Source organism: Escherichia sp. HH091_1A, from assembly GCF_030295175.1.
Taxonomy (GTDB): domain Bacteria; phylum Pseudomonadota; class Gammaproteobacteria; order Enterobacterales; family Enterobacteriaceae; genus Escherichia; species Escherichia coli_F.
Genome location: NZ_AP025747.1, coordinates 5398004 through 5454476, shown reverse-complemented (window position 1 = coordinate 5454476; position 56473 = coordinate 5398004). Strand labels below are relative to the sequence as shown.

At 53.6% G+C, this 56473-nt stretch carries 57 protein-coding genes and 3 pseudogenes (1 of these 60 only partly in view); 15 read left to right on the top strand and 45 right to left on the bottom strand.

The window, feature by feature from the left end; all coding sequences use genetic code 11:
- Nucleotides 1-24 precede the first annotated feature (24 nt).
- Both QUF14_RS27135 and yjjY read right to left on the bottom strand, forming a co-directional pair.
- On the bottom strand, nt 25-711 hold the full coding sequence (locus QUF14_RS27135; RefSeq protein ID WP_001223153.1) for a tRNA/rRNA methyltransferase: 687 nt from the start codon (nt 709-711) through the stop codon (nt 25-27).
- A gap of 399 nt (nt 712-1110) precedes the next feature.
- Nucleotides 1111-1251, bottom strand: coding sequence for a YjjY family protein (yjjY, locus tag QUF14_RS27130; RefSeq protein ID WP_001303782.1), 141 nt, complete (start codon nt 1249-1251; stop codon nt 1111-1113).
- 95 nt (nt 1252-1346) lie between these two features.
- On the opposite strand from yjjY, the gene arcA reads away from it, so the two are divergent.
- The gene (arcA, locus tag QUF14_RS27125; RefSeq protein WP_001194358.1) at nt 1347-2063 is read left to right on the top strand and encodes a two-component system response regulator ArcA; all 717 of its coding nucleotides are present in this window, start codon (nt 1347-1349) and stop codon (nt 2061-2063) included.
- Nucleotides 2064-2122: 59 nt separating this feature from the next.
- Here the strand turns inward: arcA and creD are convergent, their stop codons facing one another.
- Nucleotides 2123-3475 carry a cell envelope integrity protein CreD gene (gene creD, locus QUF14_RS27120; RefSeq protein WP_000920348.1) on the bottom strand — a complete coding sequence of 451 codons (1353 nt, stop codon included), beginning with the start codon at nt 3473-3475 and terminating at the stop codon, nt 2123-2125.
- Between the two features lie 211 nt (nt 3476-3686).
- On the opposite strand from creD, the gene QUF14_RS27115 reads away from it, so the two are divergent.
- A complete protein-coding gene (locus QUF14_RS27115; protein WP_000957850.1) occupies nt 3687-3875 on the top strand; it encodes a hypothetical protein in 189 nt (62 codons plus the stop codon).
- Between the two features lie 9 nt (nt 3876-3884).
- Entirely contained in the window at nt 3885-5084 is a 1200-nt protein-coding gene (locus QUF14_RS27110; protein ID WP_100733723.1) for an IS91 family transposase, read from the top strand.
- Nucleotides 5085-5247: 163 nt separating this feature from the next.
- Here the strand turns inward: QUF14_RS27110 and creC are convergent, their stop codons facing one another.
- The 3 genes from creC to creA are packed head-to-tail and all read right to left on the bottom strand — an operon-like array spanning nt 5248 to nt 7820.
- Nucleotides 5248-6645 carry a two-component system sensor histidine kinase CreC gene (gene creC / locus QUF14_RS27105; RefSeq protein ID WP_100733585.1) on the bottom strand — a complete coding sequence of 466 codons (1398 nt, stop codon included), beginning with the start codon at nt 6643-6645 and terminating at the stop codon, nt 5248-5250.
- Nucleotides 6645-7334 carry a two-component system response regulator CreB gene (gene creB, locus QUF14_RS27100; RefSeq protein ID WP_001188688.1) on the bottom strand — a complete coding sequence of 230 codons (690 nt, stop codon included), beginning with the start codon at nt 7332-7334 and terminating at the stop codon, nt 6645-6647. The genes creC and creB overlap by 1 nt, the downstream gene beginning before the upstream one ends.
- A 12-nt stretch (nt 7335-7346) precedes the next feature.
- The gene (gene creA, locus QUF14_RS27095; RefSeq protein WP_000875487.1) at nt 7347-7820 is read right to left on the bottom strand and encodes a protein CreA; all 474 of its coding nucleotides are present in this window, start codon (nt 7818-7820) and stop codon (nt 7347-7349) included.
- A 210-nt stretch (nt 7821-8030) separates the two neighbouring features.
- On the opposite strand from creA, the gene robA reads away from it, so the two are divergent.
- Nucleotides 8031-8900 carry an MDR efflux pump AcrAB transcriptional activator RobA gene (gene robA, locus QUF14_RS27090; RefSeq protein ID WP_000371666.1) on the top strand — a complete coding sequence of 290 codons (870 nt, stop codon included), beginning with the start codon at nt 8031-8033 and terminating at the stop codon, nt 8898-8900.
- On the opposite strand, the gene gpmB is transcribed toward robA, so the two are convergent.
- Nucleotides 8897-9544, bottom strand: coding sequence for a 2,3-diphosphoglycerate-dependent phosphoglycerate mutase GpmB (gene gpmB, locus QUF14_RS27085; RefSeq protein WP_000942351.1), 648 nt, complete (start codon nt 9542-9544; stop codon nt 8897-8899). The two genes, robA and gpmB, sit on opposite strands and share 4 nt — an antisense overlap.
- 51 nt (nt 9545-9595) lie before the next feature.
- On the opposite strand from gpmB, the gene yjjX reads away from it, so the two are divergent.
- The gene (yjjX, locus tag QUF14_RS27080) at nt 9596-10111 is read left to right on the top strand and encodes an inosine/xanthosine triphosphatase (RefSeq protein ID WP_001361184.1); all 516 of its coding nucleotides are present in this window, start codon (nt 9596-9598) and stop codon (nt 10109-10111) included.
- Here yjjX and trpR read toward each other — a convergent pair.
- Complete coding sequence (gene trpR, locus QUF14_RS27075) at nt 10105-10431, bottom strand: trp operon repressor (protein ID WP_000068678.1); 327 nt, start codon at nt 10429-10431, stop codon at nt 10105-10107. The genes yjjX and trpR overlap by 7 nt on opposite strands.
- An 89-nt stretch (nt 10432-10520) precedes the next feature.
- On the bottom strand, nt 10521-12458 hold the full coding sequence (gene sltY, locus QUF14_RS27070) for a murein transglycosylase (protein WP_100733586.1): 1938 nt from the start codon (nt 12456-12458) through the stop codon (nt 10521-10523).
- A 210-nt stretch (nt 12459-12668) separates the two neighbouring features.
- Here sltY and ettA point away from each other — a divergent pair, with 210 nt between their 5' ends.
- On the top strand, nt 12669-14336 hold the full coding sequence (ettA, locus tag QUF14_RS27065) for an energy-dependent translational throttle protein EttA (RefSeq protein ID WP_100733587.1): 1668 nt from the start codon (nt 12669-12671) through the stop codon (nt 14334-14336).
- 55 nt (nt 14337-14391) lie between these two features.
- Here the strand turns inward: ettA and nadS are convergent, their stop codons facing one another.
- The 5 genes from nadS to serB form a co-directional block, all read right to left on the bottom strand.
- Nucleotides 14392-14676, bottom strand: a complete 285-nt coding sequence (gene nadS / locus QUF14_RS27060; RefSeq protein ID WP_000007436.1) for a NadS family protein — start codon at nt 14674-14676, stop codon at nt 14392-14394.
- 1 nt (nt 14677) lies between these two features.
- Nucleotides 14678-15010, bottom strand: a complete 333-nt coding sequence (locus tag QUF14_RS27055) for a type II toxin-antitoxin system RelE/ParE family toxin (RefSeq protein ID WP_000513551.1) — start codon at nt 15008-15010, stop codon at nt 14678-14680.
- Between the two features lie 91 nt (nt 15011-15101).
- Nucleotides 15102-16334: a multifunctional transcriptional regulator/nicotinamide-nucleotide adenylyltransferase/ribosylnicotinamide kinase NadR gene (gene nadR, locus QUF14_RS27050; RefSeq protein ID WP_000093831.1), complete on the bottom strand. Its 1233-nt coding sequence runs from the start codon at nt 16332-16334 to the stop codon at nt 15102-15104.
- Nucleotides 16335-16354: 20 nt separating this feature from the next.
- Nucleotides 16355-17737, bottom strand: coding sequence for a DNA repair protein RadA (gene radA, locus QUF14_RS27045; RefSeq protein WP_001029698.1), 1383 nt, complete (start codon nt 17735-17737; stop codon nt 16355-16357).
- A 48-nt stretch (nt 17738-17785) separates the two neighbouring features.
- Complete coding sequence (gene serB, locus QUF14_RS27040; RefSeq protein WP_001132947.1) at nt 17786-18754, bottom strand: phosphoserine phosphatase; 969 nt, start codon at nt 18752-18754, stop codon at nt 17786-17788.
- A 105-nt stretch (nt 18755-18859) separates the two neighbouring features.
- Between serB and QUF14_RS27035 the strand changes: the two genes are divergently transcribed.
- From QUF14_RS27035 to QUF14_RS27025, 3 genes are read left to right on the top strand one after another with little or no spacing between them, the layout of a single operon-like run.
- Nucleotides 18860-19504 carry a YtjB family periplasmic protein gene (locus QUF14_RS27035; RefSeq protein WP_000124615.1) on the top strand — a complete coding sequence of 215 codons (645 nt, stop codon included), beginning with the start codon at nt 18860-18862 and terminating at the stop codon, nt 19502-19504.
- Between the two features lie 27 nt (nt 19505-19531).
- Nucleotides 19532-20548: a lipoate--protein ligase gene (gene lplA, locus QUF14_RS27030; protein ID WP_000105852.1), complete on the top strand. Its 1017-nt coding sequence runs from the start codon at nt 19532-19534 to the stop codon at nt 20546-20548.
- A gap of 31 nt (nt 20549-20579) precedes the next feature.
- Entirely contained in the window at nt 20580-20843 is a 264-nt protein-coding gene (locus QUF14_RS27025) for a sigma factor-like helix-turn-helix DNA-binding protein (protein ID WP_000566246.1), read from the top strand.
- 160 nt (nt 20844-21003) lie between these two features.
- Here QUF14_RS27025 and deoD read toward each other — a convergent pair whose 3' ends face one another.
- The 4 genes from deoD to deoC all read right to left on the bottom strand — a co-directional run bounded on the left by deoD (nt 21004) and on the right by deoC (nt 25320).
- Nucleotides 21004-21723: a purine-nucleoside phosphorylase gene (gene deoD / locus QUF14_RS27020; RefSeq protein WP_000224877.1), complete on the bottom strand. Its 720-nt coding sequence runs from the start codon at nt 21721-21723 to the stop codon at nt 21004-21006.
- Nucleotides 21724-21779: 56 nt separating this feature from the next.
- Nucleotides 21780-23003, bottom strand: coding sequence for a phosphopentomutase (gene deoB, locus QUF14_RS27015; protein ID WP_000816471.1), 1224 nt, complete (start codon nt 23001-23003; stop codon nt 21780-21782).
- Nucleotides 23004-23054: 51 nt separating this feature from the next.
- Nucleotides 23055-24377: a thymidine phosphorylase gene (gene deoA / locus QUF14_RS27010; protein WP_000477829.1), complete on the bottom strand. Its 1323-nt coding sequence runs from the start codon at nt 24375-24377 to the stop codon at nt 23055-23057.
- 163 nt (nt 24378-24540) lie between these two features.
- On the bottom strand, nt 24541-25320 hold the full coding sequence (gene deoC / locus QUF14_RS27005; protein WP_001295412.1) for a deoxyribose-phosphate aldolase: 780 nt from the start codon (nt 25318-25320) through the stop codon (nt 24541-24543).
- A gap of 258 nt (nt 25321-25578) precedes the next feature.
- On the opposite strand from deoC, the pseudogene QUF14_RS27000 reads away from it, so the two are divergent.
- A pseudogene (locus QUF14_RS27000) lies at nt 25579-27129 on the top strand (YjjI family glycine radical enzyme).
- Complete coding sequence (locus tag QUF14_RS26995) at nt 27101-27964, top strand: YjjW family glycine radical enzyme activase (RefSeq protein WP_100733588.1); 864 nt, start codon at nt 27101-27103, stop codon at nt 27962-27964. The pseudogene QUF14_RS27000 and the gene QUF14_RS26995 overlap by 29 nt, the downstream one beginning before the upstream one ends.
- 129 nt (nt 27965-28093) lie before the next feature.
- On the opposite strand, the gene QUF14_RS26990 is transcribed toward QUF14_RS26995, so the two are convergent.
- The 5 genes from QUF14_RS26990 to prfC all read right to left on the bottom strand — a co-directional run bounded on the left by QUF14_RS26990 (nt 28094) and on the right by prfC (nt 32942).
- Entirely contained in the window at nt 28094-28876 is a 783-nt protein-coding gene (locus QUF14_RS26990) for a metal-dependent hydrolase (RefSeq protein ID WP_100733589.1), read from the bottom strand.
- Nucleotides 28873-29946, bottom strand: a complete 1074-nt coding sequence (locus tag QUF14_RS26985) for a patatin-like phospholipase family protein (RefSeq protein WP_000531528.1) — start codon at nt 29944-29946, stop codon at nt 28873-28875. The genes QUF14_RS26990 and QUF14_RS26985 overlap by 4 nt, the downstream gene beginning before the upstream one ends.
- Nucleotides 29947-30067: 121 nt before the next feature.
- The gene (locus QUF14_RS26980; RefSeq protein WP_000490275.1) at nt 30068-30229 is read right to left on the bottom strand and encodes a DUF1328 domain-containing protein; all 162 of its coding nucleotides are present in this window, start codon (nt 30227-30229) and stop codon (nt 30068-30070) included.
- A gap of 128 nt (nt 30230-30357) precedes the next feature.
- Nucleotides 30358-30963, bottom strand: coding sequence for a molecular chaperone OsmY (osmY, locus tag QUF14_RS26975; protein ID WP_001295410.1), 606 nt, complete (start codon nt 30961-30963; stop codon nt 30358-30360).
- Nucleotides 30964-31355: 392 nt separating this feature from the next.
- The gene (gene prfC, locus QUF14_RS26970) at nt 31356-32942 is read right to left on the bottom strand and encodes a peptide chain release factor 3 (protein ID WP_000202563.1); all 1587 of its coding nucleotides are present in this window, start codon (nt 32940-32942) and stop codon (nt 31356-31358) included.
- Between the two features lie 219 nt (nt 32943-33161).
- Between prfC and QUF14_RS26965 the strand changes: the two genes are divergently transcribed.
- Entirely contained in the window at nt 33162-33410 is a 249-nt protein-coding gene (locus QUF14_RS26965) for a DinI-like family protein (RefSeq protein WP_001217550.1), read from the top strand.
- A 324-nt stretch (nt 33411-33734) separates the two neighbouring features.
- Here the strand turns inward: QUF14_RS26965 and QUF14_RS26960 are convergent, their stop codons facing one another.
- Together QUF14_RS26960 and QUF14_RS26955 are read right to left on the bottom strand one after the other, a co-directional pair.
- A complete protein-coding gene (locus QUF14_RS26960) occupies nt 33735-34307 on the bottom strand; it encodes a DUF4376 domain-containing protein (protein ID WP_000701866.1) in 573 nt (190 codons plus the stop codon).
- A gap of 14 nt (nt 34308-34321) precedes the next feature.
- Nucleotides 34322-36175, bottom strand: a pseudogene (locus tag QUF14_RS26955) (tail fiber protein); the annotation flags it as partial.
- A gap of 51 nt (nt 36176-36226) precedes the next feature.
- Between QUF14_RS26955 and tnpA the strand changes: the two are divergent.
- Genes tnpA through QUF14_RS26940 form a run of 3 tightly spaced genes read left to right on the top strand, consistent with a single transcriptional unit; the run spans nt 36227 to nt 38842 of the window.
- A complete protein-coding gene (gene tnpA, locus QUF14_RS26950; RefSeq protein ID WP_100733974.1) occupies nt 36227-36904 on the top strand; it encodes an IS66-like element accessory protein TnpA in 678 nt (225 codons plus the stop codon).
- Nucleotides 36904-37251: an IS66 family insertion sequence element accessory protein TnpB gene (gene tnpB, locus QUF14_RS26945; protein ID WP_000624622.1), complete on the top strand. Its 348-nt coding sequence runs from the start codon at nt 36904-36906 to the stop codon at nt 37249-37251. Before tnpA ends, tnpB begins: the two co-directional genes overlap by 1 nt.
- Before the next feature lie 19 nt (nt 37252-37270).
- A complete protein-coding gene (locus QUF14_RS26940) occupies nt 37271-38842 on the top strand; it encodes an IS66-like element ISCro1 family transposase (protein ID WP_000381395.1) in 1572 nt (523 codons plus the stop codon).
- Between the two features lie 34 nt (nt 38843-38876).
- On the opposite strand, the pseudogene QUF14_RS26935 reads toward QUF14_RS26940, so the two are convergent.
- The 20 genes and pseudogenes from QUF14_RS26935 to QUF14_RS26840 all read right to left on the bottom strand — a co-directional run.
- Nucleotides 38877-39119: pseudogene (locus tag QUF14_RS26935) on the bottom strand (prophage tail fiber N-terminal domain-containing protein); the annotation flags it as partial.
- A 65-nt stretch (nt 39120-39184) separates the two neighbouring features.
- Nucleotides 39185-39784 carry an Ail/Lom family outer membrane beta-barrel protein gene (locus QUF14_RS26930; protein WP_001230293.1) on the bottom strand — a complete coding sequence of 200 codons (600 nt, stop codon included), beginning with the start codon at nt 39782-39784 and terminating at the stop codon, nt 39185-39187.
- A gap of 66 nt (nt 39785-39850) precedes the next feature.
- The gene (gpJ, locus tag QUF14_RS26925; RefSeq protein WP_000514812.1) at nt 39851-43546 is read right to left on the bottom strand and encodes a phage attachment tail tip protein J; all 3696 of its coding nucleotides are present in this window, start codon (nt 43544-43546) and stop codon (nt 39851-39853) included.
- A gap of 243 nt (nt 43547-43789) precedes the next feature.
- Nucleotides 43790-44434 (bottom strand): tail assembly protein, encoded by a 645-nt coding sequence (locus tag QUF14_RS26920; protein ID WP_000246334.1) that lies wholly within the window; start codon nt 44432-44434, stop codon nt 43790-43792.
- A complete protein-coding gene (locus tag QUF14_RS26915; RefSeq protein WP_000194734.1) occupies nt 44332-45075 on the bottom strand; it encodes a C40 family peptidase in 744 nt (247 codons plus the stop codon). Before QUF14_RS26915 ends, QUF14_RS26920 begins: the two co-directional genes overlap by 103 nt.
- Nucleotides 45076-45085: 10 nt before the next feature.
- Entirely contained in the window at nt 45086-45784 is a 699-nt protein-coding gene (locus QUF14_RS26910; protein WP_001355231.1) for a phage minor tail protein L, read from the bottom strand.
- Nucleotides 45784-46113 (bottom strand): phage tail protein, encoded by a 330-nt coding sequence (locus QUF14_RS26905; protein ID WP_000846686.1) that lies wholly within the window; start codon nt 46111-46113, stop codon nt 45784-45786. The genes QUF14_RS26910 and QUF14_RS26905 overlap by 1 nt, the downstream gene beginning before the upstream one ends.
- Nucleotides 46110-48620 (bottom strand): phage tail tape measure protein, encoded by a 2511-nt coding sequence (locus QUF14_RS26900; RefSeq protein ID WP_286331882.1) that lies wholly within the window; start codon nt 48618-48620, stop codon nt 46110-46112. Before QUF14_RS26900 ends, QUF14_RS26905 begins: the two co-directional genes overlap by 4 nt.
- A complete protein-coding gene (locus tag QUF14_RS26895; RefSeq protein ID WP_074394174.1) occupies nt 48601-49014 on the bottom strand; it encodes a phage tail assembly protein T in 414 nt (137 codons plus the stop codon). Before QUF14_RS26895 ends, QUF14_RS26900 begins: the two co-directional genes overlap by 20 nt.
- 26 nt (nt 49015-49040) lie before the next feature.
- Nucleotides 49041-49472, bottom strand: a complete 432-nt coding sequence (gene gpG, locus QUF14_RS26890; RefSeq protein ID WP_000479080.1) for a phage tail assembly chaperone G — start codon at nt 49470-49472, stop codon at nt 49041-49043.
- 13 nt (nt 49473-49485) lie between these two features.
- Nucleotides 49486-50238 carry a phage tail protein gene (locus QUF14_RS26885; protein WP_100733826.1) on the bottom strand — a complete coding sequence of 251 codons (753 nt, stop codon included), beginning with the start codon at nt 50236-50238 and terminating at the stop codon, nt 49486-49488.
- A gap of 7 nt (nt 50239-50245) precedes the next feature.
- A complete protein-coding gene (locus QUF14_RS26880; RefSeq protein ID WP_000683095.1) occupies nt 50246-50641 on the bottom strand; it encodes a phage minor tail U family protein in 396 nt (131 codons plus the stop codon).
- On the bottom strand, nt 50638-51171 hold the full coding sequence (locus QUF14_RS26875; RefSeq protein WP_000974976.1) for a phage tail protein: 534 nt from the start codon (nt 51169-51171) through the stop codon (nt 50638-50640). The genes QUF14_RS26880 and QUF14_RS26875 overlap by 4 nt, the downstream gene beginning before the upstream one ends.
- A 15-nt stretch (nt 51172-51186) precedes the next feature.
- Entirely contained in the window at nt 51187-51540 is a 354-nt protein-coding gene (locus QUF14_RS26870) for a head-tail joining protein (protein ID WP_000753002.1), read from the bottom strand.
- Nucleotides 51541-51551: 11 nt separating this feature from the next.
- Nucleotides 51552-51950, bottom strand: coding sequence for a DNA-packaging protein FI (locus tag QUF14_RS26865; RefSeq protein ID WP_000158892.1), 399 nt, complete (start codon nt 51948-51950; stop codon nt 51552-51554).
- Nucleotides 51951-51991: 41 nt separating this feature from the next.
- A complete protein-coding gene (locus QUF14_RS26860; protein WP_100733615.1) occupies nt 51992-53017 on the bottom strand; it encodes a major capsid protein in 1026 nt (341 codons plus the stop codon).
- 54 nt (nt 53018-53071) lie between these two features.
- Nucleotides 53072-53404 (bottom strand): head decoration protein, encoded by a 333-nt coding sequence (locus QUF14_RS26855; RefSeq protein WP_001355467.1) that lies wholly within the window; start codon nt 53402-53404, stop codon nt 53072-53074.
- 9 nt (nt 53405-53413) lie between these two features.
- Nucleotides 53414-54733, bottom strand: a complete 1320-nt coding sequence (locus QUF14_RS26850) for a S49 family peptidase (protein ID WP_000123223.1) — start codon at nt 54731-54733, stop codon at nt 53414-53416.
- Nucleotides 54714-56315, bottom strand: coding sequence for a phage portal protein (locus QUF14_RS26845; protein ID WP_064236932.1), 1602 nt, complete (start codon nt 56313-56315; stop codon nt 54714-54716). The genes QUF14_RS26850 and QUF14_RS26845 overlap by 20 nt, the downstream gene beginning before the upstream one ends.
- Nucleotides 56312-56473, bottom strand: the 3' portion of a protein-coding gene (locus QUF14_RS26840) for a phage head-tail joining protein (protein WP_000198153.1). It continues 45 nt past the right edge of the window; only the last 162 of its 207 coding nucleotides appear in the window; its start codon lies beyond the right edge, outside the window; it ends in the stop codon at nt 56312-56314. The genes QUF14_RS26845 and QUF14_RS26840 overlap by 4 nt, the downstream gene beginning before the upstream one ends.

Genomic DNA, 56473 nt, shown 5'->3' with positions numbered 1-56473 from the left:
GAAAAATACTTACTAAGGCGTTTTTTATTTGGTGATATTTTTTTCAATATCATGCAGCAAACGATGCAACATTGCCGTGTCTCGTTGCTCTAAAAGCCCCAGCCGTTGTTGTAACCAGTCGACCAGTTTTGTGTCATCTGCCACTGCCAGGGTCGTCAGCAATGACATGGCTCGTTCGCGTAAAGCTTGCAGTTGATGTTGGTCTGCCGTTGTGTCACTTTTGGCCGGTTGTTGTATTAATGTTGCTAATTGATAGCAATAAACCATCACCGCCTGCCCCAGATTGAGCGAAGGATAATCTGCCACCATCGGCACACCAGTAAGAACGTCAGCCAAGGCTAACTCCTCGTTAGTCAGCCCGGAATCTTCGCGACCAAACACCAGCGCTGCATGGCTCATCCACGAGGATTTTTCCTCTAACAGCGGCACCAGTTCCACCGGCGTGGCGTAGTAATGATATTTCGCCCGACTGCGTGCAGTGGTGGCGACAGTGAAGTCGACATCGTGTAACGATTCAGCCAGAGTTGGGAAAACTTTAATATTATCAATAATATCACCAGATCCATGTGCGACCCAGCGGGTAGCTGGCTCCAGGTGTGCCTGACTATCGACAATTCGCAGCTCGCTAAACCCCATCGTTTTCATTGCCCGCGCCGCTGCCCCAATATTTTCTGCTCTGGCGGGTGCGACCAGAATAATCGTTATACGCATATTGACACTCTTCTTGACCTAATAACCGCGCACAGGGTGATCATTGTCAACTTATTACGCGGATCGAATTTACAAACCCTTAACGTAAGTCGCAGAAAAAGCCCTTCACTTAACTTAAAAAAGGCTAAACTATTTCCTGACTATACTAATGGTTGAATTGTTAAAAAATGCTACATATCCTTCTGTTTACTTAGGATAATTTTATAAAAAATAAATCTCGACAATTGGATTCACCACGTTTATTAGTTGTATGATGCAACTAGTTGGATTATTAAAATAATGTGACGAAAGCTAGCATTTAGATACGATGATTTCATCAAACTGTTAACGTGCTACAATTGAACTTGATATATGTCAACGAAGCGTAGTTTTATTGGGTGTCCGGCCCCTCTTAGCCTGTTATGTTGCTGTTAAAATGGTTAGGATGACAGCCGTTTTTGACACTGTCGGGTCCTGAGGGAAAGTACCCACGACCAAGCTAATGATGTTGTTGACGTTGATGGAAAGTGCATCAAGAACGCAATTACGTACTTTAGTCATGTTACGCCGATCATGTTAATTTGCAGCATGCATCAGGCAGGTCAGGGACTTTTGTACTTCCTGTTTCGATTTAGTTGGCAATTTAGGTAGCAAACATGCAGACCCCGCACATTCTTATCGTTGAAGACGAGTTGGTAACACGCAACACGTTGAAAAGTATTTTCGAAGCGGAAGGCTATGATGTTTTCGAAGCGACAGATGGCGCGGAAATGCATCAGATCCTCTCTGAATATGACATCAACCTGGTGATCATGGATATCAATCTGCCGGGTAAGAACGGTCTTCTGTTAGCGCGTGAACTGCGCGAGCAGGCGAATGTTGCGTTGATGTTCCTGACTGGCCGTGACAACGAAGTCGATAAAATTCTCGGCCTCGAAATCGGTGCAGATGATTACATCACCAAACCGTTCAACCCGCGTGAACTGACTATTCGTGCACGCAACCTGCTGTCTCGTACCATGAATCTGGGTACTGTCAGCGAAGAACGTCGTAGCGTTGAAAGCTACAAGTTCAATGGTTGGGAACTGGACATCAACAGCCGTTCGCTGATCGGCCCTGATGGCGAGCAGTACAAGCTGCCGCGCAGCGAGTTCCGCGCCATGCTTCACTTCTGTGAAAACCCAGGCAAAATTCAGTCCCGTGCTGAACTGCTGAAGAAAATGACCGGCCGTGAGCTGAAACCGCACGACCGTACTGTAGACGTGACGATCCGCCGTATTCGTAAACATTTCGAATCTACGCCGGATACGCCGGAAATCATCGCCACCATTCACGGTGAAGGTTATCGCTTCTGCGGTGATCTGGAAGATTAATCGGCTTTACCACCGTCAAAAAAAACGGCGCTTTTTAGCGCCGTTTTTATTTTTCAACCTTATTTCCAGATACGTAACTCATCGTCCGTTGTAACTTCTTTACTGGCTTTCATTTTCGGCAGTGAAAACGCATACCAGTCGATATTACGGGTCACAAACATCATGCCGGCCAGCGCCACCATCAGCACACTGGTTCCCAATAACAGTGCGCTATCGGCAGAGTTGAGCAGTCCCCACATCACACCATCCAGCAACAACAGCGCGAGAGTAAACAACATGCTGTTGCGCCAGCCTTTTAATACCGCCTGCAAGTAAATACCGTTCATTAACGCCCCTATCAGGCTGGCGATTATCCATGCCACGGTAAAACCGGTATGTTCAGAAAGCGCCAGCAAGAGCAAATAAAACATCACCAATGAAAGCCCCACCAGTAAATATTGCATCGGGTGTAAACGTTGATCGGTAAGCGTTTCAAAAACAAAGAAGGCCATAAAAGTCAGCGCAATCAGCAAAATAGCGTACTTAGTCGCCCGATCCGTTAATTGGTATTGATCGGCTGGCGTCGTCACTGCGACGCTAAACGCCGGGAAGTTTTCCCAGCCGGTATCATTACCTGAAGCAAAACGCTCACCGAGATTATTAGCAAACCAGCTGCTTTGCCATTGCGCCTGAAAACCAGACTCGCTGACTTCCCGTTTGGCTGGCAGAAAATCACCTAAAAAACTGGGATGCGGCCAGTTGCTGGTTAAGGTCATTTCGCTATTACGCCCGGCAGGCACCACAGAAAGATTGCCGGTACCGCTTAAATTCAGCGCCATATTCAGCTTCAGGTTCTGCTTCCGCCAGTCCCCTTCGGGTAAAGGGATATGCACGCCCTGCCCGCCTTGCTCTAACCCGGTACCGGGTTCAATGGTCAGCGCCGTTCCGTTAACGTCAGGTGCTTTCACCACACCTATACCACGCGCATCCCCGACGCCAATCACAATAAATGGCTTGCCTAAGGTGATATTTGGCGCATTGAGTTCGCTAAGACGCGAAACATCAAAATCGGCTTTTAGCGTTAAATCACTATGCCAGACCTGACCGGTATAAATCCCAATCTTGCGTTCTTCCACGTTCTGATTGCCATCAACCATCAATGACTCAGGTAACCAAAAATGGATAAAACTTCGTTTCCGCTCCACGGTTTTATCCTCTTCCTGCACCGTATAAAGCTCGGTCACAGGAATAGCGATGAGCGGTCCAACAAGTTTCTGCGGCCCGCTGGTACTTTGCCGAATCGCATCTTCCACATCGCTACGGTAATCGGCACGTTCGACAATCACCTGCCGAATCAGCATTATCGGAATCAACAACAGCAATACTGCACCAAACAGGGTGGTCATTTTCCAGAACAGGGGGGATTTCAACATAGTCTTCTCCTTTGCAATGACCGCAGGTTACAAAGGCTATGTGGGAAGAATTTGAAGCTATGTGAAGTGACGGTGAAGTCGAAGCGAGGCCAGAACCACGGCAGCCTGACGACTGCAAATTGAAAACCGGCCCTGTTCGTCCTGTTGTTGCCGCACGCCCCGCAGAATATGTATGCTCTGAGGACCTGTTTTATTAAGGACTCATCCCCTTATGTTGACCCGCAAAAGTATCGATACAGTTCTGCTCTCTGTTGGTGCTGAGAAGCTCTCACAACGTGAATGGGACTGGATGAAGATGCTCAAACCCATGGACCCACCACCTGCGATGGTCGCTGCCTCCATCCTGGAGCACCGTGGCGACACAGCAGCCCTTACCCTGCTACAGGATACCGGGGGTTAATCCGTCCTCATGTTATCCGGTTTTACTCCCCGCCCTCTGAAACGCCTGTTCACAGCCAACCAGTGCTGGACGTCCTTCCTGGATGCGGGCGGTCTGCGCGATATCGAGGTTGAGGCTGTCACCAAAATGCTGGCCTGCGGCACGCGGATACTGGGCGTGAAGGAATACAACTGCGATAAACCTGACTGTCCCCACGTCAGATACGTCACTAACTCATGTGGCAGCCGTGCCTGCCCGTCCTGCGGAAAAAAGGCCACAGACCTGTGGACAGCGACACAGCTGAATCGTCTTCCTGACTGCGACTGGGTACACCTGGTCTTCACCCTGCCGGCCACGCTGTGGCCGGTGTTCGAAAGCAACCGTTGGCTGCTGAATGACGTGTGCCGTCTGGCGGTGGAGAATCTGCTGTATGCCGCCCGAAAACGGGGGCTGGAACCCGGTATCTTCTGCGCCATCCACACATATGGCCGTCGTCTCAACTGGCATCCGCATGTACATGTGTCAGTAACCTGCGGGGGGCTGAATAAGCACGGTCAGTGGAAAAAGCTGAGCTTCCTGAAAGACGCGATGCGTTCGCGGTGGATGTGGAATATGCGGCAGTTGCTTCTGAAAGCGTGGTCAGAGGGGATGGCGATGCCGGAGTCGTTGTCACATATCACGACGGAATCACAGTGGAGAAGCCTGGTGCTGAAAGCCGGCGGAAAATACTGGCATGTGTACATGTCGAAGAAGACGGCCGGCGGGCGGAATACGGCACGCTACCTGGGTCGTTATCTGAAGAAGCCACCAATAGCGGCTTCCCGGCTGGCACATTACAACGGAGGGGCAAGCCTGAGCTTCCGTTACCTGGACCACAAAACGGGAGAAACGGCGACGGAAACACTGACGCAGCGGGAGCTGGTCGCGAGGCTGAAACAGCACATCCCGGAGAAGTTTTTTAAGATGGTGAGGTACTTCGGGTTCCTTGCCAACCGGGTGTGTGGAGAGAAGCTGCCGAAGGTGTACCGGGCTCTGGGGATGGATAAACCGGAACCGGTGGCGAAAGTGTGCTATGCACAAATGGTGAAACAGTTCCTGAGTCGTGACCCGTTCGAATGCGTGCTGTGTGGCGGCCGGATGGTATACCGCCGGGCCCTTGCGGGGCTGAATGTATCAGGGCTGAAGAAAAACGCGCGGGATATCAGTCTGCTGAGGTATATGCCGGCCTGACGCAGGCTAAGTGTGCCCAGGAATTGGTGCAGGAATAAAAAACAGCCTGTTGCGGTATAAGAATCGACCATGCAGAGAGAGAAAACACCGGAGTGGTGGGAAAAGCAGAAGAGCTCACGTGGCATAAGGCGTGGACAGCGGTATCGTCTGGTTTTTCAATTTCCTATACGTGCACGCCACCTTCCTGCACGTTGTGCAGCGTGACTTCGCCGTTAAACAAACGGGCGACCTCACTGACGAACGCCAACCCCAGACCGCTGCTTTTTTGCCCATTTGCACGCGGCAAAGAGTAAAAGCGTTCAAAAATACGTGAAAGCGCGTAGTCAGGAATACCACTACCGGTATCCAGCACCTTAAGCGTGACGTGTTTCTGCTCCACTTCGGCGCTTAGCGTTATACGACCGCTCTCGGGGGTAAAATCGATGGCGTTATCCAGTAAATTCCCCAGCGCCTGCTCCAGTAACGTCGGTTCAGCAGCAACATTAACCTCGGTGGGCATAACATGTAGAGTGATGTTTTTTTCCGCCAACTGCACGGTGCGCGCTTCGCTGACGCGGCGAAATAATGCCGCCACATCAACAGCAGTCAAAACGACTTCCTGACGATTCTCCAGTCTTGCCTGGCGTAGTAACGTTTCCACCAGTGCCTGCATTCGCGCATTTTGCGTCAGAATGTTGTCGGTAAAACGAGCCACCACTTCCGGCGGCGGACCTTCGCGTAAAATTTCCGCCGCTCCACGAATCGCCGCCAGTGGGCTTTTTAGCTCATGAGTTAACGCATAAACATACTGCTCAATATAGTTTTTCCCTTCCAGCTTCACGCGCATACTTTCCAGCGCCTGCGCGAGTTTACGCAGCTCGCTACTACCGAGATCGGGGAGAGGAACGGGCTTATTGTCAGTGACAGAATCAGCATAGCGAGTGAGCCGGGCAATGGAGCGGTTGATCCACCAAACCATGCCTGCGCCAATCACCAGTGCAATCCCCAACAAAATGGCGCTGGCCCATAAAATTCGCCGCTCGCTGCGCTTAATGACCGGAGCCATCGCCGCGTTCGGTTTGCCTACGCTCAAAACGCCAATAAGCCGCGAGCCGTCCATAATTGGCGCGGCAACATACATCACAGAACTTTCGGGATCGTCAGGATTTTGCAATGTGCTGCGCGCACCATACTGACCACGCAACGTTAGCCAGACGTCATTCCAGCGCGAGTAATCCTGTCCAACGGCTTTATTTGCCGAATCGAACAATACTTTGCCCTGCGCATCGGTCATATAGACATGATATTCATTGCGCACTTTGTTAATGCCACCGATATTGGCGCGAAACGGGCGATGTTGTAGCTGATTAAACGCCTGCGCCAGTTGCCCATGCGTTGGATCACCAGAGAGCAAATCAGAACGCGCCAGCTCTGCCAGCAATGTTGCGGTGTCGATCAACGTTCCCTCCGTTGCTCTTCGCACGCCCGGTTTAACTTCTTTGACAAAAATTGCCAGTACGAACCAGGCCGCCACTGCCACCAGTAAAAAATAGCCCAGCAACAACCTCATGCCGATACGCATTACAGTCCCCTCAGGCTATATCCCATGCCGCGATGAGTATTAATCGGGGAAAGATCGGGGTTAATGGCGCGCAGCTTGGCACGCAGCGTTTTAATGTGGGTATCGACGGTGCGATCGTAGGTGTCCTGCGCATCTTCCCACACGCTATCCATCAGTTGCTGGCGGGACCAGACGCGGCCCGGCGACTTGAGTAATGTTTTCAGCAGCAAAAACTCATACCGCGTCAGCGTTAATGGCGTGTCAAACCAGCTGATCTGCGCCGCAGGTTCATTCAATTCAAAATGACCAATACGGATAACGGGAGACGGCGTCGAGAACTTCCTCACCCGACGCAGTAAGGTGCGCACTCTGGCGCACACTTCGCGAGGTGAAAACGGTTTAGCCACGTAGTCGTCAGCGCCAATTTCCAGCCCAAGCAGGCGATCGACCTCTTCACTTCGGGCCGTCAGGAACAGTACAGGTAACGCCGGATGGAGCGCCAGTAACTGGCGGCACAATTCAAAGCCGCTGATATCAGGCAAACCAACATCGAGAATCATGACATCGGGAACCTGCTGGCGAGCTTTATCCAGCACCGGCAAGCCTCGCTCAAAGACCTCGACGTCAAAACCTTCCTGTTGCAACATGTAGACTAGCGTGTCGGCTATCCCTTGCTCGTCTTCTACTAACCAGACCGTTTCCCGTTGCATAGATCGCCTCTGTTATTGCCGCCACGGCATGACAGGAACCGCGCTAATCGCATTTTTCGGCGAACCTTCTACAACTTTGTCGGAGTAAGCCAGGTAAGCGAGCGCGTTGCGTTTAGCGTCATAAAAGCGCACGACCTGTAACGACTTAAAGACCAACGACGTGCGTTTTTTGAATACTACCTCGCCCTGAGCTTTGCCGTTTTTAATGCGATCTGACAGTTCAATCGGCCCGACTTGCTGACAAGAAATAGCCGCATCGGAAGTATCTTCCGCCAGGCCCAATCCCCCTTTAATACCGCCGGTTTTCGCCCGGCTCACATAACAGGTGACATTTTTCACATCGGGATCGTCAAAGGCTTCTACGACAATTTTGTGATCAGGGCCGATCATTTTAAATACAGTGTCGACCGAACCAATCTCTTCTGCATGAGCCAACGGCCCCAGCATTATCAGGCTTAAAGACAGAATCAAATGCTTGTATTTCATATTGTTACCATTTTTATCTATGACATGAGCAATTAGTTCACCACGATAAATAACATATTGATTAAGAACAAAATCTCAATACTTTTATTTCCGTCAAGACCTAAAACATACTCGACTAAGAAAAAAACACTGAATGCTAAAACAGCAAAAAATGCTATTATCCAATTACCTGATGTCAGGTGCTCGTTGTTGAAAGGATGAGGATATTTTATGGATCAGGCCGGCATTATTCGCGACCTTTTAATCTGGCTGGAAGGTCATCTGGATCAGCCCCTGTCGCTCGACAATGTAGCGGCGAAAGCAGGTTATTCCAAGTGGCACTTACAGAGAATGTTTAAAGATGTCACTGGTCATGCTATTGGCGCGTATATTCGTGCTCGTCGTTTGTCGAAATCGGCGGTCGCACTACGCCTGACTGCGCGTCCGATTCTGGATATCGCGCTGCAATACCGCTTCGACTCTCAACAGACATTTACTCGCGCATTCAAGAAGCAGTTTGCCCAAACTCCTGCTCTTTACCGCCGTTCTCCTGAATGGAGCGCCTTTGGTATTCGCCCGCCGCTGCGTCTGGGTGAATTCACCATGCCAGAGCACAAATTTGTCACCCTGGAAGATACGCCGCTGATTGGTGTTACCCAGAGTTACTCCTGTTCGCTGGAACAAATCTCTGATTTCCGCCATGAAATGCGTTATCAGTTCTGGCACGATTTTCTTGGCAACGCGCCGACCATTCCGCCTGTGCTCTACGGCCTGAATGAAACGCGTCCGAGCCAGGATAAAGACGACGAGCAAGAGGTGTTCTATACCACCGCATTAGCCCAGGATCAGGCAGATGGCTATGTATTGACCGGGCATCCTGTGATGCTGCAAGGCGGTGAATATGTGATGTTTACCTATGAAGGTCTGGGAACAGGCGTGCAGGAGTTTATCCTGACGGTATACGGAACGTGCATGCCAATGCTTAACCTGACGCGCCGTAAAGGTCAGGATATTGAGCGATACTACCCGGCAGAAGATGCCAAAGCGGGAGATCGCCCAATTAATCTGCGCTGTGAACTGCTGATTCCGATCCGTCGTTAACGCTGCAGCTCATCTAATGCAGGGGCGTCCAGATGCGAGATGTCCCCTGCGGTTTCAACCACCCAGCCAGACGCCAGCCACAAGCTTTCCTGATAATCCACGCGCGAAATAGAACAGTTACGCAGACGTAAGCGACGCTCTGCCCATGCTGGTAATCCGAGAATCGTACTCACCAGGCATCCCAGTGCAATACCGTGGCTCACCAGCAGCGGTCGGCTTCCCTGCGGTAATTCCCGACAAGATTCCAGTGCCGCATTGACACGATCGCTGAGCTCCTGCATAGACTCGCCTTCAGGAATACGTCCGTCGACAGTGCCATTGACCAGTTGGCGACGCCAGTTTTCTTCTTCTTCGGTGAGTGAATCGATATTTCTTGTTTCCAGTACACCCATATTTAATTCACGCAGGCGAGAATCAAAGATGATGTCACAGCCGCAGGCCTGGGCGATGATTTCCGCCGTGCGGCGGGTGCGCCCTAAATCGCTACTGATGATATGCGTAATGCCAAGCTCTTTGGCACGGGTCGCCACCTGCATCGCCTGTTGCTCACCTTTGGCAGTCAGCGGGCTATCAGACTGGCCCTGAATACGTCGCTCGGCGTTCCACTGCGTTTCACCGTGGCGGACTAGGTATACCTGTAACATGCTTTTTTTCCGTATACTGCTGTAACGTTAATTTTCTGAGTAATGCTGATTATGCACCAAGTTGTCTGTGCGACCACCAATCCCGCTAAAATTCAGGCCATTCTGCAGGCATTTCACGAGATCTTCGGCGAAGGATCCTGCCATATTGCATCCGTTGCCGTCGAGAGCGGTGTACCGGAACAGCCCTTTGGCAGTGAGGAAACGCGCGCTGGCGCACGAAATCGGGTAGCAAATGCCCGCCGTTTACATCCAGAGGCTGATTTTTGGGTGGCGATTGAAGCTGGCATTGATGGCGACAGCACCTTCAGTTGGGTGGTGATTGAAAACACCAGCCAGCGCGGCGAAGCGCGTTCGGCAACTTTGCCGTTACCTGCGGTGATTCTGGAGAAAGTGCGTGAAGGCGAGGCGCTCGGCCCCGTGATGTCGCGTTATACCGGCATTGATGAAATTGGCCGTAAAGAAGGTGCAATCGGCGTATTTACCGCCGGGAAGCTCACTCGCGCCAGCGTCTATCACCAGGCGGTGATCCTGGCGCTGAGTCCGTTTCATAATGCCGTGTATCAGTGATCTTTCAGCAACACCTCTTCCAGCCACTGGCGCAGCTCGACAGGCGCGGCTTTCAGACTGTTAGATCCACGCGTAATCGTCGCGATGCCAGCGCCGAGTTCATTTTTCAACTCACGCTGGCTCATTTCGCCGCGCAACAGCTCTTCGACAATACGCACGCGAGTCCCCAACGCTTCGCGCTCATCTGGCGTCAGCATCAGGTTTAACAACGGTAAATGGAGATCGTTTTGGTAGGCATTCTTAAGCAGGTCGACAAAACGTAACCACTCCTGGTGACGCTGTTCTGCCATCGCTGCTGAATAGGGTGATTGTTGGGCCATAATATGTCGCCATTGTTAGCGGGGGAAGCAAAATGCCTCCCCCGGTTGTACTCGCTAAAGAGTACGATAGCATATCATAAACGTGCGGATCAGTAACGACGTCCCCATTCCGTGGCGCTCATCAACGTTGGTTTATCCCCCATGAAATAGCGGTAGTAAGCGTCATAAGCCAGCACGTTCTTCACATAACCGCGCGTCTCAGAGAACGGAATACTCTCGACAAATGCCACTGCGTCGATTCGACCAGCGCTGTTGCCAAGCCAGGTGCGCACTCGTCCAGGTCCGGCGTTATAAGCTGCTGAGGCGAAAATACGGTTATTGCCAAACTGCTGATAAACATATTGCAGGTAACTGGTGCCGATGTTGATGTTCGTTTCCGGATCCAGCAATTGCCCAGGGCTGCTGTAGCCAGGAATAGAGAACATCTTCACCGTATGGGTCGCCGTACCAGGCATAATCTGCATCAGCCCGCTGGCCCCTACCGGTGACTTCACTTTCGGATTCCAGGCGCTCTCCTGACGGGCAATCGCCATCGCATAGCTTTGCGGGATCTCCTTACCGCTGGTGTAACGTTTGAAAAGATCGTTGTAGGCCAGCGGGAATCGCTCTTCCAGATGATCCCACAACTTCCCGGCGATCGTCGCCTGAACGCTGAGATCCCACCATTGGTTGTTGAAAGCATACCGTGCCAGCTGTGCCTGCTCTGTTTTTGACTTGCTCTTCACCAGATTGGCCCACTCGCTACGCGCGGTGTTATCGAGATTCCAGTACATCAACTCGCGCACGCGCGCCATCTCCGGCCCCTGAGTCAGGGTGCTGTCAACATTCTGCGGCGCTTTATCAATCTTCAGCTCATACTCTTCGCCGATGCGCTGTGCAGCAACCATCGGGTAGAAACCACGCTGTTGCATGAGTTGATGCAGAATCTCTTTCGCTTCAGCTTCGCGTCCGCGTTCCAGCAATAAATCGGCCTGCCAGTAACGCCATTCATCTTTCTCTTTCGCTTCCATCGGCAAACGCGCCAGCCAGGTATTCAGGCCACGCCGATCGCCAGTACCAAGCGCCATCCGTACTCGGCGTTCAATCAACGAGGTGGATTGCGAGCGCATAATGGCGTCATCGCGCCATTTCGCCTGCTCGTCGGTGACATCGTTGCCCATCAAACGCCAGGCGACGATATCGCGCAGTTCCTGAATCTGATCTTCATTAAGCTGCTGTGCCTGAGCAAGCGATGGGATCATCAGCCGTGCATTTTCAGCATCCTGCCGCGCCACACTGGCAAACGCCACCGCCGCCATTTGACGGGTAAAATCGGTCGCTCCGGTTGTACGCGCGAAGGTCAGTACCGTATTAGGGTTGTTCGCCAGTGAAATGATTGCCGAGGCGATAGTCTGGTAATCGGCAAGCATCTGCCCTGCCAGCACTGTCACCAGGCCTGTGTTACCCGCTTTCATCGCCAGACGGATACGCTCCAGATACGCCAGCGGATCTTGTTTGCCTGACGCACGCCAGACGCTAAATAACTTGTCACAGGCGTTAGGCTGGCTCTTGCCGGTTAGCCACAGCTCTTTCGCCCCTTGCCAGGCTTCTTCACTCTGCCCGGTATTCCATTTCGCATAGTAGTAATTACATTGCGCTTCGGTAGTTCCTGGCTTTTCCGGGCTAAAGGCTAACAAACCACGCCAGTCTTCACGCCGCGCCAGTTCATTGACGAAACGAGATTGTAGCGTGCGAGCGGGAGGAAGCGTGGGGTTAGCGCGAACAAAGTTAGTGACCGTCACCGCCGGTTGATTCATCAGATCATCGGTGATCTGGCGGTATTCCAGATAGGGATAAAGTGGATAATCCTTCAGTCCAGGCATCATTTGTTCGACCACATCCATTTGTCGATTATCCCAGGCCTGCTTAATTTGCGCGTAACGGCTACGCTGCTCATCCAGTGAGTCGGCTCGCGCCACGCTGCTGACCGTCAGCAGACAGACACCGACAGCCAACAGCCGCCAGGTAACGTGTTTGGCTTTTTCCACAAGCGCATCCTCTAAGTGTCAATACATCAATGCAGCGTCATGCCGCGTAATAGATTTATGCTAACCAGTCATTGCCGTTTACGCCACGTTACGGACACTTTTTTACTTTTACTGCGAGGGTGATCGACCGGCTGGGATTAGATAAGGAAACAGGCTACACTTCGCCTTTGAAAACTCATCATCACGATAAACATAGAGGCGAAGTCCAACGTGGCTCAATTCGTTTATACCATGCATCGTGTCGGCAAAGTTGTTCCGCCGAAACGTCATATTTTGAAAAACATCTCTCTGAGTTTCTTCCCTAGGGCAAAAATTGGTGTCCTGGGTCTGAACGGCGCGGGTAAGTCTACCCTGCTGCGCATTATGGCGGGCATTGATAAAGACATCGAAGGTGAAGCGCGTCCGCAACCGGATATCAAGATTGGTTACCTGCCGCAGGAACCTCAGCTGAACCCGGAACACACCGTGCGTGAGTCCATTGAAGAAGCGGTTTCTGAAGTGGTTAACGCTCTGAAACGTCTGGATGAAGTGTATGCGCTGTACGCCGATCCGGATGCCGATTTTGACAAGCTGGCCGCTGAACAAGGCCGTCTGGAAGAGATCATTCAGGCTCATGACGGTCATAACCTGAACGTTCAGCTGGAGCGTGCGGCTGATGCGCTGCGTCTGCCGGACTGGGACGCGAAAATCGCTAACCTTTCCGGTGGTGAGCGTCGTCGCGTGGCGTTGTGCCGCCTGCTGTTGGAAAAACCAGACATGCTGCTGCTCGACGAACCGACCAACCACCTGGATGCCGAATCCGTAGCGTGGCTGGAACGCTTCCTGCACGACTTCGAGGGCACCGTGGTGGCGATTACCCACGACCGTTACTTCCTCGATAACGTTGCAGGCTGGATCCTCGAACTTGACCGCGGTGAAGGTATTCCGTGGGAAGGTAACTACTCCTCCTGGCTGGAGCAGAAAGATCAGCGTCTGGCGCAGGAAGCTTCACAAGAAGCAGCGCGTCGTAAGTCGATCGAGAAAGAGCTGGAGTGGGTACGTCAGGGAACTAAAGGCCGTCAGTCGAAAGGTAAAGCACGTCTGGCGCGCTTTGAAGAGCTGAACAGCACCGAATATCAGAAACGTAACGAAACCAACGAACTGTTTATTCCGCCAGGACCGCGTCTGGGCGATAAAGTGCTGGAAGTCAGCAACCTGCGTAAATCTTACGGCGATCGCCTGCTGATTGACTCCCTGAGCTTCTCGATCCCTAAAGGGGCGATCGTCGGGATCATCGGTCCGAACGGCGCGGGCAAATCAACACTGTTCCGTATGATCTCTGGTCAGGAACAACCAGACAGCGGCACCATCACTTTAGGTGAAACGGTGAAACTGGCATCTGTCGATCAGTTCCGTGACTCAATGGATAACAGCAAAACCGTTTGGGAAGAAGTTTCCGGCGGGCTGGATATCATGAAGATCGGTAACACCGAGATGCCAAGCCGCGCCTACGTTGGCCGCTTCAACTTTAAAGGGGTTGATCAGGGTAAACGCGTTGGTGAACTCTCCGGTGGTGAGCGTGGTCGTCTGCATCTGGCGAAGCTGCTGCAGGTTGGCGGCAACATGCTGCTGCTCGACGAACCGACCAACGACCTGGATATCGAAACCCTGCGTGCGCTGGAAAACGCCCTGCTGGAGTTCCCGGGCTGCGCGATGGTTATCTCGCACGACCGTTGGTTCCTCGACCGTATCGCCACACACATTCTGGATTACCAGGATGAAGGTAAAGTTGAGTTCTTTGAAGGTAACTTTACCGAGTACGAAGAGTACAAGAAACGCACGCTGGGCGCAGACGCGCTGGAGCCGAAGCGTATCAAGTACAAGCGTATTGCGAAGTAATGCGTAAAATGCCGGATGCGGCGCGCCAGCATCGCATCCGGTAATAGTTAAATGATTAATGGGAGGCAAGTTCCCGGAAAAAGGCAGGATTTTCTTTAATTGTGGCAAGTACTTTTGCAGCCAATCCCGTAGGATTTCTTCGCTTCGATTCCCAGCTTTTAATGGTATCCACACTGGTTCCCAGAGCTTTTGCCATCTCACTTTGCGAAACGTTGAGTTGCTCACGAATAGCTTTAACATCCGCAATTTCGTAGCGGGTCACCCGTGCAGGTTCTTTTAAACCTTGTTTAATCTCGACAGCCTCTTCCAGAGAGGTTTTCAACTCATCAAAAAAACTCATTTTATACCTCACCTTTGAGCAGTTTCGTCAACTTCTTTAGTTGAGCTTTTTCCGTATCTGTCAGACTGTCTTTGGCATTCTTCGGATAGGCCATAATCAAATAAATAATCTCTTCCGTCGCCAGAAAGTAAATTATTCTGACACTACCACTTTTTCCCTGTGAACCCGCAGCCATTCGGACTTTACGCAATCCACCAGTCTGCTGAATGAGATCACCTTTATCGGGAGTTCCGATGAGTTCTTTTTGCAATTCCTTTAATTCATCATCGGTTGCAATCTGCTTGATCTGACGCGTAAACATTGGCGTCTCTATAAATATTATCGCCTTGCCCATTACCCTTCCCTGGCAGGTACATTGTACACCAAAATGGAGTACTAAGTACACTTTTGAATCAGTAATATCACTCAACATCTTATAAAGATGATTATCCCTGCTCCCCCATCATCTCCCGCACCAACTCCACGCAGCGCAGGAAACGGCTGTCGTAATCGTCCTCTTCAACCCGCACAAATTCGATATTGTTCTCTTCCAGCATTTCCACCAGCAAGTTCTGGAACTCTTTGCGATCCACCGAACTGCCGAGACTGCGTAAACCATCCGCCACCCACGGCGTGTTGTTCTCCAGCAGAATCACCAGATCAAAACGGTATTCATCGATCAGCGCCTGTACGAACGGATGCTCGCGCCCTTCGTACTTTTTGCAGAACGCCTGAGTTGTCACAAAATCGGTGTCGATAAACGCCACTTTATTGGCATATTTTACTGCAAAATCAATATATTGAGCGTGTCCAAGTGCGATTTTATCGTAGTCGGAATACTGCAATGCGATCTCATCGCCGCCAAGATGTGAAAAGACATAATCGCGACCATATTCCCATGCACTGGTAGTGTTGAAGATATTGGCAAGTTTGTTTACCAGGGTGGATTTACCGCTCGATTCGCCGCCGAGGATCGCCACGGTGCGCACAAAGAACGGCTTCACTTCGGTAGGAATATATTCCCAGTAGCGGAACGGATTTTCGCGGATCTGCGCACCACTGATACTCATAAAAGTACGTTTCGGATCGACCAATACCGTTTCGATCCCCAGATGTTCCATATACTGCGGCGCGTCGGCTTCTTCCGAGGTGTAGATCAGATCCGGCTGGATCCCTTTTTCAGCCATAAACTTTTTGATGCCGTTGCTCCACACATCCCAGCCATGCGGATACGGCTCCATGCCCTCTTCGTTGAATGCATGAATGCGAATATTTTTCTGATATTTAAAAGTTTGCAATAACCAGCGCAGACGATCCGGCACCGTGGGCTGCTGCGACATGGCGCTGTCTTCGAACAACGCGCGGTCGCGGGTAGCGTCAAAGCCCATAATGATATGCAGCTCGTCAACCTGACTACAGGCACGCTGGATAAGGTAGATATGTCCGGTATGCAGCGGGTAAAACTTACCGAATACAACACCAATAGTTTTCTTCTGCCGGGGAAATTCAAGTCCCAAATAACGGTGCAACGCCTCCAGCTTTTGCGCGCTGGGGCTTTTAATTTTGGCATTCAGTAACTGGCTTAAATACCCTTTGGTCATACCGCTGGCATCAGCCACCTGCTGTAGCGTACAGCCCTGTTGCTTGATGGCAGTTTTCAGATAATCAAATGACGACATATCTCCCTCCCTATCTCTCATTATAAGTCGTCGAACACGCTAAGCGCGTCGGAGAGTTTTTTAACGCCAAAAATCTGCATCCCTTCCGGCGCTTTTTTCGGCACGTTGGCTGCCGGAACAATCGCCCGCCGAAAACCGTGTTTCGCCGCTTCAGAGATTCGTTCCTGGCCACTGGGCACTGGACGGATCTCACCTGCCAGCCCGACTTCACCAAACACCACCAGATCCTGCGGCAGCGGTCTGTCACGCAGGCTGGAAACCATCGCCAGCAGTAATGCTAAATCGGCACTGGTTTCGGTTACCTTCACGCCACCGACCACGTTCACAAACACATCCTGATCGGCCATTTGCAGGCCACCGTGACGGTGAAGCACCGCCAGCAGGATTGCCAGACGGTTTTGCTCCAGCCCTACTGCGACGCGGCGTGGATTCGCCATCATCGAGTGATCGACCAGCGCCTGGATCTCCACCAGCAGCGGACGCGTTCCTTCCCACACCACCATCACTGAGCTGCCGGAGGTCACTTCATCGCCGCGACTTAAGAAGATGGCGGAAGGGTTGCTAACTTCACGCAGTCCCTGTTCAGTCATCGCGAAGACGCCCAGCTCATTCACCGCGCCGAAACGGTTTTTATGACTGCGTAAGGTGCGGAAACGGGAGTCGGCATCGCCGTCCAGAAGCACCGAACAGTCGATACAGTGTTCCAGCACTTTAGGGCCAGCCAGCGAACCATCTTTGGTTACGTGCCCCACCATGACAATCGCCACACCGCGCGTTTTGGCGAAGCGCGTCAGATAAGCCGCCGTTTCACGCACCTGTGCCACGCTGCCAGGCGATGACTGAACATCCGCCATATGCATCACCTGGATGGAGTCAATGACCATCAGCTTCGGTTGCTCTTCTTCGGCAATCAGGCAGATCTGTTCGATGCTGGTTTCCGACAACATATTGAGATTGTCAGTCGGCAGGCCGAGGCGATGAGCGCGCATTGCCACCTGTTGCAGCGACTCTTCGCCAGTGACATATAGCGTTTTCATCTGCTGCGCCAGTTTGCACAGCGTTTGCAGTAGCAGCGTGGATTTCCCCGCGCCTGGGTTACCGCCAATCAGAATAGCGCTTCCTGGCACTACGCCGCCGCCTAATACGCGGTCGAACTCTTTAAATCCGGTGGAAAAACGCGGCAACTCCTCAAGGCTGATATCGGAGAGTTTCTGGACTTTTGCTACCCCGGCGCTACCGGCATAGCCACTGAGACGCTCGTTACGCGCCACCGTTGGCGACGCAGCAAGACGCACCTCGGTGATGGTGTTCCAGGCATGGCAGGCGCTGCACTGCCCCTGCCAGCGCGGATAATCGGCCCCGCATTCATTACAAACAAAGGCGCGTTTTGGAGCTTTTGCCACGGTGTACCTCGTTAATGCTGTGCCGCCCGCAGGATGACGGGCGGGCAATTACTTCTGATTCAGGCTGCCAGAGAGGATGCAGAATACCCCCATCAGGTCAGCGTGACGGATGGTGACTTCCGTCTTTTCATTCACTTTTGGCTTGGCATGGTAGGCAATCCCCAGACCTGCCGCTTTGATCATCGGCAGGTCGTTGGCACCATCGCCAATCGCCACGGTTTGCGCCAGCGGGATTTCATACTCCTGCGCCAGGCGGGTCAGGGTTTTCGCTTTATACTGAGCGTCTACAATGTCGCCAATCACATTACCGGTAAATTTACCGTCCATGATCTCCAGTTCATTGGCTACTACGGCGGTCAGGCGCAGCTTATCGCGCAGGTATTCGGCAAAGAAGGTAAAACCGCCGGAGGCAATCGCCACTTTCCAGCCCAGCGTTTCCAGCTTGAGTACCAGTTGCGTTAAGCCTGGCATCAGCGGCAGATTTTCACGCACCTGTTGCAGAATATTGGCGTCAGCGCCTTTCAGCGTTGCCACTCGACTGCGCAAGCTGGCAGCAAAATCGAGTTCGCCGCGCATCGCCCGCTCGGTTACTTCCGCCACCATCTCGCCCGTTCCGGCCAGTTTGGCAATTTCGTCAATACATTCAATCTGAATGGCGGTGGAATCCATGTCCATCACCAGCAGACCTGGCGTGCGCAGATGCGGAATTTTCCCCAGCGGCGCGACATCCAGTTGTGCTTCATGGGCCAGGCGCGTAGCCCGGGCGGTAAGCGAACCTGCCAGACGAATCACCTGATAATCTTCCACGCACCAGGCGGCAACAATCACCATCGCCGCGCCCAGTTTGCTCTGGTATTGGGTCAGACGTTGTTTATCCAGCCCACGACCATACAGCAGCCAGCCGCTACGACCTGCGTGGTAATCCAGTGGCATCACTTCATCACCACTTAATGAAAGAGGCAGACCAGGCCATAAAGAGACATCTTCAGGCAGGTCGCACCAGGTAATGTTAGGCATTAAGGCTCCTGTAAAATCGTTCGAAGCAGGGAAAATAACGCATGAGGCTACCTTGTATCCATTGCTTCTGGCAACATTAAGTCTCAAATTTTCAAAGGGTGGAAGATGGCTCGCACAAAACTGAAATTCCGGCTGCATCGGGCAGTGATTGTCCTGTTCTGTCTTGCCTTGTTAGTGGCGCTGATGCAGGGGGCATCATGGTTTAGTCAAAACCACCAGCGACAGCGTAATCCGCAGCTGGAAGAACTGGCCCGCACCCTGGCGCGGCAGGTGACGCTGAACGTTGCGCCGCTGATGCGTACCGACTCGCCGGATGAAAAACGTATTCAGGCGATCCTCGATCAGTTAACGGATGAAAGCCGCATCCTCGACGCGGGCGTGTATGACGAACAAGGCGATCTTATCGCCCGTTCTGGCGAAAGCGTCGAAGTGCGTGACCGGCTGGCGCTCGACGGTAAAAAAGCGGGCGGCTATTTTAACCAGCAGATTGTCGAACCCATTGCAGGGAAAAATGGTCCGCTTGGCTATCTGCGCCTGACGCTCGACACCCATACGCTCGCCACCGAAGCTCAACAGGTGGATAACACCACTAACATTTTACGCCTGATGTTGTTGCTCTCGCTGGCAATCGGCGTAGTGCTGACCCGCACGCTGCTACAGGGTAAACGCACCCGCTGGCAGCAATCCCCCTTCCTGTTAACCGCCAGCAAACCGGTGCCGGAAGAGGAAGAAAGCGAGAAAAAAGAGTGACCCATTACTACAAGAAAGGAAATCGTTATGTCCACATTACGCCTGCTCATCTCTGACTCTTACGACCCGTGGTTTAACCTGGCGGTAGAGGAGTGTATTTTTCGCCAGATGCCCGCCACGCAGCGCGTTTTGTTTCTCTGGCGCAATGCCGACACGGTAGTGATTGGTCGCGCGCAGAACCCGTGGAAAGAGTGTAATACCCGGCGGATGGAAGAAGATAACGTTCGCCTGGCACGGCGCAGTAGCGGTGGCGGCGCGGTGTTCCACGATCTCGGCAATACCTGTTTTACCTTCATGGCTGGCAAGCCGGAATACGATAAAACGATCTCCACCTCGATTGTGCTCAATGCACTGAACGCGCTCGGTGTCAGCGCCGAAGCGTCCGGACGTAACGATTTGGTGGTGAAAACCGCCGAAGGCGACCGTAAAGTCTCAGGCTCGGCCTATCGCGAAACCAAAGATCGTGGCTTCCATCACGGCACCTTGCTACTCAATGCCGACCTTAGCCGCCTGGCAAACTATCTCAACCCGGATAAAAAGAAACTGGCGGCGAAAGGCATTACGTCGGTACGTTCCCGCGTGACCAATCTGACCGAATTGCTGCCGGGAATTACCCACGAGCAGGTTTGCGAAGCCATAACCGAGGCCTTTTTCGCCCATTATGGCGAGCGTGTAGAAGCGGAAATTATCTCCCCGGACAAAACGCCGGACTTGCCGAACTTCGCCGAAACCTTTGCCCGCCAGAGTAGCTGGGAATGGAATTTCGGACAGGCTCCAGCGTTCTCGCATCTGCTGGATGAACGCTTTACCTGGGGCGGCGTAGAACTGCATTTCGACGTCGAAAAAGGCCATATCACCCGCGCCCAGGTGTTTACCGATAGCCTCAACCCCGCACCTCTGGAAGCTCTCGCCGGACGACTGCAAGGCTGCCTGTACCGCGCTGACATGCTGCAACAAGAGTGTGAAGCGCTGTTGGTTGACTTCCCTGAACAGGAAAAAGAGCTAAGGGAGTTGTCGACGTGGATGGCAGGGGCGGTGCGGTAACTCGCTGATTAAAATATCCAGGGAAGGAAATATGATCGATCTGAAGAACCAGGAACGGGAGATTATCAATTTAATGTTCAGCCAGGGTATATCCTGGCTAACCGCCGTGCGTATCAGGCATAAACTATCACTTGCTGAAGTTAGTAAAATGTTGGGTATCTCGATTAATTCTCTAAAACAAATCGAAAAGACGGAACGGCTTAGTTCAAACATCAAAAACAAAATGGCAGGAATTTATGGTTGTCTGCCAGAGTTGCTGATATGCCCTTACTGGATGACGGCTGAACATAAATGAATAGATTCGTGAATAGATACTCGAATGGATTTAATTTTCTATCCATATGAAAAATAATAGTGAATCTATAAATCAGTTGCTATTGATGAATAAATACTAAAAAGCCGGAGCGGTCTCCCGCTCCGGCTTCACACGACAATCGCCTTTCAGCGAAACACAATTACTCTTTATCGCCCAGCAGAACGGATTCCAGTGCGATTTTGATCATGTCGTTGAAGGTGGTCTGACGCTCAGCGGCAGTGGTCTGCTCGTGAGTGCGGATGTGGTCAGACACGGTGCAGATGGTCAGGGCTTTCGCGCCGAATTCTGCAGCGACGCCGTAGATACCAGCAGCTTCCATTTCCACACCGAGAATGCCGTATTTTTCCATCACGTCGAACATTTCGCCGTCCGGAGAGTAGAACAGGTCAGCGGAGAACAGGTTACCAACGCGCGCATCAATGCCCAGTGCTTTAGCTGCATCTACTGCGTTACGCACCATGTCGAAGTCAGCGATAGCTGCAAAGTCATGGTCTTTAAAACGGATGCGGTTAACTTTGGAATCGGTGCAGGCACCCATACCAATCACTACGTCACGCAGTTTTACGTGCGGCAGAACTGCACCACAGGAACCAACGCGAATGATTTTCTTCACGCCGAAATCGGTGATCAGTTCTTTAGTGTAGATGGAGCAGGACGGGATACCCATACCGTGGCCCATTACAGAAATTTTGCGGCCTTTGTAAGTACCGGTGAAGCCCAGCATACCGCGAACGTTGTTCACTTCACGAGCATCTTCAAGGAAAGTTTCAGCAATATACTTCGCACGCAGCGGGTCGCCTGGCATCAAAACTACGTCAGCGAAATCGCCCATTTCTGCATTAATGTGTGGAGTAGCCATCATTTTATCCTTTTTGTGACATATTAAAGGCGGAGTCACTGCTCCGCCCAAATCCATCAGAACATGGCTTTGCCATATTCCATATCAGAAGTACCAAAATATTTTGCCAGAGTCTGGCCGATATCCGCGAAAGTTTCACGGTGCCCCAGCGAACCCGGTTTTACTTTCGGGCCGTAAACCAGTACCGGAATGTGTTCACGGGTATGGTCAGTACCGGTCCAGGTCGGATCACAACCATGGTCAGCAGTGAGGATCAGGATGTCGTCATCGCGCAGCAAAGACATCAGCTCTGGCAGACGGCGGTCGAACAGTTCCAGACCCGCAGCATAACCGGCAACGTCGCGACGGTGACCCCAGGAAGAGTCGAAGTCAACGAAGTTGGTGAAGACGATGGTGTTATCACCCGCTTCTTTCATCTCTTTGATGGTGGCGTCAAACAGCGCGTCCAGGCCGGTCGCTTTCACTTTTTTGGTGATGCCGCAGTTAGCGTAGATGTCTGCAATTTTACCGACAGAAACCACCTGGCCGTGTTTTTCATCAACCAGTTTCTGCAGCACGGTCGGTGCTGGCGGTTCAACAGCCAGGTCATGACGGTTACCGGTACGCTGGAAGTTACCGGCTTTGTCGCCGATAAACGGACGAGCGATAACACGACCGATGTTGTAGCCGCCGTTGGTCAGCTCTTCACGGGCGATTTCGCACAGTTCGTAGAGTTTATCCAGACCGAAAGTTTCTTCATGGCAGGCAATCTGGAACACGGAGTCAGCGGAGGTATAGAAAATCGGCTTGCCGGTTTTCATGTGCTCTTCGCCCAGCTGATCCAGAATGACCGTACCGGAAGAGTGGCAGTTACCGAGGTAACCCGGCAGATTAGCGCGCTCGACCAGTTTATCCAGTAGCTCTTGCGGGAAGCTGTTTTCGTGATCGGAGAAGTATCCCCACTCAAACAGAACCGGGACACCGGCGATTTCCCAGTGACCAGACGGGGTGTCTTTACCGGATGACATTTCGTGCGCCCATGCGTACGCGCCGATAACTTCAGCGTTGCCGTCCATTCCCGCCGGAATGAAACCGGTAGAACCTTCGTGTGCTTTCGCCAACCCCAGACGGGTCAGATTTGGCAGATTGAGCGGGCCTTTACGACCATTATCAGCTTCGCCTTTGGCGCAAGCTTCTGCGATATGACCCAGGGTGTCAGCCCCGACGTCACCAAAGCGTTCTGCATCTTCTGTAGCGCCGATGCCGAATGAGTCCAGCACCATAATAAATGCACGTTTCATATGTTCTCCGTACTCAGTGCTTCAAATTTAAATGATCAGATCAGTATACCGTTATTCGCTGATACGGCGATAGACAGTTGGTGTGCTTTCCGGTGCTTTATCGGCAAGTTTAATTGCCGCTTTCACCGCTTTCGCCGCTTCCTGCCAGCTGTTTTCGTCTTTCGCGTGGATAACCGCCAGCGGACGCTGGCCGTCGACCTGGTCGCCCAGACGCGCCATATCAGTAAAGCCGACGCTGTAATCGATGGTGTCAGATGCCTGACGGCGACCGCCGCCCATTGCAACCACTGCCATTCCCAGCGCGCGGGTATCCATTTCACTGACAAAACCTTCGGTATCAGCATAGACTGCTTTCGTCAGCATCGCTGTCGGCAGATACTTCGCGTAGTTCTCAACGAAGTCGGTCGGGCCTTTTTGTGCCGCTACCATACGACCAAAGACTTCTGCCGCTTTACCGTTGTCCAGTACCGCCTGCAATTTCGCGCGCGCTTCGGCATCATCTTTCGCCAGTTTGCCGGAGGTAAGCATCTCCACGCACAGTGCCATCGTGACATCAAACAGACGCGGATTACGATACTCACCAGTCAGGAACTGCACCGCTTCACGAACTTCAACCGCGTTACCTGCACTGGAGGCCAGCACCTGATTCATATCGGTGAGCAGCGCGGTGGTGCGCACGCCAGCACCGTTAGCCACGCCAACAATCGCTTCGGCAAGGGCTTCAGAGAGTTCGTAGGTCGGCATAAACGCGCCGCTACCCACTTTCACGTCCATCACCAGCGCGTCCAGACCTTCCGCAAGTTTCTTCGCCAGGATCGAGGCAGTGATCAGCGGGATGGAATCCACGGTTGCGGTAATATCGCGGGTCGCGTAGAAACGTTTATCTGCCGGAGCCAGTGAGCTGGTCTGGCCGATAATCGCCACGCCGACGTCTTTAATAATTTCGCGGAAACGGTTGTCATCCGGGAAAATGTCGAAGCCAGGGATGGATTCCAGTTTGTCGAGCGTACCGCCAGTATGGCCGAGGCCACGACCGGAGATCATCGGAATATAGCCGCCACAGGCAGCGACCATCGGCCCCAACATCAGCGAAGTCACATCGCCGACGCCGCCGGTCGAGTGTTTATCAACAATCGGGCCATTCAGATGCAGGCTTTTCCAGTCGAGAACGGTTCCTGAATCTCGCATCGCCATCGTCAGCGAGACACGCTCCGGCATTGTCATATCGTGGAAGAAAATGGTCATCGCGAGGGCGGCAATCTGCCCTTCGGAGATAGTGTTGTCGCGAATGCCGTTGATAAAGAAGCGAATTTCTTCATCGCTCAGCGCATGACCATCACGTTTTTTACGAATAATTTCTTGTGCGAGAAACAAGGTAACCTCCCGTGGAATAAGTTTGAAGGCATTGTTGCCAGATGGCGGATGTTGTTATTGCCTGATGCTGACCGCTTCTTATCCTGCCTACACGGCAATCGTCCCGTAGGCCGGATAAGGCGTTCGCGCCGAATCCGGCATCCCCCCTCTGGCAAAAGGCAGCTTAGTAGCTACTGGCGCTCTTACCGTCGCCGTGGCCCAGCGCTTTCAGCAAGCTTGCCAGCAGGCTGGAAGCACCAAAGCGGTAGTGACGCGCATCTGCCCAGTCAGCACCGAACAGTTCATCTGCAATCGCGAGATATTTCTGCGCATCTTCCGCAGTACGCACGCCGCCCGCCGGTTTGAAACCAACGGTTTTCTCTACGCCCATATCACGGATCACTTCCATCATGATGCGCGCGCTTTCTGGCGTCGCGTTCACTGCTACTTTACCGGTAGAGGTTTTGATGAAATCAGCACCCGCTTTGATGGAGATTTCAGACGCTTTGCGGATCAGCGCTTCGTCTTTCAGTTCGCCGGTTTCGATGATCACTTTCAGCAGTACATTCGCTGCCGCGCAAGCCTCTTTACAGGCTTTCACCAGGTCAAAACCAACCTGCTCGTTACCCGCCATCAGCGCACGGTACGGGAACACCACATCAACTTCATCGGCACCGTAGGCGATTGCCGCGCGAGTTTCGGCCAGCGCGATTTCGATATCGTCGTTACCGTGTGGGAAGTTGGTTACCGTAGCGATACGGATTTCCGGGGTACCCTGCTCTTTCAGCGTCTTGCGAGCAATCGGGATAAAGCGAGGATAGATACAGATAGCGGCGGTATTACCGACCGGAGTTTTGGCCTGATGACACAGGGCGATCACTTTCTCGTCGGTATCGTCGTCATTCAGGGTGGTCAGGTCCATCAATTTCAGTGCACGCAGGCTGCTTGCTTTCAGATCAGTCATTTCATTCTCCTGGCTTGTCGCCAATAAAATTCACCTTGCGAGTTTGTTAGTATTCTAACATCGACTCCGCAACACACTTCGATATACATCACAATTAAGGAAATCTACTTACAAAATTGCATTACTGTAATGCAATCTGGTTCAAATAATTCACTTTCAAATGAATGCGTCAGTGGTGGCAAACGCATCAGGATCAAAGTGAACATCACGAAACTTCTTACAATGGCGCATCACCTTCGGCATAAAAAGGAACAGAAGATGCCCACTTCTCATGAAAATGCACTGCAACAACGTTGCCAGCAAATTGTCACCAGTCCGGTACTTAGCCCGGAGCAGAAGCGCCATTTTCTGGCGCTGGAAGCAGAAAACAATCTGCCTTACCCACAGCTTCCTGCCGAAGCCCGCCGCGCGCTGGATGAAGGTGTAATCTGCGATATGTTTGAAGGTCATGCGCCGTATAAACCGCGCTATGTCTTACCCGATTACGCCCGTTTTTTGGCCAACGGTTCCGAATGGCTGGAGCTGGAAGGCGCAAAAGATCTTGATGACGCACTCTCTCTGCTGACCATTCTTTACCACCACGTTCCTTCGGTCACATCGATGCCGGTCTACCTGGGGCAACTGGATGCGTTGTTGCAACCGTATGTTAGAATTCTAACACAAAACGAGATCGATATTCGAATAAAACGTTTCTGGCGTTACCTCGATAGAACCCTGCCAGATGCCTTTATGCACGCCAATATTGGCCCGTCTGATTCGCCCATTACCCGTGCGATTTTACGGGCAGATTCATAGCTGAAGCAGGTTTCACCGAACCTGACTTTTATCTACGATCCTGAAATCACCCCTGATGACCTGCTGCTGGAAGTGGCGAAAAACATCTGTGAATGTAGCAAACCGCACATCGCCAACGGTCCCGTGCATGATAAAATTTTCACAAAAGGGGGCTACGGGATTGTGAGCTGTTACAACTCACTGCCGCTGGCGGGTGGTGGCAGCACGCTGGTACGCCTTAACCTGAAAGCCATTGCCGAGCGCAGTGAATCGCTGGATGACTTCTTTACGCGCACTCTACCGCACTACTGCCAGCAGCAAATCGCCATCATCGATGCGCGGTGTGAATTCCTCTATCAACAATCACACTTCTTTGAGAATAGCTTCCTGGTGAAAGAAGGGCTGATTAACCCTGAACGTTTTGTGCCAATGTTTGGCATGTACGGACTGGCAGAGGCGGTTAACTTGTTGTGTGAGAAAGAAGGAATTGCCGCACGTTACGGTAAAGAAGCCGCTGCAAATGAAGTGGGTTATCGCATCAGCGCGCAACTGGCGGAGTTTGTCGCCAATACCCCCGTGAAAGATGGCTGGCAAAAACGCGCCATGTTACACGCACAGTCGGGGATAAGTTCCGATATCGGCACCACGCCGGGCGCGCGTTTGCCGTATGGCGATGAGCAAGATCCGATCACCCATCTGCAAACTGTCGCCCCGCATCATGCTTATTATTATTCCGGCATCAGCGACATTTTGACGCTCGACGAAACCATCAAACGTAATCCGCAGGCGCTGGTACAGCTTTGCCTCGGTGCCTTTAAAGCCGGAATGCGTGAATTTACCGCCAATGTCAGCGGTAACGATCTGGTTCGCGTTACCGGTTATATGGTGCGTTTGTCGGATCTGGAAAAATATCGTGCCGAAGGCTCACGTACCAATACCACCTGGCTGGGAGAAGAAGCCGCACGCAACACTCGTATTCTGGAACGCCAGCCGCGCGTGATAAGCCATGAACAGCAGATGCGCTTTAGTCAGTAAGATTATCCCCTTCTCCTGCGTTGACGGGCCAGGCAGTCGTCTGGCTCTGTTTTTACAGGGCTGTAATCTGCGCTGCAAAAACTGTCACAATCCGTGGACAATGGGGCGCTGTAATGATTGCGGGGAGTGCGTGCCACAGTGTCCGCATCAGGCGTTGCAGATTGTTAACAGCAAAGTAGTGTGGAACGCAGCCGTCTGTGAGCAGTGTGATACCTGCCTGAAGATGTGTCCACAACACGCTACGCCGATGGCGCAATCCATGAACGTGGACGAGGTGCTTAGTCACGTCCGCAAAGCGGTGCTGTTTATTGAAGGGATAACGGTAAGCGGCGGTGAAGCCACGACCCAGTTGCCGTTTGTGGTGGCGCTGTTTACTGCCATCAAAAACGATCCACAACTGCGCCATCTCACCTGTCTGGTGGACAGTAACGGCATGTTGAGCGAAACCGGCTGGGAAAAATTACTCCCAGTGTGCGACGGCGCGATGCTCGATCTCAAAGCGTGGGGAAGCGAATGTCATCAACAGCTAACCGGACGCGATAATCAGCAGATCAAGCGCAGCATTAGTCTGCTTGCCGAGCGCGGCAAACTGGCAGAACTGCGTTTGCTGGTAATCCCAGGCCACGTGGATTATTTGCAGCATATCGATGAGCTGGCGGCGTTTATCAAGGGACTTGGCGATGTTCCGGTACGCCTGAACGCGTTTCATGCCCACGGCGTGTATGGCGAGGCGCAAAGCTGGGCGAGCGCCACGCCGCAAGACGTTGAGCAATTAGCTGATGCGTTACGGGAGCGCGGGGTAAGTCGGTTGATATTTCCGGCGCTGTATTTGTGACATGCCGGATGCGGCCTACGGTTCGGCACAGACTTGTAGGCATGATAAGACGCGTCAGCGTCGCATCAGGCATTCTGCGCCGATTGCCGGATGCGGTGTGAACGCCTTATCCGGCTTACGAAGGGCAGACTACCCACGAACGTTAAACACCGCATACGTGTTATTAAGCAACACTTCGGCAATCTCATCCGCGGGTTCCGGGCGTAACTCGCACAGCACGGCAAACACACGGGCGGCCTGTTCAGGGCGATTAGGCTGCCCCTGAAAACCATTGAGCGGCATATCTGGTGCGTCGGTCTCCAGCAACATCGATGCCAGCAGCAGCTTTGCGATGACATCGCGGGTTTTACTGGCGCGTGGATAGGTGATAGTACCGCCTACGCCAATTTTGTAGCCCAGCTGCACAAACCGTTCGGCCTGTTGCAGGCTGCCAGAAAAACCATGAACCACACCAGTGCGTGGCAAATTTTGGCGTTTAAGATGCATCGCCAGTTTGTCGTGCGTGCGCCGTGAATGAAGGATCACCGGCAGATCGTAGCGTTTCGCCAGTTTCAGTTGTTCATCAAGCAACCACTGCTGCCTCTCAAATTGCGGATCGTCACCAAAGAGATCCAGGCCGATCTCCCCCACCGCCACCACCTTCGTCGGACGTCTTCCCAACGCCTGCTGTAACTGATCCAGCGATGCATCGTTATGTTTTTCCAACATCCCCGGATGCAACCCTAAAGCGGCATACAGCGGTTGATAATTTTCCGCTAACGCCTGCACGCGGGCAAAATTTGCCGCCTCGGTGGCCGGAACAATGATCTTGCCTACGCCCGCTTGTGCCGCGCGTTGCAGGCTGGCCTCTTCATCGCCACTAAACGGCGGGAAATCAAAATGGCAGTGGGTGTCGATAAAACGGCAAATCAAGCCAAATCCTCATTGTTAAATGTCGGGTCGTTCGCCTGTGGAGCGTCTATCACCTCGGTAACCAGCGTATCGTTGGCGACGGGTGCAGGCGGAATAACGATCGACTCCGGCGTCACCACCGGCACCAGATGGCGGCTCAGCGGCGCTTTTTCAGTCAATAACTTACCGACCGTTGCCAGAAAATAACGCCCGCATAAACGCCCAAGTTTATAGTCTTCACGCAGCGCCGGAATCCGACTGCCGAGCGCGATACTATGTAATGGCTTCGGCGGATAAATTTCGAATATCCTCAACTGGCCCGGTGGTTTCTCAATAAATTGCTGAATCTCACGATAGCTGGTTTCATGATGCTGCACCAGATTGACCAGCGGCTGCAGGCTACTGTCACCCAGCCAGCGTTCCATGCGTTTGAACCACTGCGGCGTGTAGTACATTTGTGACGGCACAGTGCGGATGACGACTAACGTTTTTGCGCCCTGCCTTGCTGCCTCTTTAACCGGGATCGCATCACTGATCCCGCCATCCAGGTAATTAATGCCTTCCAGCGACACTCCGCTACGATAAAAGCCAGGTATTGCACTGGAGGCGCGAATCACATCCAGCCAGTTTTGTTTGGTTGGTAAAAAGTAATTCGGCGCGTAGTCATCCTGACGACAGGCGCACATATAAAACGATTTGCCGCTGTCAAATAGCCGCGCTGCGGTGTCCATTTGCAACGGCATCTGGCTTGCGGTGGCCTCCACCAGCCAGTCGAGATCGATAAGATTTCCTCCACGGACAAAGCGCAATGGATCGAAAAATTCGCGTTTTGTGGTGTAACGCATGATGACTTTGCGCGCGTAACCGGGCTGATTGCAGATATACGCCGAGAGGTTCTGCGCCCCGGCAGATGTGCCGAGATAAAGATCGAAAGGATTAAACTGCGCACGCATAAACTCATCCAGCACGCCAGCCGTGAAAATTCCACGCTGCCCGCCGCCTTCGCACACCAGAGCTATTCGTCCAGGCTGGAACGGCCTTAGCGACAACGGCGCAATATTACCAAGCGTTACAGGTATTCGCTGCCCCACCTCTGCCTTCCTGTTTTTGTTGTGAAAGAATGACAAAGTAACGCAATTTATTATTCGCTAAAACCGCAAAAGCCAGTCCGCTGGACTGGCTTTGGATAAAATTTTCTTAATGGTCTGAAATCTAGGGTCGTTTTCGGCCCATGAACAAACTCACCAGGAACAGAATAATCCCGACGACAAAGACAATTTTAGCTGCGCCCGCAGCGGTACCGGCCAGACCACCAAACCCAAGTGCGGCGGCGATTAACGCGATAACCAGAAATATGATGCCCCAACGAAACATATAAGCGTCTCCTTTACCATAGTTAATGTCACCGCTTGATATGAGCGTGAAAATCACTCAATGCGATATTTTTAGTGTGGTGCACATCGCGCCTCCCGACAAAGTTCGGGAGGTCGAATTACGACGAATTACTTAGTTTTCAGATCATTTTTAACGCTTTTCACACCATCTACCGCTTTGGCGATACTTTCAGCACGGTCACTTTGTGCCTGAGAATCTACGGTACCGGAGAGCTGAACCACACCATCGGTGGTTTCAACTTTCACTTTACGTGAAGGGACGATATCGTCCGCCAGCAGTTTGGCTTTGATTTCACTGGTGGTGGCGGTGTCACCCGCGTAGCCCTTCACAGAGCCTTCTTTAGCGTCGCGAACGTGCAGTTTGTCGCTGACAGAGGTCACGCCTTCAACGCCTTTCGCCACTTTCACTGCCTCTTCGGCCTGGGCCTGGCTTTCAACGAAACCGCTCAGGGTCACGACTTTTTGATCGGTTTTGACAGAGATATCGGTGCTCTTGATGTTGTCATGATCCACCAGGGCCGCCTTCACTTTCGCGGTGATAGCGCTGTCATCCATGAAATTACCGACTTTATTCATAGAGCTATCGACTTTTTGCCCTGCACTTTCATTGGTTGTCTGCGCGTTGTTTTCTGCGTAGGCAGAGCCGGTCGCGACGGCAGAGGTCAACATTACAGCCAGCAGAGTTTTCGAAATCTTCAGTCTTGTCATAGTCATCGATTTATTCCTGTATGTTTGCTCATAATTTGAGCCTGGCAACACGAGGTTGCATTGCTGAATAGGGAGAGGCTTCACCCTCTACAGAAGTCAATGGTCGCTATCACAAAAGCGATGGCTGATGAATAACGACCATTACAGCCTCTGAATCAGTTATTAATATCGGTAGAATGACAATCGACGGCTTTAGATACTGATATCTACGCATTGAACGGTATTTAACGCCGCCAGAAATGTCATTACTTTGTTAAATATAGATCACAATTTTGAAACCGCTCGGGATATCCCCTAAAACATAAGTAAAAGTGAATGTTTTAAGAACATTCCGTAAGCGGCTAATAAGGAAGGGAAATTGACAGGGCGCAGCGGCTACCGCGCCCTGGAGGCAAGAATTAATGCTCGCGAGTCTGGTGGAACTGAACGTCCGGATAACGTTCCTGCGCCAGGCGCAGGTTGACCATGCTGGTAGCGATGTAAGCGAGGTTATCGCCGCCATCAAGCGCCAGTTGGCTTTCGTTCTTACGCTTGAACTCTTCGAATTTCTTCGCGTCCGCACATTCTACCCAGCGTGCAGTGGCAACGTTGACTGACTCATACACTGCTTCAACGTTGTATTCGCTCTTCAAGCGCGCTACCACCACATCAAACTGCAGCACACCAACCGCACCAACGATCAGGTCGTTGTTGGAGATCGGACGGAACACCTGCACCGCGCCCTCTTCGGAAAGCTGTACCAGCCCTTTGAGCAGCTGTTTTTGCTTCAGCGGATCTTTCAGGCGGATACGACGGAACAGTTCCGGCGCAAAGTTCGGGATACCGGTGAACTTCATCATCTCACCCTGGGTAAAGGTGTCGCCGATCTGAATAGTGCCGTGGTTGTGCAGACCAAGGATGTCGCCCGGATACGCTTCTTCAACATGCGAACGGTCGCCCGCCATAAAGGTCAGCGCGTCGGAGATCACCACATCTTTCGCGGTGCGCACCTGGCGCAGCTTCATGCCTTTTTCATATTTACCGGATACCACGCGCATAAACGCCACGCGGTCGCGGTGTTTCGGGTCCATGTTGGCCTGAATTTTAAATACGAAGCCGGTAAATTTATCTTCGCTCGCCTCTACGGTACGGGTATCAGTCTGACGCGGCATCGGCGCAGGTGCCCACTCTACCAGGCCATCCAGCATATGATCGACGCCGAAGTTACCCAGCGCAGTACCAAAGAACACTGGAGTAATTTCGCCCGCAAGGAACAATTCTTTGTCGAACTCGTTAGACGCGCCTTTCACCAGTTCCAGTTCGTCACGCAGCTGCTGTGCCAGATCTTCACCAACCGCAGCATCGAGATCCGGGTTATTCAGCCCTTTAACAATACGGACTTCCTGAATGGTGTGACCTTTACCGCTCTGATAGAGATAGGTTTCGTCTTTATAAAGGTGGTAAACGCCTTTAAACAGCTTGCCGCAGCCAATCGGCCAGGTGATCGGCGCACAGCCGATTTTCAGCTCGTTCTCAACTTCATCGAGCAGCTCCATCGGATCGCGGATATCACGGTCAAGTTTGTTCATAAAGGTGAGGATCGGCGTATCGCGCAGACGGGTAACTTCCATCAGCTTACGGGTACGATCTTCAACACCTTTTGCAGCGTCGATAACCATCAGGCAGCAGTCCACCGCCGTCAGGGTACGATAGGTATCTTCCGAGAAGTCTTCGTGCCCGGGGGTGTCGAGCAGGTTAACCAGGCAGTCGTGATACGGAAACTGCATCACAGACGTGGTAATGGAGATCCCACGCTGCTTTTCCATCTCCATCCAGTCCGACTTAGCGTGCTGGTTGGAACCACGGCCTTTTACTGTACCGGCAGTCTGAATGGCCTGTCCGAACAGCAGCACCTTCTCGGTGATGGTCGTTTTACCGGCGTCCGGGTGAGAAATAATTGCAAAGGTTCTTCTTTTCGCTACCTCTGCGGCCAAAAGGCTTGTCATAATTGTTGTCTCTTTGATTATGTACAATCATATGTACAAAGAAAAATTCATGCCGCTGATTGTACATTTTGGAGGTATCAGAGCATAGCAGAACATGATCAGTAGGTGTATTTGTAGCCAAAGAACATTTGTACATGCAGCAATCTTTACTCTATTGACACTGTTTATTCATACAGTCAAAAATAGTGCTGTATACAAATACAGTATAGAGGGATTTTTATGCGTATTGAGATCTGCATAGCCAAAGAGAAAATGACTAAAATGCCAAGCGGTGCTGTTGATGCGTTAAAGGAAGAATTAACTCGGCGCATCAGTAAGCGTTATGACGATGTAGAAGTAATCGTAAAAGCCACCAGCAATGACGGGCTTTCTGTTACACGCACCGCAGATAAGGATTCTGCAAAAACATTTGTTCAGGAGACTCTGAAAGATACTTGGGAGTCTGCTGACGAGTGGTTTGTTCACTAATAGACACGTAAAATCGGTAACGGCTGGAAATAATTCAATACTCGCACTATCGGAAGTTCACCAGCCAGCCGCAGCACGTTCTTGCATACGACGTGCCTGCGGTTTCAACTCCCGCCAGCTCCACCACTTTTGATAGGACTGCAACCGGACAGCGGCAATAAAAACAGCCACTTACGGACACTGACCAGACAGTAAGCGGACTTAAAAAAGACAAAAATATACACGCAAAATGCACGTGCATTTCAAAAAAGCCTCTGATTGTGAAGTCAGAGGCTTTTCTATTTGTAACTAAGAGTAACAATTCAACATGACGCAACCTACCAATTACGTCACGTCAAACGCTCTGATTGAACGCAAATCATCCAGATTATTCAGTTGTTCCTTCATCTCGCGCTGGCGTTCGTGGATTTTAAAGCCCTCCGCCACCATGGCCACCATCATGGCATCGTTCAGCGCAATAAGTTTCTCCCTGGTCAGTATGACGTTGTTATTATCCGCATCAGTCCAGAAAAAACCATCCGGAAGCAGCCCGGCCTGCGCTGTTGCAACCACGGGCGCAAGGCGTGACTGCGAGGTTTTTCCGCCATCAAAACGACGGCCATCAAACGTGAAAATAAACTCAACGTTTTCCTGACTGTCGCGCCATGCCTCAATTTCCCGCCTTTTGGCATCCTTTGCCGCTGCAATAAGTTCCGGCGTGACGGTGAACGGGGCGATTTCGCCCCATTTCCCGCTTTGCAGCTCCTGCCAGACATGCTGGCCTGTCGGGGCCATATCATCCTGTATGGCGGTATACAGGACGAACTCCGTTTCACCTTCAAATAACACCTCGCAGTCAACCGCACCATTTTCAAGATAATGCGCGTTTCTGATGCCTTTCACCGCTCTGATTTTCATGTCTTATTTCCTTATTACTCAATGCGTACAAAAAGACCGATATAGCCACGCGTTGTATCGTGACTAATGCGGGTCCCCGAAAGCGCCGTGTAACGACCGGGGAAGTTGTATTCACCAGCACCGCCAATCACAACCTGCGGTGAGGATGCGTATGTCCCTGTATCGCTAACCCGTGCACTCATAGCCAGAGGGCCAAGACGGGAACCCGGCACAATATCACCGAGCCCCAGAGACGCATCTGCACCAAAACTCTCCCCCTGATATGCCGCCATAATCGGCACACCAACGGCCGGGTATTTATAATATGAGCCTGAGCCCGCCATCCTGGACAGCAGGTACGCCAGTGAATCTCCGTCGTATACAACTACCCGCGATGACATGTTCCAGCTGTTATCGCTGTCGTTGTACCGGTACTGCATATAGTGAATACAGTGTTCACCCTGATAATACTGGTTGTAGCACATCAGGGTTTTAAATTTGCGGACTGTGTCGGATTCACTGTTGGCGTACGGTGACCACATCACATCAATAATGCCGTTAAATTGCGTGGTACCGGTAAGCAGTTGCGAGGAGTCTGTAATACTGACCGCATACCGCCCCGGCGTGACTTTCTTCAACCACTCAACGAAATCAGACAGCCCCTCAAACGCCAGAGCGTCAGTGCTGGTGAATGCCTGTCCAAACCCATACATCCCGGACAGGGCCAGCCTGCCCGGTGTGCGGTCACGGATATCACTCTGGGGTTCCATCGTCGCAGCCGCGTTCAGCTCAAGCTCCGTGCGCATGGCTTCAGCCGTGTCATGCGCCAGTAATGCGCGGCCCTTCTCTGACAGCAGAGACAGTGAGGCATTCCCGTCCGTATTGAAGTACAGAAGATTATCTGCCCGTTGCGTCAGTGCGCTGATTGCCGTTAAGACGTCATTAAGCGGTTGTTTGCCTGCCAGCGCGTTTGTGATTGTCGTCGCAAAGTTCGGGTCATTGCCCAGCGCCGCTGCCAGCTCGTTCAGGGTGTCCAGAACTTCCGGCGATGAGCCAACCAGCGCAGCAAGCAGTTTGCGCACAAACGCTGCGTTCGCTGCTTCCAGACCGGCGGCATCATCCGGTGGGGTTGGGGTGGTTGGGGTGCCGGTGAAGGCCGGGCTGTCCAGTGGCGCTTTTGTTTTCGTCTCCTCCATGACGGTTTTGACAGCCTTTGGCGTGGCAGCCAGTTCCTCGCTGTCGTTATCCGTGTCACTACAGAGTTGCACCAGACCTTTTTCTGTCGTGGAGGCATTTGTTGCATTCAGGTCATCAACTATCTGCTGCGTCTCATCCCTGTACTGTTTCGCTTCCTGCGCATTGTCTGCACCTGCATCCTGGCTGGCTTTAGCCTGTCGGGCGTATTCGGCGGCACTGTTTTTGTGCCCCAGCGCCGCATTTGCCGACAGTTCTGAACTGGTCGCTGCTGATGATGCGGCATTATGATAAAGGCGGGCGCGTTCGGCGGCATCGACTGATTCGTCCCGCGCTGTGCCTGATGACTGTGCGCTGTTTTCTGCCTCACCCGCAAAACGTTCCGCATCATCACGGGCCGTTGCGGTTGTCGTCACATCCTGTGCCGTCTGCTGTGCGTTTCCGGCTGCAGCTTCGGCGCTCTGCTGTGTCTGATTTTTTAGCTCTTCTGCCTCATCCTTACTAACCGCCGCAGATGTTGCTGCATTGATTGCATCATCAGCAGCTGTTTCTGCTCTCTCCCTGTCACTGACCACCTGCTCAGACAAGCGAACAACGGTATTTACCATTTCCTCAAAACGCTTCATTACCTCAGGGCGTAAATCACCCTCCTTTGGTGCATCCAGAAAAGCATTCAGCGTATCCGGCTCATCTGTAACCGGCTCATTTAAACCGTCTGGTCTGTTTCCTCCGGCTCTACAAAAATAATGTCCATCATTTTTAATGGACACTATCGTATGAAACACCGGACCTGGATCACTGAAGCTTTACGTCTTCACTTTGAAGAACATTTACCCCGGGTTGTGGCCGGGCGTCGCCTGGGTGTACCAAAATCAACAGTTTGTAGTATGTTCGTGCGCTTTCGGAGAGCTGGCCTTTCGTGGCCTTTGCCCGCAGGCATGTCGGAGCAGGAACTTGATGCCTGCCTTTACGGACAATTTTCCACGGTACCAGTCGTACGTCCTGAAAGCACCGTTATATCCGAAGCCCCCGTGGTAAAAAAACGTCCCCGGCGGCCCAACTTCCCTTATGAGTTTAAAATCGCCTTAGTGGAGAAGTCACTGCAGCCCGGAGCCTGTGTGGCGCAGATCGCCCGGGAAAACGGAATCAACGATAACCTGCTCTTCAACTGGCGCCATCAATACCGGAAAGGTGGCCTGCTGCCTTCCGGAAAAAATATGCCGGCACTGCTTCCCGTGACGTTAACGCCGGAGCCGGATAATAAAATCCCGGCCCCCGCACAGGAACCAGAGCAGATAAATACACCGTCCGACAGTCTGTGTTGTGAGCTGGTTCTGCCGGCCGGAACTCTCAGGCTTAAAGGTAAACTGACGCCGGCGTTATTACAGACACTTATCCGCGAAATAAAAGGGAGCAGCCACTGATGATATCTCTCCCTGCAGGTTCGCGTATCTGGCTGGTTGCAGGTATCACCGATATGCGAAATGGCTTTAACGGCCTGGCATCAAAAGTTCAGAACGTCCTGAAGGATGACCCGTTCTCCGGACACCTGTTCATCTTCCGCGGACGCCGGGGTGACCAGATAAAAGTGTTGTGGGCTGACAGTGACGGACTGTGCCTCTTCACCAAACGCCTGGAGCGGGGCCGCTTCGTCTGGCCAGTCACCCGTGACGGCAAGGTGCACCTTACTCCGGCTCAGTTATCCATGCTTCTTGAAGGTATCAACTGGAAGCACCCGAAACGAACGGAACGCGCTGGAATCCGCATATAACCCGTTGTAAAGTGAGGATATGGACACCTCACTTGCTCATGAGAACGCCCGCCTGCGGGCACTGTTGCAGACGCAACAGGACACCATCCGCCAGATGGCTGAATACAACCGCCTGCTCTCACAGCGGGTGGCGGCTTATGCTTCCGAAATCAACCGGCTGAAGGCGCTGGTTGCGAAACTGCAACGTATGCAGTTCGGTAAAAGCTCAGAAAAACTTCGTGCAAAAACCGAACGGCAGATACAGGAAGCACAGGAGCGAATCAGCGCACTTCAGGAAGAAATGGCGGAAACGCTGGGTGAGCAATATGACCCGGTACTGCCATCCGCCCTGCGCCAGTCTTCAGCCCGTAAACCGTTACCGGCCTCACTTCCCCGTGAAACCCGGGTTATCCGGCCGGAAGAGGAATGCTGTCCTGCCTGTGGTGGTGAACTCAGTTCTCTGGGATGTGATGTGTCAGAGCAACTGGAGCTTATCAGCAGCGCCTTTAAGGTTATCGAAACACAACGTCCGAAACAGGCCTGTTGCCGGTGCGACCATATCGTGCAGGCACCAGTACCTTCAAAACCCATTGCACGCAGTTATGCCGGAGCGGGGCTTCTGGCCCATGTTGTCACCGGGAAATATGCAGACCATCTGCCGTTATACCGCCAGTCAGAAATATACCGTCGTCAGGGAGTGGAGCTGAGCCGTGCCACACTGGGGCGCTGGACAGGTGCTGTTGCTGAACTGCTGGAGCCGCTGTATGACGTCCTGCGCCAGTATGTGCTGATGCCCGGTAAAGTCCATGCTGATGATATCCCCGTCCCGGTCCAGGAGCCGGGCAGCGGTAAAACCCGGACAGCCCGGCTGTGGGTCTACGTCCGTGATGACCGTAACGCCGGTTCACAGATGCCCCCGGCGGTCTGGTTCGCGTACAGTCCGGACCGGAAAGGTATCCATCCACAAAATCACCTGGCCGGTTACAGCGGTGTGCTTCAGGCCGATGCTTACGGTGGTTACCGGGCGTTATACGAATCCGGCAGAATAACGGAAGCCGCGTGTATGGCTCATGCCCGGAGAAAAATCCACGATGTGCATGCAAGAGCGCCCACCTACATCACCACGGAAGCCCTGCAGCGTATCGGTGAACTGTATGCCATCGAGGCAGAGGTCCGGGGCTGTTCAGCAGAACAGCGTCTGGCGGCAAGAAAAGCCAGAGCCGCGCCACTGATGCAGTCACTGTATGACTGGATACAGCAACAGATGAAAACACTGTCGCGTCACTCAGATACGGCAAAAGCGTTCGCATACCTGCTGAAACAGTGGGATGCACTGAACGTGTACTGCAGTAATGGCTGGGTGGAAATCGACAACAACATCGCAGAGAACGCCTTACGGGGAGTGGCCGTAGGCCGGAAAAACTGGATGTTCGCGGGTTCCGACAGCGGTGGTGAACATGCGGCGGTGTTGTACTCGCTGATCGGCACATGCCGTCTGAACAATGTGGAGCCAGAAAAGTGGCTGCGTTACGTCATTGAACATATCCAGGACTGGCCGGCAAACCGGGTACGCGATCTGTTGCCCTGGAAAGTTGATCTGAGCTCTCAGTAAATATCAATACGGTTCTGACGAGTCGCTTACGCTCATCTGTCGGTGCAACATAAATTTCCCCCGCCTTTACAGGAGGATGCCCTGAGCGGGACAAAAATACATCATAAAATCCCGGCTCAGCATTAATAGTATACCCGCCATCACTTCCCGTAAGACAGGTTGCCACAATATTAACCACAACTGTCGGACTGGTTCTTCTGGCTCGCAATTCAATCGCACAGTTTACGACAGGCTCACCTGCTCCGTCCTTCAGGACACCTGAAATCTTTACTGCCATATTCACCCCACAAAAAAGCCCGCCTGAACCCGGCGGGCTGTCATAACACTGTGTTACCTGGCTAATCAGAACTTATAACCGACACCCACGATGAAACCGTCAGTGCGCCAGTCGCCACTGCCGGAGCCTTCATAAGCAATATCAATAGCCACGGATTCGGTCGGGTTAAACTGCACGCCAGCTCCCCACGCCAGAGACGTGTTGCTGTGGCGACCGTCATCACTTCCGGTCAGCACATCGTGCGTTTTCCCCTTATTGTCAGTTACGCGGAGATAATCCCCGGAGAAAGTCGACACACGGCTGTAAGCCACACCCGCCATCGCATACGCGCTGAACCATTCATTCACGCGCACAGACGGCCCCGCCATTACGCTGAACCAGCGGTTACGAACGGAATCTTCATGCCAGCGGGTATCGCTGTAACGGGTCAGCTGGCGATTCTTGTCTCCTGCATAGCTGAATGACGTCACCATACCCAGTGTGTCCGTAAACTCATAACGGTATTTCACGTTAATCCCGTTCAGATCATCGCTGCCGGGAACGTTCGTCGAGACATGAAGATACCCCGCGCTCAGCGTGGACTGATGTTCAGACGCCCATGCAGGCGCACCGGATAAGGCCAGACAAATGGCTGCGGACAAAATGGCGGCATAAAGTTTACGCATAATTACCTCTCGCTTTTCTGCAATAAAAAAGGCGTCATTTCTGACGCCCGTTATGGGTTATAAAATTCAGCTGATACTGATACCTGCTGTGGATTTCTTCATCACCACAACCAGCAGATCGCTGATACTGGTTGTTGGTGTCCAGTTATTCGCTCCTGATGAAGATACGGTGAATGTCAGTGTCAGCGTCCCCTGTCCGGCAGGCATATCTATAACTGAGGAAAATACGCCCTGAGCATCCGTCGTGGACTGATTAAAAATCTCCTGACCATTGCGGGTCACTCTTAACCGGCAGGTTGAATACCAGTATGACTGTTGGTTATTACTGTTGAAATTCTCATGCTTACCACCACGGAACAACACTGGCGGTATCATGACCTGCCGGTCAAATTTCTGATCATCACTGATTCTTACCGTGATGGTGCCACTGGCATAACTGTTCGTGCGGGGGAAAGACTTGCTGACCGTTTTGACAATATCGCCTTCAATCTGGTTGGCTGACAGTTTCCCCTTAATCTGACAGTTCTCATTTATCGTGACGTTGTTGAGCGTCCCGGAGTTCGCATTCACGTTACCGCTGATATCGGCATTTTTAGCGGTCAGCTTTCCGTCCGGTGTCAGGGAAAATGCAGGAGGATTACCGCCGCTGGTAATGGTGGGAGCCGTCAGATATTTCAGGAACACTTCATTCATGAATATCTGATCACCCTGACCAACAAACATCGGTTTTGTGTTGCCATTTGCAGGATTAATCATCGCAATCCTGTCTGCCGCCAGCAGCACCTGACTCTGCATGCCGTCGGGGGTGTTCTCAATACCGGCACCGATACCCGCAATATAAAGGCGACCATCCTGCATCTGCTGCAGTTTCACGGCCCACATACTGTTCAGGTTATTACTGGTGTCCGTCTGAACCTTTTGTATCTGCTGGATGGTGGCCTCCTGATCTCCCAGCTTCTGGTCCGTTGTCGTCATGATTTCACTGCTTTTTTGATCCACATACTGGCGAACCTGCGCTATCTGGCGTGCATTCTCCTCATTACTCTGACTGACCGTCTGCGTGAGTTCGCTGCTGACGTTATCCACTCTCTGGCTCACCTGTGATATACCCAGTGACAGCTCATCATTTTTTTTCGCAACCAGCTGTGTGAGGCTGTTTTCTGTCTCCCCGATTTTTTGGGTCACTTCAGCAATATCACTCTCTATCTGCTGATTGATCTCATCCTCCAGTTGCTCAACTTCACTGCGCAATGCCGAGGCATTAATACGATCGTTCAGCTCCTGCCCCAGCAGGGTGCTGTTTATTTTCCCTTCAAAAAAATTGAGATACACCTCAGCATCATTAACCGGCTGGCCAACAGCTTCCACAAACGCTGATTTACCGACGATGTTCACACTGCGGATATAAAAGTAATAATCATGGCCCGGCCTGATATTAATACTGGCAGCTGTCCAGTACATCGCCGTACCAAGATAGCGGGCTGTGGTTTCAACCTGCCGGATATCCGTAATCTGATTTTCCGAGAACCAGAACTCAAACTGCACCGTCGGGTCATACACCGCAAGACGCGGGACTGCCGTTATCTGAAAATACCCCGGTATCAGTTCAATCTGTGACGGCGCTGCCGGGGCGTTAATCCGGAATGAGGTGGTGGCGGGTTCCCCCTGCTGGCCATAACTGTTTATCGCCCGCACCGTCAGGGTGTATTCCCCCAGTGGCAGACCACTGAAACGGTGCGCCGTGTCTGCAGTGATGGCGTTGGTCACCAGACGGCTGTCTTCACCGCTTCCACGGTTCAGGCGCAGACTGAAGCGCACACCCTTCACCACCCGCGGCGTGTCCCATTTCGCCTGCGCCAGATACTGGCCATCATCCGCGCTCACCTCCACCGTGAGGTGCTGCACTGCCGGAGGAGTGACGCTGTTCAGGGAGCCGGACAGCGGCTCAAAGGTGGCCCCGTTATCCACAATGGCTTCTTTTTCCGGTACGTGCTGCACCGCCGTGATGGCAAAGGTGCCGTCCGTGTTTTCCCGGATGGCCACACAGCGGAACAGGCGACGTCGAAGGCCGGGAATTTTCAGCCCCCATACCCCGTATGTCGCCACGCCATCAGGCAGGGCGCTGACCTGTATCCGGTCAGGAGCAGGCTGTGCCGTGATGTCCACACTCACCGGCTTACCGCTGCCATTAATCAGGTTCACCGTGGCGGTACCGGTCTCCGGAAGCGTCACCTCCCGGTCCAGCGTCAGGGTGAGACTGGCGGCATCGATGTTCAGAATGCGCCCGCCGGTCAGGGTCCCGGCGTAGTCGTTATCACAGACTTCAATGATGTCACCGGGCGTGTGGCGCAGCCCCTGTGATCCGAGCGTGAAATCCACCGTCTGCGTTTCCAGCAGTTCGGTCTTTATCACCCACAGTCCGGCACGGTGAGCCTGACCGCGACTGGTACAGCCGAACGCATCCATCTTCAGCAGATTACGTCCGTAGCGCAGTATGGCTTCCGGGTCTTCCACCAGTTCAGTGGAGGTCTGCCAACCGTTCTGCGGGTCGGTGTAATTCACCTCCACCGCCGTGTGCCGGTCCTTCAGGGCGCTGAAGCTGTAGCGGAAGCCCACACCGTTATCATCCACCACCACATCGCTGTTGGTGTAGGGCCACACCACATCCGACGGGCGGTCCTGCACGAACGTCAGCGTCTGCCCGTTCCATACCGGCATACAGCGCATCGCCGAGCAGAAATCACTGAGCACATCCCACGCCTTACGCTGTTGTGACAGGTACGCATTAAACGTCATCCGCGGTTCGGTCCCCCCGAAGCCATCCGGCACCGGCTGGTCGCAGTACTGCGCAATGGCATACAGAGCCCATTTGTCCACGTCTGCGGCCCCCAGACGTTTCCCCATCCCGTAGCGCGGGTGGGTCAGCATGTCCCACAGGCACCAGGCCGGGTTGTTGCTCCAGGCCGGTTTCATACACCCGTCCCAGATACCGCTGTAAGTACGTTTTTCCGGGTCATAGTTTGACGGCACCTGAATGATGCGACCGCGGATATGGTAGTTCACAGTTATCTGCTGACCGCCAAACTGCTCCGCATCCACCTGCAGGCCCACAATGGCCGTGTTCGGGTAGCACTGTTCCACATCGATGATTTCGGTGTATGACGACCACAGCGTTCTGTTCTGCAGCTGGTCCGTGGTGCTGTCAGCCGTCTCCCTGACCATCCGGATGTTAAAGGGGCGCTCAGGCAGATTATTCAGAATCACCGACGTCAGGTACTGCGAGGTGGTCTTACCGTTAATGGTGACATCCTTTTCCGTCACCCAGCTACCGTTACGCTGCAGCTGAATCAGCAGACGAACAGAAGCCGGATTACGGTCGCCCCTGGAGGTGGTCTCCACCAGTGACTGTACCCCGAAGGTGACCCGCAGGCGGTCAATGTTCGCGGACGTGATGGTACGCGTCACCGGCTTTGCCTTCGTCACTTCCACACCCAGCGCAGTTTCAGCCCCGGAGGACTCAAAACCTTCCGGCGGGGTCTGCTCCTGCTCCCCGGCGCGCCAGACGGCGGTCACACCGTGTATCACGGGATTGCCGTCCGTGTCCGTCAGCGGGGTTTTATTCACCAGGATACTCTGCAGTCCCTTCACCGGGCCTTCTATCGGTCCCTCTCCAATCGCATCAATCACGCTCATCATCTGCGTGGACTTAAGATTGTCCTTTGCCTCAACTGGCGTGTGCGCCTTGCCGCCACCTTTTCCCATTGCCTCACCCTTTACTGTGATAACTGTTACGCACAAAAGAACAGGCCCCCCGGGGATGCCTGTATCATAATGACTGAATAAAAATTCTGAGTTTATTCACATTTCCGGAAACTGACGGTTGCAGGAATAACTCCACATTTTTACAGTTCTTCAGCCTGATAAAGGCAATTGGTCAAAACTTAACTAATCAAGGTGACTATTCATTTCTCCCGTAATATTCGTGAGTATTACGGGAGATTTTTTTTATCCTCTGCCGATAACCACCACTTTCCCGTCACCACCTTCATCACGGGTACTGATGTCCTGGGATATCCGTCGGGAACCAACCAGCATTTCACCGTATGGCACCGGCACCGGATTACCCTGAGCAATCATATTGTCCAGCGAGGAAAAGTAGGTGTTCTGTCTGCCGTTATCCGTTGTCCGGTAATCCGGTGTTTTTGCCTTCGGGGCCAGCATCTGTGCCACCCCACCCAGCGCCATTGCAGTCCCCATGGCAAACATAATATTGCTGGCTGCAATACCGATACCCGGCATCCAGATAGCTGCCGCAGCCAGCGCAACGCCAAGAACCGCCTGAAACACACCCCCACTTTTGGCTCCTTCAGTCCGGGGTACCAGATGAATGACATCCCCCGGGCTCAGTGGCTCATGCAGTCGGGTCGATATCTGGTCCGGCGCAGTATCCTCACCGGCAATACGTACCCGGTACCAGCCTTCGGTCATCTGACGGCGGAATCCCGGCAGCTGCAGAGACAGCGCCCGGATGGCTTCCGCTGCCGTGTTCACATACAGGCTGAGGCGGCGGCCAAATCGTTGTAAATCCCCGTGAAGGCAGATGCGGACCAGTGGCGGTGATGCCAGACAGAATGCGTTCGTCGTTGCCATTTTTCAGAATACCTCTCCCGTTTACTCAGTTGTTCAGGTATATGGTGAAGCAGTTCACCGTTACCGCAGTAAATGGCGGCGTGATTGGCCACCGATGCGCCAAAGCAGCACAGCAGGATATCGCCCGGCTGTGCAGAGGGCAGGGGCACCCGGTAAAAGCCCGTGGCCTCCATATTGTCCAGGTACAGGTTCTGGCCGTTGCGCCACCACTCATCCTCGCGCGCAAAATCCGGCAGCGTTATCCCTGCCAGATGGTATGCATCCCGGAACAGGGTGTAACAGTCCGTCACACCATGTTCAAAGCGCCGTCCGGTCAGGTGCGGCACACAGCGGAACTTGTGAATCGCCCCCCGGCAGACCAGCCACCAGGACAGGGCACTTTTCACCTGCAGCCGCCGGTCCGCCTCGCTCAGCCAGGGCAGACCACCGGGATGACTGTGGACCAGTGCCACAATCTCCCCCTGCATCTCTGCCCGCAGCCAGTCCTCCGGTGCAATACGAAAATATGCCTCAGGCTCTGCGGAGGTATTCACGCAGGGAAGATACCTGTCTCCCTCCGGCGTTCTCACCACGAAGCCGCACGACTCCGCAGGCGCACACCGCCGGGCATGCGCCAGAATCGCTGATTCAGTCTGTGTCATAAAATGGGATTTACTGCGAAAGTTTATTAATGGAAAGGAAACCGCCAAAATTAGCGACCATGCCGCGCATCTCACACCCGCGCATGCACTTGCTGCATTTGTCCTTACGGATATCTGTGGTGGGTTTATCGAACTCATCCGCCACTGCCGGACCGTTATACCCGCATTCATCTCCCCGGTAATCCCACATACAGGTATTCGCCAGCATAATGCGACCGGGAAACAACGCCCCGTCCGTCTCGGTCGGAGTGGCCAGCACAAACGAGGCCGTCATGGCCGTCAGCTCTGACATCTGCTCCACCACCCAGCGGTCGCTCAGCTCCTGCTCCGGGTCCGCCTCCGGATTGCCCGCAACGAAATTCACCGCATCCAGAAAACGCGCATACACCCGGCGGCGGACCACCGTTGCCCCCACCAGACTCTGCAGGTCCTCCGCCATCCCGGTGACAAGGCCAAACAGATTGGACACCGTCAGCGACGGTCTGGCACTGCTGCCCTTCCCGTTCATCTCAAAGCCGCTGCCGTCAATCGGGTATGCCTGATATTCCCGCCCCTGCCAGGTCACCGGCTCCCCTTTTTCATTCAGCTCATTGCAGAAAAAATACCGCTCACCGCCCTGCACCGTCAGGTCGATTTCCCAGAGTACCACCCGCGGTGACTGCTCTGATTTAACCGACTCGTTAAGACTTTCTTCGTGGATATCCTGCATCAGTTCACCACCTGCTTAAACTCCGCGCTGAACTCAACGCGCAACATCCCGACCCGCGCAGACCACCCGGCACAGGTCACCTTTATCTGCCGGTATGCATAAGGCGGTGTCCACAGAAACGCCTTCCAGCCACCGTGCTCTGCCAGGAACGCCTCCAGATGCCGGGCCTCCTCCCGGGTCACGGAAAGCATCACCCTGTATGTTTTCAGGTCAGCATTCAGTCCCGCCGCCATGCGCTGCGAATACCCGTCACCAAAACGCACTTCACGCACCGATGACTGCGAGTTCACCTCCATATCCGGCTTCACTTTCCAGTGAAATGTTTTCATCGCCCGCTCCCTGATAACATACCGCCATCACGTAACTGCAGCCGGAGCTCATCCTGCGCCCCCTTACGGGCCATGTCATACACCGCTTTCATCAGCTGCGGCCCCGCCTGTCCGTTGATACCGTCGTTCTGAATCACCACGTGATTGTTCTGATTAAAATTAATGCCTTCCACCCGCCGCATCTGCGCCGGACTTCCGGCACCACCCACATAACCACCTTCCGCATAGCCATGCATCAGGCGGTACAGGTTGCCGACGCCAATCCGGCTGGTCGCCTCCTTCGTGAAGACAAACTCCCCGCGGTGAACAATCCCCGCAGGCTCGTATTTGCCGCCAGTACCTGTAAAACCACCACCGGCAAACCCAATGGCACTACCGATACTCCCGACAATCCCCACCATTGCCTGCTTAAGCAGAATTTCTGTCATCATGGACAGCACGGAGCGGGTGAAGCTGCGCCAGTTCTGTTCACTGCCGGTCAGCATCGCCGCCATATTCTGCGCAATACCATCAAAGGTCTGCGTGGCCGCGCTTTTAACCTGCGAAAAACTGTCCATGGCACTTTCCGCCCACTCACCCCAGCCGGATTTCAGCCCGACCATCCAGCTTCCACGAAGCTGCTCCTCCGCAGACCAGGTGTTCTTCAGTGCAGATGTGGCCTTCGCCAGCGCATCCGGATTATCACCGTACACGTCACGAAGGCGCTGCTCTTCCGACTCCCGCTGCGCCTGACGGTCGGTGAGGCCGCGGGCTTTTGCGCTGATGGCGGCCTGCTTCGCGCTCTGCTGCTGTTCAAACCGCGCCGCCTGCTGTGCCAGCTCATTCAGCCGTTTCTGGTGTTCAACCTTGTCGCCCAGGTCAGCCAGCTGGCGTTTGTACTCCAGCGTCTCTTTCTCATGGGCCAGCAGCGATTTTTCCTGCCCGGATAACTGCCGTTTCGTGGCGGCCTCTTTCAGGACCGCATACTGATTTTCCGCTTTCCATAAATCACGGCGCTGCTGGCTGATTTTCTCATTCGCACCGGCATGCTTCTCCAGCGTCCTGAGCTCAGTTTCAAGCGCCAGCATGGCTGCATGCGCCCGGTCTTCCTGACGCTCCCCGGCTGACACTTTGACACCTGACGACTTCGGTTTTTTCAGCGTCGATTCATAATCCTTTTTCGCCGCCGCCATCAGCGTGTTGTAATCCGCCTGCAGGATTTTCCCGTCTTTCAGGGCATTATTCAGCTCTTCCTGCCGGTCAGTATATTTCTCCAGTGGCGTCAGCAGGCGCTCATACGCCTTCTGCGCCTCTCCGGTATACTTCAGCTGTGACGCCTCACGCTCAGCCCGGTCCCTTGCCACCAGTTCACCGGCTTTTTCCATATCCGACTGCAGCGTGGCTGCCGCCAGCCCCAGACGGGCATTTTCACGGTCATCCCATGCACCCTGAAGGTTGGCACGGAAAGAGGAGGTCTTTCCCCGGCGCTGACTCCGGCTCTGGTACCACTGCCATTTTTTATCCGCCTCATCAAATGCCTTCTGCGCACTGGCGAGCATATCCGCTGAGGATTCAGGACGACCGATATCCAGGATGGCATCCCACATCAATTTGAATGCCTTCCCGGTTTTATCCGCCCAGGTTTCCAGCGTCCCCATGTTTTCTTTCAGGCGACGGGTCTGCTCATCAAAGCCTTTTGTGGCGATATCGTTCGCCGCCTGTAAGGCCCCTGCCTCATCACCCGAACGCTGCAGCTGCGCAACATACGCAATCTGCTCTGCCGTCACGTTACGGAACTGGCGCGCCATAGCCATCAGTCCCGACGTCGGGTCGGTGGTCAGCTTTCCAAAAGCCTCTGCAACCTTGTCCACTTCCACACCGGATACAGAAGCAAAACGCGCCACACTCTGGTTGATGGCATCAAACTGTTCACCACCACGCACACCGGCATTCACCAGGGCTGCCAGTGACTCACTCGCCTGGTTAAACGTCAGCCCTGCTGCCTGTCCGGCTCTGGAGAGCGTCAGCATGCGATCGGCAGTCAGTCCGGACTGATTACCGGAAAGAACCAGGGTTTTATTAAACGCTGAAAGCGTGGAATCCCCCTGGTACCAGGCATACGCCAGCGCACCTGTCGCCACCGCCAGCGAGGTGACCCCGACCATCGGCAGGGTGATCGCACCGGCAAGCCCCCTGAACATGGGGAGCATCCCGCCGAAGGCGTCCTTCACCTGACCGCCCTGTTGCAGCAGAATAAGCCAGGGATTCTGACCACCGGCAAGCTGCGTGGCGATATCCGTAAACTGTGCAGGCAGGGTACGCATGGCCGCTTTATACTGCCCGACGGAAATCCCGGCTTTTTGTGCAGCCAGCGCCTGACGGCTCAGGCCCTGTTCAACAGCACTGGCGGTTTTTCTGGCGTCGGTATCCAGTCCTGAAAAATGACGCCTTACCCGGCTTATCTGCTCATCGAAACGGACCGCATCCAGACTCAGGTCAATAACAAGATCACCAACCGGCTGGGACATATCTCACACCTCCAGGAATCTCCGCTGAAGCCATCATTAATGCGACATCATCCTCACTGACATCCACCACATCCGCAGAAGGTGAAATATCGCCCCCTCCTTCCCCACCAAACCGGATGCCTCCGGCAAGTCCTGCCGCTTTCTGCATCAGCATTTTTTCCTCATCCGCCATCTCCGTCTGCTCTTCCTCACGCCGGGGGGCAAGCAGACTGAAGTCCGAGGGATACATATCCGGATCGCAAAAAAACAGGCTGAGTACGGTGTACGTCAGCCCGGAAAAATGCATATCCAGTTGGGTATCGTGAAAATAATGCGTGCGGTAAAAATGTCGCCAGTCGGCATATTCGGTGGATGTCATCCCGGCAAGCATGGCGCGCCAGTCAGGCCTCCCCATCTCACGCGCCAGTCTGAGGGCAAAATTCAGCTCGCCGTCGAAGACTTTCCCGCAGAAAAATCATCATCAGTAAGCGCATTATTTTTCGCCACTTCGGTGATATCCGTATCCACATGAACAGGCTCACTCATCCCGGACAGACGCAACACCACGTCTTCCGCCCGGGCAATGGCATCAGCAGGCCAGGTGGTCAGGACTTCCTGCTCAATCTGCATCACAGCCTCATTCATTGACGGTGACTCCGTTTTCTGCGGATGGTTATGCCACAGGGACATCGCCACCAGAAACGCCCCGGTTCTGACAATGTCTTCCACGCTCACCTGCAGGTTGCCGCTGGCTTCAGACTCTTCTGCCCGCCGTTTCAGGAGGGCAAGATGCTCGATACGCTGCAGCGCAGACAGTTCAGAAAGCGTGACGGACACACCGTTATATTCAAATTGTTCTGTTTTCAGAAACATGTATAACCTCCGTTTACCCTGCAGCGCCCGCTTCAGTAACGGTGACTTCAGCTACCGTGGCAAACTGACCATTACCGGAAATCACGGGGATACTCACTTTTCCAGCCTTAACCCCCGTCACAGTGATCACCATATCTTTCACAGCAATGGTTCCCGTTGACGGATCGGCGGAAACCGCTCTGAACGTCTTGTCGGTTGCACTTTCCGGCTCAAAAGAAACAGTCAGGGTGGTTGCTTTCCCTTTTTCCACGGTACCGGATGTCGGCGTCACCTTAATTGCAGTGACCGGCGTAATTTCGCTGCGTTCTTCCGCCACGGAGGGTTTGCCCACGTTGGTAACTTTCACTGTTCGGGTGATCACTTCTTTCGCCGTCACGGCCTTACCGATACTGCTGACCCAGCCACGAAACACATCCACCGTGCCATTCGAAAAACGGATTTTATAGGCCCGGACATCGCCGCTTTCAAACCAGCCTATAAGCCCTTTCTGGCCTTCCTCTCCCGGTTTCCAGGCCAGCGTAAAACTGGTATCACCCGCAGATTTCTGTCCCTGCCCGGTCGCGGTCCAGTCCGCGTCTTCATCATCCAGGTAGTTATCATCGTAGGATTCTGCCGTCATCTCGCCGGGTGTCAGATCCTTCACCTTAGCCAGTCGCTGCCAGTCATCGTCTGACAACGGGTTTGCATAAGCATCACCCGTGCCGGTGTAAACCCACAGTGTGGTACCGGCACCTTTTACCGGCGCCAGGGGATTTGGTGTTGCCATATCGTCCTCACATCTCGTATGTAATGGAATAAGTCAGATCTGCAGAACTCCACAATGCCATATCGTCATCACGACGATAGTCATAGCCCTGCGTAACCATCGTGGTAATCATGCCTGCCAGTGCAGGGATCGCCGCCATCGCCGGGTAAATCCGGCTTTCCATCCACTGATCAAGCTCTGAATCCGGTACCTGTGCCGGTAAAAACACCTCAATATGCAGTGTGGCCCGCCAGGTATCTGCATCCAGCTCTTCACCGGTATACTCTGCATCCGTCAGATAAACCGCGACCGCGGGAAAATCCTCTTCGTCAAAAACAACGGGGCGACCATCAAACAGCGTCGCCCCGTGTTCATGCTGCTCCAGTGCATCCAGCACTGCCCCGCGGATATCAGTATGTTTCATCGTTTTATCGCAATCCTCAGTTGTTGTTTCAGCGCGTATGCCAGTTCTTCTGGCAGGCGTTCACGCCGGATACGGTCAACGTTCTCATCAAACGCCTGTTTCAGCGGGGCCGCCATCGGGATTTTCACCACATCAATGGGGTAACGGTTTTTCCCGGCCACACGCTGCATGACATGCCAGCGACCGTTTTTTAATCGCTGGATAAATGCCCGCTGATACCGATGCTGACCAGCTTTAAGTATGCTGTTCGGACGACGGCCCAGCCTCCTGATCCCCAGCTTAATCACAGGAAGATCACCGCGGTTAACGATAATTTTTGCATTCGGATTTCTGACCGTCGCCCTTTTCAGCCTGGCCCTTTCCTTTACCAGTTTCCGGCGTACCTTTGTCTCACGGGCAACCTGTGACGCCGACTGATTTATTGCCGTTGTGGCCACACGGTTAATGGCCATTGCTGAAGCAGCAGGAATGGCGTTTTTACGAACCCGGCTCAGATTATCAATCGCCTGATCAAGCCCTTTTATCGCCATAATTTCACCCTGCGTTTATCGTCGCCGGTTAACTGCGGGTGGTTGCCCACGGTTGAGCCAGATATAACAGCTGCCCCCGTCATCCGGAGAAACACGATCCGCCCAGAACATCTCGCCGTTAATGGTCAGCGTGTCTCCACGCCGCAGTTGCCGCACATCATCAGTCCGGACAAACAGGGACGGGCTGGAGCCTTCAACGCGCACGCCCTGTCCGGCATAGCTGATATTTTCAGGGTCATCAAAAACACCACGTATCACAGCACCGGACTGCTCACCGGATGTCATGGTGGCTGACGTTCCCATGTACCCGCGTATCGTTTCATCGGCGCGGGCAATGGCAGCATCGAACAGGTTATCGAAATCAGCCACAGTGCCTCCCGTTATTGCATTCTGGCCAGGCCACGTTCTGTCATTTCGGCTGCCACACCGGCAGAGACACGAAACGCCGTTCCCGGCAGCACAAATGCCACAGGTTCATCCCGCGTGGCGTGAAGTGCATCGGTATGCAGCGTCACCAGTGCCACAACCGTGACCAGAGCAGCCGTATCCTGAATCACGGTATCCGGCTGCGCTGATACCACCTCATTTTCATGCCCGGTCAGCGCATTTTCCGGGCTGACAGACGTGTCCTGACCGGCTGCGTCATCCGTGTCATCAAGCTCCTCTTCCAGCTCTGCCACACGGAGCGCCAGTTCTTCTTTCGTCCCCGTCAGGCTGACATCACGGTTCAGTTGCTCACCCAGCGACCGGAGACGGGCAATCAGTTCATCTTTCGTCATGGACTCCTCCACAGAGAGAAAATGGCCCCGAAGGGCCATGATTACGCCAGTTGAACGGATACGAACTCATCAGGATCAGCCAGCAGCATCAGCGGTGCTGACTGAATCATGGTGAACTCTCGCGCCGGATCGCCGGATGTCTTCCAGTTTTTCGGATAACGGGGAGACGCATTAATACCCTCACTCAATGCATCCGCATCCTGAATACAGCCATAGGTGCGCAGACCGCGTGCATGAGTGTTACCCAGCACCATCGTGTTGTCCGGCAGGAAGTTCTTTTTGACGCCGTTTTCCACGTACTGTCCGGAATACACGACGATGGCCACATCGCCATACATTCCCTTATAAGACACCGCTTTGCCCAGGTCTTTTACCGCTGTCTCCAGTTCGGAATGAGAGCCGCGACGGGTATCCAGCTTCTCCCTGACGGCTTTGAAGGAACGGAACTGCGCCCAGCCTTTCGGATCAAACACGATGATATTCACCACACCGCTGGCGTTCAGCGCGTAGGCTTCGATATCGTCGGTCGGGTCATATGTGGACTTGTCACGCTTGCTCCACTCCGTGCCGCCGGACTGCGTGATGTTGTTCGCCGCACTGCGGCCCATATCCACCTCAACCGGATCGAAGGCTTCACCGGTCATGGTGTATTTGCCCTTGAGCACGGCAGAAACGGCCTGCATCTCTTCGACCTGAGCAATGGCCAGCTCTTCGTCTCGCATGTTCTGCATGATGATGCGACGGCGGCGGTAAGCCGGGTCCGCCAGATTCTGCGGATCTTCATCCGGCAGGCGACGCAGGGTCATCTGCGGATTCACCTCATGCTTGGGCTTGACATATCCCGGTGTAAATTCAGAGGTGGAGCCGCCACGGGAGCGGATAACCTCACCGGAAACAATCGGCGAAACGTACAGCGCCATGTTTACCAGTCCCGGAATTTGTGAGAGATAGACTTTCTCCGTGGTGAAGGGATAGCTCTCACGGAAAAAGAGACACAGAAACAGCGGATCAAACTTAAATTTCTGCTCATTTGCCGCCAGCAGTTGGGCGGTTGTGTACATCGACATAAAAAAATCCCGTAAAAAAGCCGCACAGGCGGCCTTTAGTGATGAAGGGTCAGGTTAAACGATGCTGATTGCCGTTCTGGCAAACGCGGTCCGTTTTTTCGTCTCGTCGCTGGCAGCCTCCGGCCAGAGCACATCCTCATAACGGAACGTGCCGGACTTGTAGAACGTCAGTGTGGTGCTGGTCTGGTCAGCAGCAACCGCAAGAATGCCAACGGCAGCACCGTCGGTGGTGCCATCCCACGCAACCAGTTTACGGGTGGAGGTGTCCAGCATCAGCGGGGTCATTGCAGGCGCTTTCGCACTCAATCCGCCGGGCGCGGTTGCGGTATGAGCCGGGTCACTGTTGCCCAGCGGCTGGTAATGGGTAAAGGTTTCTTTGCTCGTCATAAACATCCCTTACACTGGTGTGTTCAGCAAATCGTTAACGGCATCAGATGCCGGGTTACCTGCAGCCAGCGGTGCCGGTGCCCCCTGCATCAGACGATCCAGCGCAGTGTCACTGCGCGCCTGTGCACTCTGTGGTGCTGCGGCCAGAATGCGGCGGGCCGTTTCCACGGTCATACCGGGGGTTTCTGCCAGCACGCGAGCCTGTTCTTCGCGTCCGTGAGCCTCCTCACAGTTGAGGATCCCCATAATGCGGCTGTTTTCTGCCGCAACCGCTGCGGTGATCTGCGCGTTCACGTCCGGCTGCGCCGCGCTGGCGTTCTCGCCCTCCTTCGCTGGCTCCACGCTGGTGATGTCAGCCTGCGAAGCAGTGGCTGAAACAGTTGTTGATTGAGTCTCTTTGGTCATTCGCCCTCCTGAGAGACGGGATTTACGTGCATCCAGTGCATCACGCATGACGGTGATCGCATCGGTGCTGTTAACAAGTTCATCAGCCAGTCCGGCATCAATGGCCTCCTGACCGCTGTACACTGCAGCCTCGGTATCCAGCACAGCCTGCACGGACAGGCCGGTATATGCCGACACCTTCTGTGCAAACATCCGGCGGGTTGCATCCATCCGGGACTGCAGTGTTTCCCGGACATCATCCGGTAGATGGCTGTAGGGGTTGCCATCCACCTTATGGCTGCCGCTGTAAATCAGCGTGATTTCCACGCCCTGTTTCTCCAGCGCAGCGCCGTAATTACTGTGAGCCATCATGACGCCGATGGAGCCTGTCCGGGCGGTCTGCGTGACCAGACGTCGGGAGGCGGCGCTGGCAAGCAACTGACCTGCACTGCAGTTCATGTCGTTGGCCAGCGCCCATACCGGCTTTATGTCACGCACACGGGCGATGATGTCAGCGCAGTCAAATGCCCCTGCCACCATCCCGCCTGGCGTATCCATATCGAGCAGAATGCCGGCCACCATCGGGTCGCTGGCAGCCTGTTGCAGACGGGCGATAATGCCGTTGTAACCGGTCATCCCCGAATACGGCTGCAGCGCCCGCGTCCGGCTGACCAGCGTGCCGGACACCGGCAGCACGGCGATGCCGTTCATGACCTGATAACTGCGGGCCTGTCGTGGTCCGTCATCATCACCGGATAACGCCAGCGTCGCGGGTGCCTCTCCGGCAGCCAGGCTGTCACCGGACACCGCATCCGTCAGGCGGCTGATCCCAAGCTGGCCAGCAAGCGCACAAAAGAAAACCCGCGCATAGGCGGGTTCAAGCATCAGCGGCTCATTAAAGGCCATGCTGGCAATATGCGGGAGATTACGCAGCTCTGCTGTCACTCTTCTCCTCCTCTGTTGATTGTCGCAGCCCGGATTCAAATGCCGCAGCCGCCCAGGCGGGCGGTTTAAGACCAGCTGCGCGGCGCTCCATCGTTTCACGGACCTGCTGGGCAAAAATTTCCTGATAGTCATCGCCGCGTTTTGCACACTCTTTCTCGTAGGTACTCAGCCCGGCTTCTATCAGCATCACCGCTTCCTGAACTTCTTTCAGACCATCGATGGCCATACGACCGGAGCCTATCCAGTCGCAGTTCCCCCAGGCACTGCGGGCTTCCTGAAAACTGAAGCGCGCTTTTGAAGGTAACGTCACCACGCGGCGAACAATGGCCTCTTCCAGCCAGCACAGAAACATCTGGCTCGCCTGACGGGATGCGACGAATTTTCGCCGCCCCATAAAGTACGCCCACGACTCGTTCGCACTGGCCCGTGCCGTGGAGTAGCTCATCTGGGCGTAATTCCGGGAAAGCTGCTCATACGAGACACCCAGCCCGGCAGCGATATACCGCAACAGTGACTGCTCAAACACGGAGTAGCCGTTATCCGTGTCCTGAGCCGTCTGCAGGTTCAGTGAGTCCCCCGGCATCAGGTGCGGCACTTTTGCGCCTCCCAGACGGACCGGTGCTGCGGCGTAATACGCGGCAATTTCACCAATCCAGCCGGTCAGCCTTTCCCGCTGCTCCTGACTGTTCGCGCCCAGAATAAAATCCATCGCTGACTGCGTATCCAGCTCACTCTCAATGGTGGCGGCATACATCGCCTTCACAATGGCGCTCTGCAACTGCGTGTTCTGCAGCGTGTCGAGCATCTTCATCTGCTCCATCACGCTGTAAAACACATTTGCACCGCGGGTCTGCCCGTCCTCCACGGGTTCAAAGACGTGAATGAACGAGGCACGACCGCCGGGTAACTCACGGGGTATCCATGTCCATTTCTGCGGCATCCAGCCAGGATAGCCGTCCTCGCTGACGTAATATCCCAGCGCCGCACCGCTGTCATTAATCTGCACACCGGCACGGCAGTTCCGGCTGTCGCCGGTATTGTTCGGGTTGCTGATACGCTTCGGGCTGACCATCCGGAACTGTGTCCGGAAAAGCCGCGACGAACTGGTATCCCAGGTGGCCTGAACGAACAGCTCACCGTTAAAGGCATGCATGGCCACACCTTCACGAATCATCATGGTAAACGTGCGTTTTCGCTCAACGTCAATGCAGCAGCAGTCATCTTCGGCGAACTCTTTCCATGCCGCTTCAACCTCGCGGGAAAAGGCACGGGCTTCTTCCTCCCCGATGCCCAGATAGCGCCAGCTTGGGCGATGACTGAGCCGGAAAAAAGACCCGACGATATGATCCTGATGCAGCTGGATGGCGTTGGCGGCATAGCCGTTATTGCGTACCAGATCGTCTGCGCGGGCATTGCCACGGGTAAAGTTGGGCAGCAGGGCTGCATCCACACTTTCACCCGGTGGGTTCCACGCCCGCAACTGCCCACAAAATCCGCTGCCACCGCCGTGATAACCGGCATATTCGCGCAGCGATGTCATGCCGTCCGGCCCCAGAAGGGTGGGAATGGTGGGCGTTTTCATACATAAAATCCTGCAGGTCCCCTGCGTCGCTGTGTCATGCCGGTCTGCACTTCCAGCTCTGCAATATATTTTTTCAGGTCAGACACGGAAGTGGTCGTAAACTCCACCCTTCGTCCGTCTTTCTGTACTGTTGCCACCCGTTTTCCTGTCATCAGGTC

Bases quoted from the DNA above. Each gene is read 5' to 3' on its own strand.
- QUF14_RS27135 (WP_001223153.1), bottom strand. From the start codon at position 711: ATGCGTATAACGATTATTCTGGTCGCACCCGCCAGAGCAGAAAATATT.
- yjjY (WP_001303782.1), bottom strand. From the start codon at position 1,251: ATGACTAAAGTACGTAATTGCGTTCTTGATGCACTTTCCATCAACGTC.
- arcA (WP_001194358.1), top strand. From the start codon at position 1,347: ATGCAGACCCCGCACATTCTTATCGTTGAAGACGAGTTGGTAACACGC.
- creD (WP_000920348.1), bottom strand. From the start codon at position 3,475: ATGTTGAAATCCCCCCTGTTCTGGAAAATGACCACCCTGTTTGGTGCA.
- QUF14_RS27115 (WP_000957850.1), top strand. From the start codon at position 3,687: ATGTTGACCCGCAAAAGTATCGATACAGTTCTGCTCTCTGTTGGTGCT.
- QUF14_RS27110 (WP_100733723.1), top strand. From the start codon at position 3,885: ATGTTATCCGGTTTTACTCCCCGCCCTCTGAAACGCCTGTTCACAGCC.
- creC (WP_100733585.1), bottom strand. From the start codon at position 6,645: ATGCGTATCGGCATGAGGTTGTTGCTGGGCTATTTTTTACTGGTGGCA.
- creB (WP_001188688.1), bottom strand. From the start codon at position 7,334: ATGCAACGGGAAACGGTCTGGTTAGTAGAAGACGAGCAAGGGATAGCC.
- creA (WP_000875487.1), bottom strand. From the start codon at position 7,820: ATGAAATACAAGCATTTGATTCTGTCTTTAAGCCTGATAATGCTGGGG.
- robA (WP_000371666.1), top strand. From the start codon at position 8,031: ATGGATCAGGCCGGCATTATTCGCGACCTTTTAATCTGGCTGGAAGGT.
- gpmB (WP_000942351.1), bottom strand. From the start codon at position 9,544: ATGTTACAGGTATACCTAGTCCGCCACGGTGAAACGCAGTGGAACGCC.
- yjjX (WP_001361184.1), top strand. From the start codon at position 9,596: ATGCACCAAGTTGTCTGTGCGACCACCAATCCCGCTAAAATTCAGGCC.
- trpR (WP_000068678.1), bottom strand. From the start codon at position 10,431: ATGGCCCAACAATCACCCTATTCAGCAGCGATGGCAGAACAGCGTCAC.
- nadS (WP_000007436.1), bottom strand. From the start codon at position 14,676: ATGAGTTTTTTTGATGAGTTGAAAACCTCTCTGGAAGAGGCTGTCGAG.
- QUF14_RS27055 (WP_000513551.1), bottom strand. From the start codon at position 15,010: ATGGGCAAGGCGATAATATTTATAGAGACGCCAATGTTTACGCGTCAG.
- nadR (WP_000093831.1), bottom strand. From the start codon at position 16,334: ATGTCGTCATTTGATTATCTGAAAACTGCCATCAAGCAACAGGGCTGT.
- serB (WP_001132947.1), bottom strand. From the start codon at position 18,754: ATGCCTAACATTACCTGGTGCGACCTGCCTGAAGATGTCTCTTTATGG.
- QUF14_RS27035 (WP_000124615.1), top strand. From the start codon at position 18,860: ATGGCTCGCACAAAACTGAAATTCCGGCTGCATCGGGCAGTGATTGTC.
- lplA (WP_000105852.1), top strand. From the start codon at position 19,532: ATGTCCACATTACGCCTGCTCATCTCTGACTCTTACGACCCGTGGTTT.
- QUF14_RS27025 (WP_000566246.1), top strand. From the start codon at position 20,580: ATGATCGATCTGAAGAACCAGGAACGGGAGATTATCAATTTAATGTTC.
- deoD (WP_000224877.1), bottom strand. From the start codon at position 21,723: ATGGCTACTCCACACATTAATGCAGAAATGGGCGATTTCGCTGACGTA.
- deoB (WP_000816471.1), bottom strand. From the start codon at position 23,003: ATGAAACGTGCATTTATTATGGTGCTGGACTCATTCGGCATCGGCGCT.
- deoC (WP_001295412.1), bottom strand. From the start codon at position 25,320: ATGACTGATCTGAAAGCAAGCAGCCTGCGTGCACTGAAATTGATGGAC.
- QUF14_RS26995 (WP_100733588.1), top strand. From the start codon at position 27,101: ATGAACAGCAGATGCGCTTTAGTCAGTAAGATTATCCCCTTCTCCTGC.
- QUF14_RS26980 (WP_000490275.1), bottom strand. From the start codon at position 30,229: ATGTTTCGTTGGGGCATCATATTTCTGGTTATCGCGTTAATCGCCGCC.
- osmY (WP_001295410.1), bottom strand. From the start codon at position 30,963: ATGACTATGACAAGACTGAAGATTTCGAAAACTCTGCTGGCTGTAATG.
- prfC (WP_000202563.1), bottom strand. From the start codon at position 32,942: ATGACAAGCCTTTTGGCCGCAGAGGTAGCGAAAAGAAGAACCTTTGCA.
- QUF14_RS26965 (WP_001217550.1), top strand. From the start codon at position 33,162: ATGCGTATTGAGATCTGCATAGCCAAAGAGAAAATGACTAAAATGCCA.
- QUF14_RS26960 (WP_000701866.1), bottom strand. From the start codon at position 34,307: ATGAAAATCAGAGCGGTGAAAGGCATCAGAAACGCGCATTATCTTGAA.
- tnpA (WP_100733974.1), top strand. From the start codon at position 36,227: ATGTCCATCATTTTTAATGGACACTATCGTATGAAACACCGGACCTGG.
- tnpB (WP_000624622.1), top strand. From the start codon at position 36,904: ATGATATCTCTCCCTGCAGGTTCGCGTATCTGGCTGGTTGCAGGTATC.
- QUF14_RS26940 (WP_000381395.1), top strand. From the start codon at position 37,271: ATGGACACCTCACTTGCTCATGAGAACGCCCGCCTGCGGGCACTGTTG.
- QUF14_RS26930 (WP_001230293.1), bottom strand. From the start codon at position 39,784: ATGCGTAAACTTTATGCCGCCATTTTGTCCGCAGCCATTTGTCTGGCC.
- gpJ (WP_000514812.1), bottom strand. From the start codon at position 43,546: ATGGGAAAAGGTGGCGGCAAGGCGCACACGCCAGTTGAGGCAAAGGAC.
- QUF14_RS26920 (WP_000246334.1), bottom strand. From the start codon at position 44,434: ATGGCAACGACGAACGCATTCTGTCTGGCATCACCGCCACTGGTCCGC.
- QUF14_RS26915 (WP_000194734.1), bottom strand. From the start codon at position 45,075: ATGACACAGACTGAATCAGCGATTCTGGCGCATGCCCGGCGGTGTGCG.
- QUF14_RS26910 (WP_001355231.1), bottom strand. From the start codon at position 45,784: ATGCAGGATATCCACGAAGAAAGTCTTAACGAGTCGGTTAAATCAGAG.
- QUF14_RS26905 (WP_000846686.1), bottom strand. From the start codon at position 46,113: ATGAAAACATTTCACTGGAAAGTGAAGCCGGATATGGAGGTGAACTCG.
- QUF14_RS26900 (WP_286331882.1), bottom strand. From the start codon at position 48,620: ATGTCCCAGCCGGTTGGTGATCTTGTTATTGACCTGAGTCTGGATGCG.
- QUF14_RS26895 (WP_074394174.1), bottom strand. From the start codon at position 49,014: ATGGGGAGGCCTGACTGGCGCGCCATGCTTGCCGGGATGACATCCACC.
- gpG (WP_000479080.1), bottom strand. From the start codon at position 49,472: ATGTTTCTGAAAACAGAACAATTTGAATATAACGGTGTGTCCGTCACG.
- QUF14_RS26885 (WP_100733826.1), bottom strand. From the start codon at position 50,238: ATGGCAACACCAAATCCCCTGGCGCCGGTAAAAGGTGCCGGTACCACA.
- QUF14_RS26880 (WP_000683095.1), bottom strand. From the start codon at position 50,641: ATGAAACATACTGATATCCGCGGGGCAGTGCTGGATGCACTGGAGCAG.
- QUF14_RS26875 (WP_000974976.1), bottom strand. From the start codon at position 51,171: ATGGCGATAAAAGGGCTTGATCAGGCGATTGATAATCTGAGCCGGGTT.
- QUF14_RS26865 (WP_000158892.1), bottom strand. From the start codon at position 51,950: ATGACGAAAGATGAACTGATTGCCCGTCTCCGGTCGCTGGGTGAGCAA.
- QUF14_RS26860 (WP_100733615.1), bottom strand. From the start codon at position 53,017: ATGTCGATGTACACAACCGCCCAACTGCTGGCGGCAAATGAGCAGAAA.
- QUF14_RS26855 (WP_001355467.1), bottom strand. From the start codon at position 53,404: ATGACGAGCAAAGAAACCTTTACCCATTACCAGCCGCTGGGCAACAGT.
- QUF14_RS26845 (WP_064236932.1), bottom strand. From the start codon at position 56,315: ATGAAAACGCCCACCATTCCCACCCTTCTGGGGCCGGACGGCATGACA.